This window comes from Algimonas arctica, assembly GCF_014652695.1.
Classification (GTDB): domain Bacteria; phylum Pseudomonadota; class Alphaproteobacteria; order Caulobacterales; family Maricaulaceae; genus Litorimonas; species Litorimonas arctica.
On record NZ_BMZH01000003.1, the window covers coordinates 57290 to 113881 of the forward strand.

56 protein-coding genes, 1 tRNA gene and 2 pseudogenes (2 of these 59 only partly in view) are annotated in these 56592 nt (G+C 54.4%); 26 read left to right on the forward strand and 33 right to left on the reverse strand.

What is annotated here, in order from left to right:
* The 3 genes from IE105_RS04455 to pheT all read left to right on the forward strand — a co-directional run.
* Positions 1 to 685: the 3' portion of a CheR family methyltransferase gene (locus tag IE105_RS04455; RefSeq protein WP_189495876.1), read on the forward strand. Its footprint begins 245 nt before the window's first position; 685 of the gene's 930 nt are visible here — the last part of the coding sequence; its start codon lies off the left edge, out of view; it ends in the stop codon at positions 683 to 685.
* A 115-nt stretch (positions 686 to 800) separates the two neighbouring features.
* Positions 801 to 1880, forward strand: a complete 1080-nt coding sequence (gene pheS, locus IE105_RS04460; RefSeq protein ID WP_189495878.1) for a phenylalanine--tRNA ligase subunit alpha — start codon at positions 801 to 803, stop codon at positions 1878 to 1880.
* Positions 1881 to 1917: 37 nt separating this feature from the next.
* Complete coding sequence (gene pheT / locus IE105_RS04465) at positions 1918 to 4311, forward strand: phenylalanine--tRNA ligase subunit beta (protein ID WP_189495880.1); 2394 nt, start codon at positions 1918 to 1920, stop codon at positions 4309 to 4311.
* An 8-nt stretch (positions 4312 to 4319) separates the two neighbouring features.
* Here the strand turns inward: pheT and IE105_RS04470 are convergent, their stop codons facing one another.
* On the reverse strand, positions 4320 to 4550 hold the full coding sequence (locus tag IE105_RS04470; RefSeq protein WP_189495882.1) for a hypothetical protein: 231 nt from the start codon (positions 4548 to 4550) through the stop codon (positions 4320 to 4322).
* Positions 4551 to 4621: 71 nt separating this feature from the next.
* Here IE105_RS04470 and IE105_RS04475 point away from each other — a divergent pair, with 71 nt between their 5' ends.
* Entirely contained in the window at positions 4622 to 5062 is a 441-nt protein-coding gene (locus tag IE105_RS04475; RefSeq protein WP_189495884.1) for a thiol-disulfide oxidoreductase DCC family protein, read from the forward strand.
* Positions 5059 to 5496, forward strand: a complete 438-nt coding sequence (locus IE105_RS04480) for a DUF4166 domain-containing protein (RefSeq protein WP_189495886.1) — start codon at positions 5059 to 5061, stop codon at positions 5494 to 5496. Before IE105_RS04475 ends, IE105_RS04480 begins: the two co-directional genes overlap by 4 nt.
* Here the strand turns inward: IE105_RS04480 and IE105_RS04485 are convergent.
* Genes IE105_RS04485 through IE105_RS04495 form a run of 3 tightly spaced genes read right to left on the reverse strand, consistent with a single transcriptional unit; the run spans position 5447 to position 8566 of the window.
* Positions 5447 to 6289: a phytanoyl-CoA dioxygenase family protein gene (locus tag IE105_RS04485; protein WP_189495888.1), complete on the reverse strand. Its 843-nt coding sequence runs from the start codon at positions 6287 to 6289 to the stop codon at positions 5447 to 5449. The two genes, IE105_RS04480 and IE105_RS04485, sit on opposite strands and share 50 nt — an antisense overlap.
* Before the next feature lie 55 nt (positions 6290 to 6344).
* Positions 6345 to 7379 carry a hypothetical protein gene (locus IE105_RS04490; protein WP_189495890.1) on the reverse strand — a complete coding sequence of 345 codons (1035 nt, stop codon included), beginning with the start codon at positions 7377 to 7379 and terminating at the stop codon, positions 6345 to 6347.
* A complete protein-coding gene (locus tag IE105_RS04495; protein ID WP_189495892.1) occupies positions 7376 to 8566 on the reverse strand; it encodes a parallel beta-helix domain-containing protein in 1191 nt (396 codons plus the stop codon). Before IE105_RS04495 ends, IE105_RS04490 begins: the two co-directional genes overlap by 4 nt.
* A gap of 142 nt (positions 8567 to 8708) precedes the next feature.
* Here IE105_RS04495 and IE105_RS04500 point away from each other — a divergent pair, with 142 nt between their 5' ends.
* Entirely contained in the window at positions 8709 to 9326 is a 618-nt protein-coding gene (locus tag IE105_RS04500; RefSeq protein ID WP_189495894.1) for a TetR/AcrR family transcriptional regulator, read from the forward strand.
* Positions 9323 to 10036: a monofunctional biosynthetic peptidoglycan transglycosylase gene (gene mtgA / locus IE105_RS04505; protein WP_189495896.1), complete on the forward strand. Its 714-nt coding sequence runs from the start codon at positions 9323 to 9325 to the stop codon at positions 10034 to 10036. The genes IE105_RS04500 and mtgA overlap by 4 nt, the downstream gene beginning before the upstream one ends.
* 3 nt (positions 10037 to 10039) lie before the next feature.
* On the opposite strand, the gene IE105_RS04510 is transcribed toward mtgA, so the two are convergent.
* Entirely contained in the window at positions 10040 to 11236 is a 1197-nt protein-coding gene (locus IE105_RS04510) for an amino acid aminotransferase (protein WP_189495897.1), read from the reverse strand.
* A 94-nt stretch (positions 11237 to 11330) separates the two neighbouring features.
* On the opposite strand from IE105_RS04510, the gene IE105_RS04515 reads away from it, so the two are divergent.
* Both IE105_RS04515 and IE105_RS04520 read left to right on the forward strand, forming a co-directional pair.
* Complete coding sequence (locus IE105_RS04515; RefSeq protein ID WP_189495899.1) at positions 11331 to 12644, forward strand: S41 family peptidase; 1314 nt, start codon at positions 11331 to 11333, stop codon at positions 12642 to 12644.
* A 110-nt stretch (positions 12645 to 12754) separates the two neighbouring features.
* The gene (locus IE105_RS04520) at positions 12755 to 14236 is read left to right on the forward strand and encodes an alanine/glycine:cation symporter family protein (protein ID WP_189495901.1); all 1482 of its coding nucleotides are present in this window, start codon (positions 12755 to 12757) and stop codon (positions 14234 to 14236) included.
* A gap of 90 nt (positions 14237 to 14326) precedes the next feature.
* On the opposite strand, the gene IE105_RS04525 is transcribed toward IE105_RS04520, so the two are convergent.
* On the reverse strand, positions 14327 to 15622 hold the full coding sequence (locus tag IE105_RS04525) for a hypothetical protein (RefSeq protein ID WP_189495903.1): 1296 nt from the start codon (positions 15620 to 15622) through the stop codon (positions 14327 to 14329).
* A gap of 84 nt (positions 15623 to 15706) precedes the next feature.
* Positions 15707 to 16036 (reverse strand): VanZ family protein, encoded by a 330-nt coding sequence (locus tag IE105_RS04530; RefSeq protein ID WP_189495905.1) that lies wholly within the window; start codon positions 16034 to 16036, stop codon positions 15707 to 15709.
* Positions 16037 to 16221: 185 nt separating this feature from the next.
* On the opposite strand from IE105_RS04530, the gene IE105_RS04535 reads away from it, so the two are divergent.
* Together IE105_RS04535 and IE105_RS04540 are read left to right on the forward strand one after the other, a co-directional pair.
* Positions 16222 to 16494: a 4a-hydroxytetrahydrobiopterin dehydratase gene (locus IE105_RS04535; RefSeq protein ID WP_189495907.1), complete on the forward strand. Its 273-nt coding sequence runs from the start codon at positions 16222 to 16224 to the stop codon at positions 16492 to 16494.
* 64 nt (positions 16495 to 16558) lie between these two features.
* Positions 16559 to 18436 (forward strand): DUF885 domain-containing protein, encoded by a 1878-nt coding sequence (locus IE105_RS04540; RefSeq protein WP_189495909.1) that lies wholly within the window; start codon positions 16559 to 16561, stop codon positions 18434 to 18436.
* A gap of 111 nt (positions 18437 to 18547) precedes the next feature.
* Here IE105_RS04540 and IE105_RS04545 read toward each other — a convergent pair whose 3' ends face one another.
* The 3 genes from IE105_RS04545 to IE105_RS04555 form a co-directional block, all read right to left on the reverse strand.
* Positions 18548 to 19396: a hypothetical protein gene (locus IE105_RS04545; RefSeq protein ID WP_189495910.1), complete on the reverse strand. Its 849-nt coding sequence runs from the start codon at positions 19394 to 19396 to the stop codon at positions 18548 to 18550.
* Between the two features lie 203 nt (positions 19397 to 19599).
* Positions 19600 to 20916, reverse strand: a complete 1317-nt coding sequence (locus tag IE105_RS04550; protein WP_189495911.1) for a hypothetical protein — start codon at positions 20914 to 20916, stop codon at positions 19600 to 19602.
* 149 nt (positions 20917 to 21065) lie between these two features.
* Positions 21066 to 22394: a hypothetical protein gene (locus IE105_RS04555; RefSeq protein WP_189495913.1), complete on the reverse strand. Its 1329-nt coding sequence runs from the start codon at positions 22392 to 22394 to the stop codon at positions 21066 to 21068.
* Positions 22395 to 22518: 124 nt separating this feature from the next.
* On the opposite strand from IE105_RS04555, the gene IE105_RS04560 reads away from it, so the two are divergent.
* The 4 genes from IE105_RS04560 to IE105_RS04575 are packed head-to-tail and all read left to right on the forward strand — an operon-like array spanning position 22519 to position 25512.
* Complete coding sequence (locus IE105_RS04560; protein WP_189495915.1) at positions 22519 to 23418, forward strand: bifunctional hydroxymethylpyrimidine kinase/phosphomethylpyrimidine kinase; 900 nt, start codon at positions 22519 to 22521, stop codon at positions 23416 to 23418.
* On the forward strand, positions 23415 to 24554 hold the full coding sequence (locus IE105_RS04565) for a serine hydrolase domain-containing protein (RefSeq protein WP_189495917.1): 1140 nt from the start codon (positions 23415 to 23417) through the stop codon (positions 24552 to 24554). The genes IE105_RS04560 and IE105_RS04565 overlap by 4 nt, the downstream gene beginning before the upstream one ends.
* 23 nt (positions 24555 to 24577) lie before the next feature.
* Positions 24578 to 25096: a PaaI family thioesterase gene (locus tag IE105_RS04570; protein ID WP_233353990.1), complete on the forward strand. Its 519-nt coding sequence runs from the start codon at positions 24578 to 24580 to the stop codon at positions 25094 to 25096.
* A complete protein-coding gene (locus IE105_RS04575) occupies positions 25093 to 25512 on the forward strand; it encodes a PaaI family thioesterase (protein WP_189495919.1) in 420 nt (139 codons plus the stop codon). The genes IE105_RS04570 and IE105_RS04575 overlap by 4 nt, the downstream gene beginning before the upstream one ends.
* 79 nt (positions 25513 to 25591) lie before the next feature.
* On the opposite strand, the gene IE105_RS04580 is transcribed toward IE105_RS04575, so the two are convergent.
* Positions 25592 to 26374, reverse strand: coding sequence for a SapC family protein (locus IE105_RS04580; protein ID WP_189495921.1), 783 nt, complete (start codon positions 26372 to 26374; stop codon positions 25592 to 25594).
* A gap of 259 nt (positions 26375 to 26633) precedes the next feature.
* Between IE105_RS04580 and IE105_RS04585 the strand changes: the two genes are divergently transcribed.
* Positions 26634 to 27068, forward strand: a complete 435-nt coding sequence (locus IE105_RS04585; RefSeq protein ID WP_189495923.1) for a transcriptional repressor — start codon at positions 26634 to 26636, stop codon at positions 27066 to 27068.
* A gap of 23 nt (positions 27069 to 27091) precedes the next feature.
* On the forward strand, positions 27092 to 28021 hold the full coding sequence (locus IE105_RS04590) for a thioesterase family protein (RefSeq protein ID WP_267904656.1): 930 nt from the start codon (positions 27092 to 27094) through the stop codon (positions 28019 to 28021).
* A 2-nt stretch (positions 28022 to 28023) separates the two neighbouring features.
* Here the strand turns inward: IE105_RS04590 and IE105_RS04595 are convergent, their stop codons facing one another.
* The 10 genes and pseudogenes from IE105_RS04595 to IE105_RS04640 form a co-directional block, all read right to left on the reverse strand.
* Positions 28024 to 28902, reverse strand: coding sequence for an alpha/beta hydrolase (locus tag IE105_RS04595; RefSeq protein ID WP_189495926.1), 879 nt, complete (start codon positions 28900 to 28902; stop codon positions 28024 to 28026).
* 4 nt (positions 28903 to 28906) lie between these two features.
* Positions 28907 to 29593, reverse strand: coding sequence for a crotonase/enoyl-CoA hydratase family protein (locus IE105_RS04600; protein ID WP_189495928.1), 687 nt, complete (start codon positions 29591 to 29593; stop codon positions 28907 to 28909).
* A complete protein-coding gene (locus IE105_RS04605; RefSeq protein ID WP_189495930.1) occupies positions 29590 to 30183 on the reverse strand; it encodes an FMN-binding negative transcriptional regulator in 594 nt (197 codons plus the stop codon). Before IE105_RS04605 ends, IE105_RS04600 begins: the two co-directional genes overlap by 4 nt.
* A gap of 66 nt (positions 30184 to 30249) precedes the next feature.
* Complete coding sequence (locus IE105_RS04610; protein ID WP_189495932.1) at positions 30250 to 30834, reverse strand: hypothetical protein; 585 nt, start codon at positions 30832 to 30834, stop codon at positions 30250 to 30252.
* A pseudogene (locus IE105_RS15635) lies at positions 30827 to 31133 on the reverse strand (hypothetical protein); the annotation flags it as partial. The pseudogene IE105_RS15635 and the gene IE105_RS04610, both read right to left, overlap by 8 nt.
* 21 nt (positions 31134 to 31154) lie before the next feature.
* Positions 31155 to 33599, reverse strand: a complete 2445-nt coding sequence (gene gyrB, locus IE105_RS04620) for a DNA topoisomerase (ATP-hydrolyzing) subunit B (RefSeq protein ID WP_189495934.1) — start codon at positions 33597 to 33599, stop codon at positions 31155 to 31157.
* Between the two features lie 311 nt (positions 33600 to 33910).
* A complete protein-coding gene (locus IE105_RS04625) occupies positions 33911 to 34651 on the reverse strand; it encodes a DUF481 domain-containing protein (protein WP_189495936.1) in 741 nt (246 codons plus the stop codon).
* Between the two features lie 103 nt (positions 34652 to 34754).
* A complete protein-coding gene (locus IE105_RS04630) occupies positions 34755 to 35987 on the reverse strand; it encodes an MFS transporter (protein ID WP_189496370.1) in 1233 nt (410 codons plus the stop codon).
* A 53-nt stretch (positions 35988 to 36040) separates the two neighbouring features.
* Positions 36041 to 36967 (reverse strand): class I SAM-dependent methyltransferase, encoded by a 927-nt coding sequence (locus tag IE105_RS04635; RefSeq protein ID WP_189495939.1) that lies wholly within the window; start codon positions 36965 to 36967, stop codon positions 36041 to 36043.
* A 38-nt stretch (positions 36968 to 37005) separates the two neighbouring features.
* Positions 37006 to 37980 carry a complex I NDUFA9 subunit family protein gene (locus IE105_RS04640; RefSeq protein ID WP_189495941.1) on the reverse strand — a complete coding sequence of 325 codons (975 nt, stop codon included), beginning with the start codon at positions 37978 to 37980 and terminating at the stop codon, positions 37006 to 37008.
* 238 nt (positions 37981 to 38218) lie between these two features.
* On the opposite strand from IE105_RS04640, the gene IE105_RS04645 reads away from it, so the two are divergent.
* Positions 38219 to 38935 (forward strand): NAD-dependent deacylase, encoded by a 717-nt coding sequence (locus tag IE105_RS04645; protein WP_189495943.1) that lies wholly within the window; start codon positions 38219 to 38221, stop codon positions 38933 to 38935.
* 106 nt (positions 38936 to 39041) lie between these two features.
* Here the strand turns inward: IE105_RS04645 and IE105_RS04650 are convergent, their stop codons facing one another.
* From IE105_RS04650 to IE105_RS04660, 3 genes are all read right to left on the reverse strand, one after another.
* Positions 39042 to 39812 carry a hypothetical protein gene (locus tag IE105_RS04650; protein ID WP_189495945.1) on the reverse strand — a complete coding sequence of 257 codons (771 nt, stop codon included), beginning with the start codon at positions 39810 to 39812 and terminating at the stop codon, positions 39042 to 39044.
* 272 nt (positions 39813 to 40084) lie between these two features.
* Positions 40085 to 40858, reverse strand: coding sequence for a hypothetical protein (locus tag IE105_RS04655; RefSeq protein WP_189495947.1), 774 nt, complete (start codon positions 40856 to 40858; stop codon positions 40085 to 40087).
* A 76-nt stretch (positions 40859 to 40934) separates the two neighbouring features.
* Positions 40935 to 41657 carry an aspartate/glutamate racemase family protein gene (locus tag IE105_RS04660; protein WP_189496372.1) on the reverse strand — a complete coding sequence of 241 codons (723 nt, stop codon included), beginning with the start codon at positions 41655 to 41657 and terminating at the stop codon, positions 40935 to 40937.
* 152 nt (positions 41658 to 41809) lie between these two features.
* On the opposite strand from IE105_RS04660, the gene IE105_RS04665 reads away from it, so the two are divergent.
* Together IE105_RS04665 and IE105_RS04670 are read left to right on the forward strand one after the other, a co-directional pair.
* Positions 41810 to 41896: transfer RNA gene (locus IE105_RS04665), tRNA-Leu, on the forward strand.
* A gap of 1049 nt (positions 41897 to 42945) precedes the next feature.
* Complete coding sequence (locus IE105_RS04670) at positions 42946 to 43095, forward strand: hypothetical protein (RefSeq protein ID WP_189495949.1); 150 nt, start codon at positions 42946 to 42948, stop codon at positions 43093 to 43095.
* 944 nt (positions 43096 to 44039) lie between these two features.
* On the opposite strand, the gene IE105_RS04675 is transcribed toward IE105_RS04670, so the two are convergent.
* From IE105_RS04675 to IE105_RS04680, 3 genes and pseudogenes are all read right to left on the reverse strand, one after another.
* Positions 44040 to 44342 (reverse strand): hypothetical protein, encoded by a 303-nt coding sequence (locus IE105_RS04675; RefSeq protein ID WP_189495951.1) that lies wholly within the window; start codon positions 44340 to 44342, stop codon positions 44040 to 44042.
* A gap of 150 nt (positions 44343 to 44492) precedes the next feature.
* Positions 44493 to 44663 (reverse strand): annotated as a pseudogene (locus IE105_RS15640) (HGGxSTG domain-containing protein); the annotation flags it as partial.
* Positions 44664 to 44669: 6 nt separating this feature from the next.
* Complete coding sequence (locus tag IE105_RS04680) at positions 44670 to 44990, reverse strand: hypothetical protein (protein WP_189495953.1); 321 nt, start codon at positions 44988 to 44990, stop codon at positions 44670 to 44672.
* Between the two features lie 565 nt (positions 44991 to 45555).
* On the opposite strand from IE105_RS04680, the gene IE105_RS04685 reads away from it, so the two are divergent.
* Positions 45556 to 46053 (forward strand): 1-acyl-sn-glycerol-3-phosphate acyltransferase, encoded by a 498-nt coding sequence (locus tag IE105_RS04685; protein ID WP_233353993.1) that lies wholly within the window; start codon positions 45556 to 45558, stop codon positions 46051 to 46053.
* Positions 46054 to 46219: 166 nt separating this feature from the next.
* Here IE105_RS04685 and IE105_RS04690 read toward each other — a convergent pair whose 3' ends face one another.
* From IE105_RS04690 to IE105_RS04705, 4 genes are all read right to left on the reverse strand, one after another.
* The gene (locus IE105_RS04690; RefSeq protein ID WP_189495957.1) at positions 46220 to 46735 is read right to left on the reverse strand and encodes a DUF2165 family protein; all 516 of its coding nucleotides are present in this window, start codon (positions 46733 to 46735) and stop codon (positions 46220 to 46222) included.
* Between the two features lie 366 nt (positions 46736 to 47101).
* Positions 47102 to 47458: a response regulator gene (locus IE105_RS04695; RefSeq protein WP_189495959.1), complete on the reverse strand. Its 357-nt coding sequence runs from the start codon at positions 47456 to 47458 to the stop codon at positions 47102 to 47104.
* A 40-nt stretch (positions 47459 to 47498) separates the two neighbouring features.
* On the reverse strand, positions 47499 to 48926 hold the full coding sequence (locus IE105_RS04700; protein ID WP_189495961.1) for a sensor histidine kinase: 1428 nt from the start codon (positions 48924 to 48926) through the stop codon (positions 47499 to 47501).
* Positions 48895 to 49428, reverse strand: coding sequence for a methanogen output domain 1-containing protein (locus IE105_RS04705; RefSeq protein ID WP_189495963.1), 534 nt, complete (start codon positions 49426 to 49428; stop codon positions 48895 to 48897). The genes IE105_RS04700 and IE105_RS04705 overlap by 32 nt, the downstream gene beginning before the upstream one ends.
* An 853-nt stretch (positions 49429 to 50281) precedes the next feature.
* Here IE105_RS04705 and IE105_RS04710 point away from each other — a divergent pair.
* From IE105_RS04710 to IE105_RS04725, 4 genes are all read left to right on the forward strand, one after another.
* Entirely contained in the window at positions 50282 to 50743 is a 462-nt protein-coding gene (locus IE105_RS04710) for a hypothetical protein (protein ID WP_189495965.1), read from the forward strand.
* Between the two features lie 208 nt (positions 50744 to 50951).
* Positions 50952 to 51242 carry a type I restriction endonuclease subunit M gene (locus IE105_RS04715; protein WP_189495967.1) on the forward strand — a complete coding sequence of 97 codons (291 nt, stop codon included), beginning with the start codon at positions 50952 to 50954 and terminating at the stop codon, positions 51240 to 51242.
* 449 nt (positions 51243 to 51691) lie between these two features.
* Positions 51692 to 52006: a hypothetical protein gene (locus tag IE105_RS04720; RefSeq protein WP_189495969.1), complete on the forward strand. Its 315-nt coding sequence runs from the start codon at positions 51692 to 51694 to the stop codon at positions 52004 to 52006.
* Between the two features lie 467 nt (positions 52007 to 52473).
* Positions 52474 to 54468, forward strand: a complete 1995-nt coding sequence (locus tag IE105_RS04725; RefSeq protein WP_189495971.1) for a DEAD/DEAH box helicase — start codon at positions 52474 to 52476, stop codon at positions 54466 to 54468.
* A 242-nt stretch (positions 54469 to 54710) separates the two neighbouring features.
* On the opposite strand, the gene IE105_RS04730 is transcribed toward IE105_RS04725, so the two are convergent.
* Positions 54711 to 54965 (reverse strand): hypothetical protein, encoded by a 255-nt coding sequence (locus IE105_RS04730; RefSeq protein ID WP_189495973.1) that lies wholly within the window; start codon positions 54963 to 54965, stop codon positions 54711 to 54713.
* A gap of 99 nt (positions 54966 to 55064) precedes the next feature.
* Between IE105_RS04730 and IE105_RS04735 the strand changes: the two genes are divergently transcribed.
* Entirely contained in the window at positions 55065 to 56240 is a 1176-nt protein-coding gene (locus IE105_RS04735) for a patatin-like phospholipase family protein (RefSeq protein ID WP_189495974.1), read from the forward strand.
* Here IE105_RS04735 and IE105_RS04740 read toward each other — a convergent pair.
* On the reverse strand, positions 56204 to 56592 hold the 3' portion of the coding sequence (locus tag IE105_RS04740) for a VIT1/CCC1 transporter family protein (protein WP_189495976.1). The gene runs 319 nt beyond the window's last position; only the last 389 of its 708 coding nucleotides appear in the window; its start codon lies beyond the right edge, outside the window; its stop codon occupies positions 56204 to 56206. The two genes, IE105_RS04735 and IE105_RS04740, sit on opposite strands and share 37 nt — an antisense overlap.

Below are 56592 nucleotides of genomic sequence, written 5' to 3' on the forward strand. Positions count from 1 at the left end.
CCGAGACCCCTTATCGTTTGACACACTGTTTAATATCGCCCTGCCTGACCTGATTGAAAAACGCGGCGGAGGCCGGATTGATCTTCTGTCCTATGGCTGTGGCTCGGGACAGGATATTTATTCCATCGCGATCCGTGCCCGTTACGCCGCCGTGCGGGCCATGATGGGGCCTGTCGCTCTGCATATGACGGGCGTGGATTACCCGAGCCAAGCGCTCGAGCGCGCCCGTACGGGACGTTACACTCACTTTGAAGTTCAGCGCGGACTCTCTGCGCGTGACCTCGTTGCAAACTTTACCCCTGATCTCGCCCCCGGATCGACGGATTGGTTGACCGCCGCGCACCTGAAAGAGAATGTCACGTTCCAGGATATGCACCTCATGGCTGGATCAGAATCTATGGGCGAATATCACATTGTTATGTTCCGCGGTGCGATCGCCCATTATAGTCGCACGGCCCGCGTTCGCGTCATCCGCAGTTTGACCAAAACCCTGCGCCCCTATGGCTACCTTATCCTCGGTTCAGGCGAAGATTTACAAGACAGTTACAGTGAGCTGGAACCCGTGGCAGGGGCCCCCGGTTTGTATCGCCGATTGAAACATGATCCGATGACTGAGCCCGTTGGCAAACAGCCCAATGGCCAAACGTCCTTCGAAGGGGCAAAAACACGTCGCGTCGGCACCTAACGACGCGATATATTTCAGCCCCTCGACGTCAGACTGCACCGTCACGGTTGCGAAATTGTCAGTCCCGCCCTAAGCGCAACGCCGATCTGCACTTGCGCTTTTTTCGGACACTCTCATGAGCGACCCCACCACAGACATCGCGGCGATAGCGAACCGTTTTGAGACCGAAATCGGCGCCGCGCCCGATCTCGCCGCGCTGGACGACGTCCGCGTCGCCGCCCTCGGCAAAAAGGGCGAAATATCGATGATGATGCGCGGCCTCGGGAAAATGAGTCCGGACGAGAAAAAAGTCATGGGCCCGGCGCTCAACGGCTTGAAAAACACCGTCGCGGCAATGGTTGAAACGCGCAAGGCGGCGCTCGAAAACGCCGCTCTCGATGCGGCGCTCGCCTCCGAGACAATGGACATGTCCCTGCCCGTGGGTCGCAAGACCGGCACATTGCACCCGGTGCAACAAGTGATGGAAGAGATGGCCGTTATCTTCTCTGACATGGGGTTTTCCGTCGCCGAAGGCCCGGATATCGAAGACGATTTCCACAATTTCACTGCGTTGAATTTCCCGCCCGGACATCCCGCGCGCGACATGCACGACACGTTTTTTATGGTGCCAGACGCGGAGGGCATACAAAAAGTCCTCCGCACGCATACGTCGCCCGTACAGATCCGCACGATGATGAGCCAAAAGCCGCCGATCCGCATCATTGCGCCGGGCCGGACATATCGTTGTGACAGTGACCAAACCCACACGCCGATGTTCCATCAGGTCGAAGGCTTGGTCATCGGCGAAGACATTCACATGGGCCACCTCAAGGGGTGCCTAATGGATTTCATTTCGGCCTTTTTTGAGAACGACGTCGAAACCCGCTTCCGCCCGCACCACTTCCCATTCACCGAACCGTCCGCCGAAATGGATGTGCGCTATGAACGCGACGGCGCGTCAATCAAGATTGGCTCCGGTGACGAGTGGATGGAAATCCTCGGCTGCGGCATGGTCCACCCGAACGTGCTGAAATCTTGCGGCCTTGACCCAGAAATCTATCAAGGCTTCGCCTTCGGCATGGGCGTCGACCGCCTCGCGATGCTGAAATACGGCATGCCTGACCTGCGCGACATGTTCGCGGGCGATCCGCGCTGGTTAAGTCATTACGGCTTTGGCCCGTTGGTGCAGGCGAGCCTTGAAAGCGGATTGTCATGATCCGTCAGTCCAATTCCTGCTCATCTGAGACATCCCCATGAAATTCACTCTCTCCTGGCTGAAAGAGCATCTTGATACGGATGCGAGCCTGACCGAAATCGTTGACGCCATGACCATGGCGGGTCTTGAGGTCGAAGAGGTCATCGACCCGGCGGCGGCGCTGTCTGACTTCACCGTTGGTCACGTTCTGGCGGCTGAAAAACATCCGGATGCGGACAAGCTAAAACTCTGCCGCGTAGCGACGAAAGACGGCGAGCAACAAATTGTGTGCGGTGCGCCGAATGCGCGTGAGGGCCTCTATGTCGCCTTTGCCCCGCTCGGCACCTATATCCCCGGACCGGATTTCTCGCTCGATAAGAAACCGCGCAAAATTCGCGGCATTGAGAGCTTCGGCATGATGTGTTCCGCCGATGAGCTAAACCTCGGCGAAGATAGCGACGGCATTATTGAATTGCCAGAAGCCCCCGTTGGCACGCCGATTTCAGTGGTGCTCGGCCTCAACGATCCGGTGATCGATTTCGAAGTTACGCCGAACCGTCCCGATTGGCTTGGCGTGCGCGGCATTGCGCGCGATCTCGCCGCAACGGGGATTGGCACGTTGAAGCCTGAGACGATTGAGCCGGTCCAAGGCAGTTTCGATAATGAACAGACAATCCTGATCGAAGCGGCGGACGCGTGTCCGGCCTTTGTCGGGCGTGTCGTGCGCGGCGTTAAAAATGGTTCCAGCCCGGAATGGCTGCAAACCAAGCTTAAAGCCATCGGCCTGCGCCCGATCTCGGCCCTAGTCGATATCACAAATTTCATGACCATCGACCGCGCGCGGCCATTGCATGTCTATGACCTTGCCAAAGTGCAGGGCAGCATCATCGTGCGAATGGGAGAAGATGAGACGTTCAAGGCGCTGGACGATAAAACTTATTCGGCGAGCGCGGATGATGTCGCGATTGCCGATGAAACAGGTATTCTCGGCCTCGGCGGGATTGTCGGCGGCGAAAGCTCGGGCGTGTCTGAAGAGACCACCGATATTCTGATTGAGTGCGCGGTGTTTGACCCGCTGACCATTCGCCGGTCGGCCAAGCGCCTCGGCGTCAATTCAGATGCCAAATACCGCTTTGAGCGGGGCATCGATACGGGTTTCATGCGCGACGGCATGGAAATGGCGACACGTCTTGTCCTCGATCTGTGCGGCGGCGAGGCCAGCACAGTTGATGTGGCAGGCGACATTCCCGCCGCACCGGAGCCTGTGAGCTTTGATCCGGCCCGGGTCGAGCAATTGCTCGGCTTCACACCGGGTGAGGACGAAATTGAGCGCATTTTAAAAACCCTCGGGTTTGAGCGCCAAGGCAAAAGCACGCCTTGGATAATGTCCGTGCCCACGGGGCGGCGCGATGTCACCATGCAGGCCGATTTGGTCGAAGACGTGGCGCGCATTGCCGGGTTCGACAAACTCCCCGCCACGTCGCTGCCTGCCTTGCCCGGACGCCGCGAACCGACGGCTACTCTGACGCAAACACGCACCCGCTTGGCGCGCCGCGCTTTGGCGCTGCAAGGTCTGTCCGAGACAGTCAGTTGGTCCTTCGTGCTGGGCGCGCATGCGACCGCCTTTGGTGGCGGTGCAGACGCACTCCATCTTGATAATCCGATCAGCGCCGACCTCAATGTCATGCGTCCATCGGCCCTGATCCATCTTTTGCTGTCCGGTCAAACAGCCGCCGATCGCGGCTATCCGGGGGCGGCTTTGTTTGAGTTGGGTCCGGTTTACCGCGGCACAGAACCGGGCGATCAATCACTGACGCTGGCGGGTCTGCGCCGGATCGAACCCGCCCGGGATTGGGCCGGAGCCGACGAGATTACAGCCCTCACAGCCAAGGCTGATGCCTTGGCCGCGCTGGACGCCATGGGCGCCAACGTCGACAATTTGCAAATGTCGCAACCGACGGGTGATTATTGGCATCCGGGTCGGTCAGGGCGTTTGCAAATGGGGCCGAAGAATATTTTGGCCGATTTTGGGGAGCTGCATCCGCGCGTGCTCAAGGCCCTCGGCATTGCCGGACGCGTTGTCGCGTTCGAAGTCTGGCCCGAAAACCTGCCTGCGCCGCGTAAAGGCAAGAATTCCGCTGGCAAATCAAAAGGCGCGCTTGCGCTTTCGGGCCTCATGCCCGTTCACCGCGACTTTGCGTTCATCGTCTCTGACGACGTGGCAGCCGGTGACTTGGTCAAAGCCGCGCGCGGGGCGGACAAAGCCCTCATCAGCGATGTCAGCTTGTTTGATATCTATGTCGGCAAAGGAATTGATGATGGCCAGAAAAGCCTCGCCATCGATGTCACGCTCTCGCCCAAAGAGGACACGCTAACCGATGCTCAGATCGAAGCGGTCAGCGCCAAGATCGTCAAAGCCGCCGAGAAAATCGGCGCGGTGTTGCGCGGCTAAGTTTGAACTTAAGCCTCGGACGGGCCGTCAAATTCGCTGATAATTTGATTCTTGGGGTGGTGGCGATTTTTGCCCCCCTGACCCTTTAATGGCGTTGCGCTCAGTTTTTGCGCGGGACGCTGGGGCTCGCGGACTGATTTCGCCTCATCCAGCGCCTGCGCCGCGGTTTCTGGATCGGCTTTGGGGGCCGTTTGTGCGCTCCGACGTGCATCGGCTTTCAGTGTTTGTTTGGTCGTCATAGCATATCTCCTTTGCAGGATTAGCCCGTCAGACCGCTATACGGTTCCGTGCTGGGACACTATGCTCCCTCATGGAACCGTATAGCTACCGATCCGACCCCAACGTCCCCGCCTTTGACGATCGCGCGCCCGTCCTTGTCTTTGACGGCCATTGCGCTCTCTGTTCTGGATGGGTGGACTTTTTGCTCAAACGCGACGGAGGGACGTTCCGATTCCTTTCCGCACAAAGCCCGCTTGGCGAAGCCCTCTACGCGCATTACGGCTATAAATCCGGCGATTACGACACCAACATTTTGATCGAAGACGGTCACGCGCGGGTTCGGTCTGACGGGACGTTGGCCATGTTTGAACGGCTTGGCTGGCCGTGGCGGGCGATGGGGGTGTTTCGGCTTTTGCCACGCCGCGTTCGGGACTGGGGCTATGAACGTATTGCGCGCAATCGGTTGCGCTGGTTTGGGCGGCGGGACACATGCCGTCTTCCGGCCCCCGGTGAGCGCACGCGGTTCCTGTGACGCGGGGTCCGCACATAACTGAGGCGGGAACGCATGCGCTACACATATCGGTCACAACGGACCCGCAAGGCCGCGAACAGTGGTCGCGTGTCTATTCCGGTCGAACAATGTTTAGCCTGCAATATGCCGGAACAGGACACGCAAAGGGCACCGTAATCGAACAGATCGGCCCAATCGCGGTTCAATCCAGCCTATCATTAGACGATGGAAAGCTACGTTATGCAACGCAGGGTTGGACACTGTTTGGCCTGCCCTTACCGCGCGCCCTTGCGCCCGGCGGTGATGTTTATGAGGCGGTGGACGCGTTGGGACGGTTTACATTTCACGTCGATGTCACGGCCCCCGGCCTGGGTCGGTTGGTGCATTACCAAAACTGGCTTATCCCTATAACCCCAACACCCAATCCGGATGTTGACCATCAACATAGCCCATAAAGGCGGCGTGAAGATTATAACCGAGCAGTTCGCGCAATCGCGCTGGCATTTTCGCCACCTTCTCGCGCGAGACAGCGAGCAGCATATTCTCGAGCGGGCGCGCCCAACCAGGGCAATATTGCGGGGTGATAATCAGGCGCGGCTGATCCGTCCGGTTGGCACCGCCGCGATGAAACAATGTTCCTTTGGCGATCATCAATGACCCGGCGGGCATGGTCGCGCGAATGTAGTCCGTGTGGGCGCGGGTCGGGCGCGGCACGGTTGCGTCCCACAAATGGCTACCCGGAATAATCTCTGTTGCGCCATTGTCGTCCGTCGTATCGTCAATGGCCCAGAAGGTACTGACCCCGTAGGCCGGACGCGGGCGCGGCACCATGATCTGCTCATCGTCAAAATGCCAATCCTGCACGGTCTCATTCGCCAGCAGCCGGATCGCGAGCATCGCGGAGAGCAGGCAGGACCGCCCCAACTCGCGCTCAACAAAAGCCATCGCTAAAGGGTGTAAGGCCAAATCACCAAAAACATCGGGGTCCTTATCCACCAACGCGTAAACACGGTTGGATTTTAACCCCTCAAAGTCATTCCGCCCGGTCTTGGTAAAATGCGGTGCGAGCGCCGCCCGAATGGACGTAATCGTGGCCGCGTTCAGGATGTTTTCAATAATGACATAACCGTCGCGCTCATAATCCGCCCAGACCGTCTCAAAATCACGACCGCCGAGAAAAGGGGACAGGTCGGTGGTGCCATCCATCGCCATATGACGATCCCGATAGGGCTGTAGAGCGTCGGACATGGCAGGCCTTCATCATGAAAAGAGACCTAACGCTAACGCGCTTAAGCGCGATCGTCTATGTCCCGCAATCGCCGTCCATCTCTGCGATCCATTCCCGGATCAAGGCAACACCCTCGGCATGAACGAGACCTCGCCCTAATTCTGGCATCATCGAACCGGGGTCGGTGCTGGCCAATCGGTAGGTCATGATTGAATTGTCTGGATCACCGGGCATAATCGAGAACTTGTGTCCGCCTGTGCCAGATCCCGCCGCGATAGGCGGTTTGCAGCGACCCATTTCCGGGCCGACTTGTGCGCTCAGGGATAAGTCGAGGCCTGACGTATCGGCAGGCCCAACGGGATTATGGCAATGGGCGCAATTACCCGCCAAGTACGACCGCGCGCGATCATCGAGCGACAAATTAGTATCGCGGTAATCTGCCTGAACGGCCGTTGCGCCGTGCTGCATGATTCCGCTCACGACCATATGACCCCGGTTTTTAATTTGCGGCCCGGTCGCCCCCAACGGGTGCAGTACCTTCGTCGTCATGTCTGTGGCGTGACAACCTGCGCACTGATTTTCATTGGGCACAACATAGGCAAAGTCTGTGCCGGATAATGTTAGCGGCACGACGGCCCCCGTGCGTTTCAAACGCGCCTCCGTCTCCGCTTCATTCCAGACATAGCTCACAGGCGACCATCCCGTTTCCCGTAGAACCATTAAGCGCGTTTCGATCAAACGGTGCGTCGATAGGTCAATCGCATCACGGCCGTTGTCGGGCGTTATGACAGTCCCGGTTTCATTTTCCGGATAGTAAAACGTCTTGGAAATGACGGTTCCCACCGCGAAATCAAGACTGCCGTCGTCGCGCACAGGCGCAACCGACGGCGAATAGATCGTGCGCATCTTGTGCGCGTAATCTGTAAACAGCGGCGCATTGACCTCATAGACGGTACTGCCGCCGCTGGGGACCAAATGGCCCTGTCGGATATCCAACACATTCCAATCTGCCAAAGTGGCCGGATTGCTGGCCGCGTGAAAAACGACAGAATCCGACCCCTGTGAACAGGCCGCCAGCAGACCCGCAACAATCAGAACGAAGCGTTTCATCCCGCGTTAAGCGTCACGGCAGGCAGACGCGGCAGAGTGCAACGATGCAAGTCCATCTCGACGCGCATGTTCTTTGACTCATTGGGAAGGTCGGCATTGAAGACCTCTGCATTGGGCTCCTCAATACAAATTTTAGGGTCTTCATCGCCCCGCGCATACCCATCCCACAGAACATGCGGGAAATGACCTGTCAGACCAAATTTCACAGTCTTAGCCGCTTTCAGCTCCATGCCGTCTGGTTTGTTTCCGCCCCCGGATAATTCATTGGAATGCACATGAATACGATCTGGGTAAGGATCAAACGTGTCTGAAAATGAGCTGTCCGCAAAGTTGGACGAATAGACCGAGGCGATAATAATATTCGCCGTCCGGTTGTCGCGAATGCGGTTTTCAAAAATCTCGACATCATCGTGGCTATTGATCACCACGCCCGATCCGGCCGGAATAGACGCCACGGGCGTTCCGGGATGACCGAAATTACTGCGATCATTTTCGTAAACATCATTATCATAGACGCGCACGCGACCGCCCGGCTGTGTCAGGCCCGGCATATTAAAGACCAAAATACCGCCCGTATTATCGGTGGTGAGGTTGCCGTAAACGTCTGCGTCCTGTGTGTTCTCAATTTCGATCCCGGCGACATTCCGTTCGGCGCGGCTATTGCGAACAATCACACCGCGGCTTTGACCGACATAAATACCCGCATCTGACGCACCAATCGCGACAACATCTTCGATCAGCACATTCGTCGTTTGCACCGGGTATAGACCATAAGCGCCGTTTTCGGTCTTGGCTTCCCCTGTCCATTCGACCCGTACACCCCGAACTGTAACGCCGTCCGTATCATTAATCTTAATCGCGTCGCCTTTGGAATCTTCGACAGCGAAGTTTTCTAACACGACATTGTCACCCGTCACGAGCAAGCCTTCCGCGCCTGCGATCTGTCCTTTAAACGACAAGATGCTCACATCCATGCCTTCCCCTCGGATCGTAACCCCGTCCGCGGCAAGCGAGAGACCGCGATCAAGACTGTGTGTCCCCGCTGGAATCGTAATGATGTCACCCGGCTTGGCGTCGAGCAGAGCGAGTTGAAGCGTGTCCTGATAGGCCTCATCTGTGGCAACAGGCGTGTCAGCCTGCGAACAAGCCGCCAGAAATAGAGCCGTCCCGAGTAGTAATTTACGCATAATTATTCCTCCCAACCGAAATAATGAACACCGCTCGCTTTTTAGTCAAGCACATCATAGCCAAAAAGCGCAGGCGCAAAAACAAAGCGATGAAACGCATAGCGACAATTGCACAGACTGTTCGGCCCCGTTAGCAACGCCTATGCCTAGCAGACCGTCACGATCGACTGAAGCACTACGTAAGCCACCGCCCAAACAGGCCCGGTCTGCGGCCAAGCGCGCGGCTATTCTTGACGCGACAGAAAGCCTGCTTGGCGAGCATGCACCCGCCGACATCACGACCCGCTTAATTGCCGAAGCGGGCGGCGTTCCCATCGGGTCGATCTATCGTTATTTCGCCAATGTTGACGATCTCCTCTTGTCCTTATTCGAACGAATGAACGCGGGAACAGTCGAAGCGTTACAAGACAATAAAATTGGCGATGAACGGGATTGGCGTCGCCATCTCGATCTGACCTTTGACCATTTACGAACCATGCATGACGCCCACCCCGCCTATGGCGCGCTGATGATACATGTCGATCTCGGCGACCGAAAAGAGGATGAAATCACGCAATTACTCGGCGCGTTGCTCCATCGCAGCCTGCCCCACCTCGAGACATCGCATGTGCGCGAAATCACGCAGACCGTCCTCGCCTTATTCGACGGCGTGGAACGACGCCTTTACCGTTTACCGACATCCGACCGCCCCGCCGCGTTTGAGCAAGCGCGGATCGCGGTTGCCGCCTACCTCGCCCATTATTTAGACACGCCATCATGAGCCCCAAGCCCCCTCGGCAAGCGCGTCTCGCGCCGATCAAACGCGGGTTTCGCCATGGTCTGCTTGGTCTCTCAATTCTGTTTCTCGCGGTCCACCTGATGGGTCTAGGCCACAGCCTGATCCCGGTTCACGGGACATTGAACATGATATTGCGGCCCGACGGGACAGAATTACGCCGGGAATGGGTGCCGATTGAGCGGATATCGCCCCACCTCATCTATGCCGTTATCGCCGCTGAAGACTCGCGTTTTTGTCAACATATCGGCATCGATTTTGACGCTTTAAACGTCGCTCTGGAGGATAATAAATCTGGCGGGAGACGGCGCGGTGGATCAACCCTCACACAACAAATAGCGAAGAACGTCTTTCTCTGGAATGGCGGCGGATATGCCCGCAAGGCCGTCGAAGCTTGGTTCGCGCTTTATATCGACACGGTTTGGAGCAAGCGCCGGATCATGGAAGTCTATCTGAATGTGGCCGAATGGGGCGACGGTATTTTTGGCGCGCAAGCCGCCGCGCATGCCCGCTTTGGTAAACCTGCCTCAGACTTAACGCCGCGCGAAGCGGCCCTGCTCGCCGCTGTCTTGCCCAGCCCCAACAAATGGCGGGTCAATCCGCCCGGGTCCTATGTGCAGGGTCGGGCCAGCACATTGCAGCAACGCGCCCGGGTTGTGAGCCAAGAGCGGTTAGCGTCTTGCGTTATTAAATAGCGCTTAGCTCAATACCTCAAGCAAGGCTTTCGCCACCGACGGAATATTACTGGCATTCGCGCCCGCAATATTGATGCGGCCCGAATTTGTCATGTAAATCGCGTGATCTAGGCGCAACCGCTCAGCCTGTTCTTTCGTCACAGGCAGCATGGAAAACATTCCGTTTTGATTGATCACGGCGCGCGCAATATGCTCGCCGCCCTGCACATCCAGTGCTTCACTAAGCAATTGGCGAAGTCCGCGAATACGGCCGCGCATCTCGGTCAATTCATCAACCCACATACGTTTCAAATCACCATTACCCAAAATGCGTTCGACAATCTGCGCGCCGTGGTCTGGCGGCATGGAAATCAGGGTACGTTGGATCGCGCCAAGTTGCGATTGTACGGCGGGTGTGTGCGCCGTGTCGGCACAAATAACGCCGAGCAGGCCCACACGCTCTTTATAGAGGCCGAAATTCTTCGACGCAGATACGGTGAAAATGACCTCGGGGCAGTCCCGAATAACCAAGCGTAACCCGTAACCATCTTCCTCGAGACCTAAGCCCAGCCCCAAATAGGCCAGATCGACAAAAGGCACGAGTTTGCGTTCATTGAGGAACGGCACGAGTTGATCCCATTGCGCGTCAGAGAGGTCCGCGCCCGTCGGGTTGTGGCAACAGCCATGCAATAGCACTAGATCACCGGGCTTTGCGTTCGAATCCAGATGCGCCAACATATCGTCGAAATCGACGCCCAGCGTCTCCCGGTTATAATAAGGGTAGCTTTGTAGCTTAAGACCCGTCGAGCCAATTAACGGCACATGATTTGCCCACGTGGGCGTCGAGACCCATACGGTCGCATCGGGACTGGCTGCATACGCAAGCTGCGCGCCGAGCCGCAAAGCGCCGGACCCACCCGCCGCCTGCGAAGACGCGATGCGGCCACTGTGACGCACAGGGTGGTCCGCGCCTAAAACAAGGTCGAGCACATGGTCCCGAAAGCCCACCCGACCCGTCGTGCTGACGTAGGTCTTGGTTTTCTCTTCGCCGAAAATAATCTCTTCGGCTGTTTTCACAGCCCGCATAATCGGCACGGTTCCGGCAACGTCCTTATAGACACCCACACCCAGATCGACCTTTTGAGGCCGCTCGTCGGCTTGGCATTGCTGCATCAGCGCCATGATGGCGTCGGGGGGAACGGCTGAGATACGATCAAACATGAAATCGCCCTACCCTAAAAAGGGCACAAGAACCAATAGGCGCATCGTCGAAAAGGAACCTTTTTAAAGCGCGTCGCAATTGCTAGCAAACAGAATGGAAAACCGCACCGTAAAACGACTTGTCGCCGTCGCTATTTCGTGGCTTCTGATCGCATGTCAAAACCCTGAGGCCCCGCGAGAGCAAACGCCCACGCCTGACGTCGTGAGCGAGCCGGAATTTGAGGCCGCCGCCCTATGGGACAACGTTCGGTCTGACTTCGACCTTTTCTATGCCTATCGTGATCTCCGGGGTTTCGATGCAGACGCTTATCTCGACACTGTGGGTGATTTTGTCTCTACCGCAACGGATCGCGATACCTTTAGACGTCGCCTGCACCGGGCGACCTTTGCTTTCACAGATCCGCATCTTGGCTTTGGTCCCTTGGACGCAACAGACTTCAATGTCGTCCCGACCGCGTCTGACTTGCAAGTCGGATATGATGCGGGCCGCTACCGCATCCTTGACGTGCGCGCCGGGTCCGCCGCCTTAGCCGCAGGCTTGAGAACCGGATGGGAAATCATCGCTGTCGATGGCTTACCGATTTCGAACCCTGTCTCAGCAGTTTTCGCGGACTTGGTTGCGCAGCCCTCAGGCGCGCAGCGCGCTTACGCGGCCACGCTTGTGGCAAATGGGCGGCGCGAAGGAAATCGCCACATCGATGTGCGTCTGCCGGATGGAACGGAGCGCGCGATTACACTGTCGAACCCGCGCCTCTTGGCCAAAGATGTCATGGAGAGCGACGCGATCGAGACACGGCGTGTGACGACACCCGACGGAACCCGCATTGCCATTCTTCGGATCAATAATCGGCTGGGCGATAATGCGTTTATCACCGCGTTCGATACTGCGATGGCGGGGCTCACGGATACCGACGGGATCATTCTTGATCTGCGCAATACACCCAGTGGCGGAAACGCCGAAGTCGGACGCTCAATTATGGGCCATTTCACCACCGAAATCCGACCTTATCAAATTCACGAAGTGCCCTCGCTTGACCGCGAGTTCACAGTTCCGCGACGCTTTGTTGAGCAGATCTATCCCCGCAAGCCGTTCTTTGACCCGACCCGAACGGTCGTGCTGGGCGGATATTGGACCGGCAGCATGGGCGAAGGGATTGTCATGGGTATGGATGCGTTAGGCGTTCAGACCATCGCGTCCAATATGGGGGACCTATTAGGCGGGATGAGTAATTTTTCCTTCGATAACAATAAAATCAGCCTCTCCATCCCGACTGAAACACTGTTCCATGTCGACGGTACGCCGCGTGAAGACTTTGTCGCCGACACCGCCCTAGTTTCCGCCGATAGCGATGCGATCGGCAGCGACCCCGCCCTCACCGCCGCTTTCGCCTATTTCGGAACACCTTGATCTGTATGAAACCCAATTAGCCCTTGGCGCGACGTCGGGATTGCGGCAGTGACTTCTCAAAATTATGCGTTCTTTATACGTATTGCAGACCTAAATGATCAGGGGATTTCATGGAAAATTTCGCAAAGCTGATGGAAGCTTTCAACGGCTTCGTCTGGGGTCCGCCCATGATGCTGCTGCTGTTGGGGGTGGGGTTATTCCTGACAATTGGCATGCGCGGCCGCTCGATCACCAAGATCATTTACGGCTTCCGCCAGCTTTTCCGTAAACGCGGAGCAAATACAGAAGACGGCGACGTCTCACCGTTCGCCGCATTGATGACGGCCCTGTCATCGACAGTCGGCACAGGCAATATCGCCGGTGTCGCCGCCGCCATCGCCATCGGTGGGCCAGGGGCCGTTTTCTGGATGTGGGTTACGGCCATTCTCGGCACAGCGACTAAGTTTTCAGAGGGCGTTCTCGCGGTGCGCTACCGCGAAATCGATGCCAACGGCAATCGTGTCGGTGGACCGATGTATTATATCAAGAACGGTTTAGGCCCGAAATGGTTATGGTTGGCGGGCGCTTTTGCGGTGTTCGGGATTATCGGTGCGCTCTCCACAGGCAACGCGGTTCAAGCCAACTCCATCGCTGACGCCTTGCAAAGCCAATATAATTTTGATCCTCGGATTGTCGCGCTCGTTCTGTCATTGCTCGTCGGCGGTGTTATTTTCGGTGGGATCAGACGGATTGGCTCGGTCGCCTCTCGTCTCGTGCCATTCATGGCCGTACTTTACGTCGGGGCTGCACTGATCGTAATCGGCGCTAATATCGGCAATGTTCCCGCCGCCTTCGGCCTGATCTTCAAGGGCGCGTTTGGCGCGCAAGAAGCGGGTACGGGCATCACCATTGGTTTGATGATGCTGGCGATGCAAAAAGGGATCGCGCGCGGACTGTTCTCAAATGAGGCTGGCCAAGGCTCCGCCCCTATTGCCCACGCTGCCGCGCAGAATAATGATCCCGTCAACCAAGGCATGATTGCCATGTTAGGCACAGTGATCGACACTTTGATCATTTGCACAATTACGGCCCTTGTCATCCTGACATCCGGTGTCGTCGGCGCGGATTGTTTGGCCAGTCCGGCTATTCTCGAAATTCTCGAAACAGGGTCAACACCTCCGGGATGTGAAATCGGGGTTCCCCTGACAGCCGCCGCATTTGAAGCGACACTCGTGGGCTTCGGCGCGCATATCGTGACGATCAGCCTGTGCATCTTCGCCTTCACCACCATTATTGGCTGGTCCTATTATGGCGAGCGCTGCACGGCATTTTTGTTCAAAGAAAAGTCGATCCCCGTGTTCCGCGGTTTCTGGATTTTGGCTGTGTTTGCATCGACCTTCGCGCTGTCATTTGAAACAGGTGAAGACAATATTGTCGTCGCAACTTTCTGGCTTATTGCGGATAGTTTGACCGGACTGATGGCCGTGCCGAACCTCATCGCGCTGGCGCTTCTATCGCCGATCGTCTTCAAGCTAACGAAGGCCTATTTCGACAAAGAAAAAGAAGCGAATGACGGGCTCGTCGATCAAGATGATCTGCCGCGCGGGTCATAGCTGACCTGAGCACCAAACAGTAAAAAAGCCCGCCTCAAGGAGGCGGGCTTTTTTATGCGTGAGTCATATAAAAATGAGCGACAAAGAAACCTAGCGGCGTAAGCGGCTCGGCTCATGACGACTTTCATATCGCAGGACTTGTCGAGTTCGCGGATCAATATGCGCCGGGTCAACATAGGCCGGACCGGAGTATGTGCGATCCGGATAAGCGGACGAAACTGTCGTACTGCCCTGCCCTGAATAGGTCACACCTTGCGTCGTGGACGTGCTCTGATAGCGCGACGTATAAGCAGGTTGCGACTGGGTAAGCGTCCCTTGATACGGAGATTTCGGGGTCGGATGAGTATAGCGCGTTGTGGTACCTGACGAATAGGCCGTTGTCGCGGCAAGAGCCTGACTATGTCCGCCAGAGCTTAAATGGGAATTCCCATAGCCTATTGGCTGCTGCGTCACATATGTTTGACTTGAGTGCCCGATCGGTTGGGCATGCAGGCTGGATTGGCGGTGAACCGTATGTTGCGTATTCGGTTTGCATACGATGCGCCGCCACTCATAGCGCGCTTCTGAGACCAACTTTCGTCCCTGAGCATGGCCATATTCCGCTGGGACATTGATGGTCGCCGTACCGCCAGGGTGAACCAATTTTTCAACATGGAGATCCCGATATTCGCCCGGCACAGGAATTTTCTGGACCCCACCCGGATCGGTTACGACCTGTTTGACAATCGATTGATATTGCGCTGGCACAGGCGTGCGGTGGACTTGTCCTGAATGGCTTAAAACTTGTCGCGTGACGGCGACGCTTTCGCCCGGTTCTTCGACCAGACACCAAATTTCACACACACTGCCACAGCGCTCTCCGCCTGACTGTCCATATTGGGTCGTCGAGCTATAACCGCGTCCGCCAACACCCGCATCCGCCGTCGAATGGATTTTATACCCTTGCGCGCGAAGTTTGGTGGGGTTGCCGCGTTTCCAGACCAGACGCGGACGCCCCGTGTGCAGAGTTTCCGTCACAGTCTGAAAGCTTGGCTCACTAACCGAGAGCTTATCGAAACCCGGACGGGTCAAAACCTGTTCCGTGACGGTCGCGTAAGTTGGTTGACGGACGACGTAGCGAACGCTTGGTTCTTTCACCAGCACACGTTCCGTCGTCGCTTGTAATTGCGGTTGCTGCACAAGTACGCGTTGATGCGCCTCGCGGGTTAAAACACGTTGTGTCGTCGTTTCATATTGTGCTGGAATTTCGACACGCCCGTAACATTCACCCGCCACCGGGTTCGGCGGTAACAGGTCCGGAACATAAGACGGTGAGGTCGGACCAGCGAGCGCTGGGCCAGCAATCATCAAGATTGACGCCCCCAATAAGACGCTACGGTAGGTCATTTTGACCCTCCACAAATTTAAACTGAGTATTCACTATAACACCCTGCCGCGTCTAGCCCCAACGTGAGGTGAACAAACACACGCTCATTTTCGGAAAATACGGACAATTATCGCCGTAATACCGGCGCCTGCGCCATTGGCTATGGCGTCATACACGGACATCATCCGCCCCTGCGCGCCCAGTCCTTGCGCAATTTCGATCCCAATGCCGAAGGCGATGGCGATAATCACAACATAGACGAGGCGAATTTTCGGCCACCCGAGCGCTGTGAATAAGGTGAGACTGCCATAGGCCACGGCATGCTGAACCTTATCCGCATAAAGCGGACCGGGCATGCCGCTGGAGGGCTGTAAGGATAGATATAGAATGGCCGCAGCGAATAAGACCGCCGATAGCTTAAAGAAAAGTCTCATAGGATTTTGGGGCTCAATGGGCGCAGGCCACGATCAGATGCAATGGCGATGCGCTGCACGTATGTCCACTCCTCTTAATTACTCATGTCGCTACCTCAGGGTTAATGCGTGGTAAACGCGGCCTGATTATGGCAAGATAATTTTAAATTCGGCATAATGCCCCAGAATATTTGACGAGGTTATTCATGAAGTGTCTTGATCCCAAAGATGTTGCGCAGAACCTGCCCGGTTGGACTGGCGGCGATGATTTTATCACTAAAGTTTTCAAGTTCGGCGATTTCGCTGAGGCCTTCGGATTCATGACTCGCATTGCCATTATCGCCGACAAAATGGATCATCATCCGGAATGGTTTAATGTCTATAATCGTGTCGATGTAACCCTGACCACACATGATGCCGGCGGCGTGACCCAAAAAGATGTGACCCTCGCTGAAGCGATGGAAACAGCCGCGACCTAGACTTCTGCGAAACTCTGTTTCACACATATTTTTCAGACACTCTTCACCCAAGGCAAGGTTGACCATGTCCAGATTTTTTCGTCTCTCCGCGACAACCGCACTCTGCTCACTAGCCCCACTGGCCGCGTTCGGCCAAATCGCTACGACTACACTGGCGCAATATTTCACCTGCCCCGGCAATCAAGTCAGCCTAGTTAATGGGCAAACACAATGCGCCTTATCAGATAGTCTTGAGCGCTTGATCATTGATTTTGAAGCCAACGCACTGATCAACAATCCAATTTCGGCAGGCGAAAAAGGGGACCGGGCTGCGTTGCGGCGTCTCCCGGATGCCTCCGAGGCCGCGCGCACGACGTCAATCCATCGGATTGAAGCGCTTGATCGCCGCCATACGGCCCTGCGCCGGTCACCAGAATTCTCCGGACTGAATGAAGCCCAACGGTTGAATTATGAAATGATGGGGTTCTTGCTCGATCAACGCAAACGCCTTCTACCCTTTGATGAATCGCGCATGCCATTTGTCAACGACTCCGGCTTTTTTACCGAGATGAGCTATGTCTCGCGCCAGACGCGATTTGAACGGCCTGAGGATTATGAAGCCTATGCCGCGCGCCTCACGCAATTACCGCGTAGCTTTGCCCAGCACCGGGCGAATATGCGCCGTGGCATAGAAGAGGATTTTACCGCGAGCGACGCGATCTTACCCGGCGTCATCGACGCGGTGCGCGGTTTGGCCGATGGCACGGCTGCAGATCACCCGCTTTATGCGCCGTTCGTCACCATGAACGACAGCATTTCAGACAAGGAACAAATGCGATTGAAAGGGCTCGGGTTGGCCGCAATCAACACATCGGTGCTGCCAGCTTATTCAGCGCTGTTGGAATTTTTTGAAACTGAATATGCTCCGGCGGCCCGTACTGACGTGGGGATTGGCGCGACCGAAGAAGGCCGAAATTATTACCGCGCTTTGGTTCGCAATTTCACCACCTTGGATTTGACCCCGGATGAGGTTCACGACATGGGCCTTCGCGAAGTCGCCCGTATTCGCAGCGAAATGGATGCTGTGATCGAAACATCCGGGTTTGAAGGTGGCTTTGCAGAGTTCCTCGATTTTCTTCGGACCGACCCGCAATTTTACGCCAAAACCGAGGCGGAACTGATGCATTACGCGGCTTGGCTGGCCAAACGCATCGACGGCAAAATGCCTGAGTTTTTCGGCAAGCTTCCACGCCTATCCTACGGCGTGATGAAAGTGCCGGACGAAATGGCCAAAAACTATACGACCGGACGCTATTGGGGCGGATCGCCCGAAGCCGGGCGCGCCGGTTTTTATGTCGTCAATACGTATGACCTACCGCAACGCCCGCTTTATAATCTTCCGGCCCTGACGGCTCATGAAGGGGTTCCCGGGCACCATCATCAAATCGCCTTGGCGCAAGAGTTGGAAGGCATCCCCGATTTTCGTAAGTCGCTGTATGCGACAGCGTTCGGCGAAGGGTGGGGTCTCTATTCCGAGAAACTGGCCGCAGAAATGGGGCTTTACGAGACACCCTATGAGAAATTTGGCCAGCTGACTTATGAAATGTGGCGCGCCTGCCGATTAGTGGTTGATACGGGCATGCATTGGAAAGGCTGGACCCGAGATCAGGCCGAAGCCTGTTTTTTGGAAAACTCTGCCCTCTCCCGCAGCAATATCCGCACCGAGGTTGATCGCTATATTAGCTGGCCGGGGCAGGCGCTGGCTTATAAAATTGGTGAAATGAAGATCCTTGAGTTACGCAAGCGCGCTGAGGACGGTCTGGGCGATGACTTTGATATTCGTCACTTCCATGACGCGGTATTGGAGAATGGCAGCGTCCCGCTGTCCATTCTTGAGCGTCAGATCGATCGCTACATTGCGCGCGCAAAACGCGAGGCGGTCAAAGCCCGCAGCGCGGACTAAGCCTAGCGCTCAGGCGCTCCCCTATCCCGCATATAAAAAGCCCCCCGGTGATCGGGGGGCTTTTTTATTCATTTAGGATTGAACCCCGACACTGCGGAGCTCTCTGTGAAGCTAGAAACGGTAACGACCGCGAAGCATCAAAGGCACTGAGAGATGTGCTTCACTATCGTTCAAGTCTTGGAATGGACCCGGGCCGAATGTTGTGTTGTTTGTCTCTGGCGCGCCCGTGTAGCGAAGACCGGTTTCAATACCGATTGTGCTGTAACGTGTCAGAGGTGTTTCGATACCGACGAGACCGGCAGCCGATGGGACCCAACCGGAGTCGCTGAATGCGAGACGGCCTGTGCCAATGTTAACGCCGCCAAGTTGGGCGTTTTCCATGAACACGGCGTCCTGATAGGCTGCGCCAACGCGACCTTCAACATAGGGACGAACCGAACGTACGAGCGGGGCGGATTTCGGGTTAAAGTATTTACGAAGGCCAAGTTCAAGACCCGTCGATTTACGATCAGACATAGAGCCAGTGAAAGCGGCGCCGCCAACTGTTCCGAAGTTAAGGTTCCCGGCACTGTCAGCCTCATCAATGAAGCCTGTCGCTGAGACCTTTGTGTTCGGAGACAAGGCGTAGGATGCGCCAAGTTCATACCGAATACCGGTGTCATAAGCTTCTTCATAGCTGACGTTGCGAACGTTCGTTCCAGGGAAAGTCCCTTTGTCACCTGTGACAACGTCACCACCAACATGGAAGGATGCGCCAACGCCGCCCTCAATGTTCAAACGTGACAGACAGTTGCCATTGGCCAAAACAGCGTGCGAGGGCGAACATTTCGACCCTGTTGACGCATAACCCGTGCCGTAGCTTGGAGCATTATAGCCCTGGTGAGCGCCATGCCCCCCCAACCCTAAGAAAGAGCACCCCGAAAGTGAAATAGCGGCGGCCCCAAGAAGCAGTTTGCGCATAGTCTTCATCCCTGATTCGCAGTCCCGGAACGGCACTATGCCGGGGGACCGTAGTTTCACGGGGAAGGCCTTGCAACGGGTATGCCAGACTGTGCCGGAATGAATCAGATTTTTTGATTTTTTTCATGAGCGTGCATTTTTCGGCATAAAAAAAGCTCGGAGCGATAAAACACTCCGGGCTAAATTACTGATATATATATTTTTTAGAAGGATAACCGTCCGCGTAATGTGAGCGGGATCGAAATACGATCTTCGGACGGCGCAGCGGAATTCATATCATCACGCCAGCGAATCCCAGATTCCACACCCACTGCAGCCCGGGGGCTGAGTGCCAGTTCGGCACCAAGCGTCGCGGACGCTGTCGGGTTCCAACCACTGCGAATGAACTCACGTTCCCCATAATAGGTGCCGTCATCGCTATAAGTTTGCGTGAACTGAACATCGCCATTATGGACAAAACCCGCGGTTGCACCCACATAAGGACGCACGCCCTGCGGGGCCCCGACATAGTGACGCAAGCCAGCCTCTAAGGTCGTTGTTTCCAAATCGGTGAAGGTGCCGTCAAGACCACGCGGCGTCGTTCCCGCCGTCGGTGTGAAGGTTGTTCCGGCCCAGGTTCCGGGTTGAACCGTCGTATAATCATTGACTGTCTTACCTTCTGCAACACCGTGCGCGAGCGAACCCAGCAAGGTTGTGTTCGGCGAAAGGTCATACGTTAGCGCGGCCCCGATTGTCTTGGCCCCTCCAAACGCATCATCATAAGCGATTGGGTCAATCGCCCCAACGCGCGTATCGATTGAAAAATCTCCATCCGGAGGACCGAAGGATTTCTTTGTAAACAGATTGCCTGAGGCTTCAAATTCAGTTCCGCCAAACAGTTCGAGCCCAAAAGGCATCGTGCCGCCGCCGCTATAGCCACTGTTTCCTTGCACACCACAGCATGCTGAGCCGCGCATTTGTGGAACGGGGTAGGGTTGGGCCACATAAAGAGGCGCGCCGACAACTGTTTGCACTTCCGCTGTTTGACCGTATTGGCCAGACGCCGCATATTGTGACGCTGCATATTGTGTGGGAGCCGCCGCGCCATACGGCGCAGAGGCGCCAAGAGTTGTCGCCCCCCCCGCCTGATAGCCGCCCGCGGCGTAACCGTAACCCGCTTGAGCGACTTGCGTGGCCCCGCCATATCCTTGCGCGGCAAAACTTTGTCCGCCACCATACTGATAGCCGTTAGCATCCGTGCCGTATCCCGCACCATATCCAGCCGCAGCCTGTTGCATACCGTATCCATTACCATACCCAGCAGCCGACCGTTGGATGCCGTATGACCCGCCTGCGCATCCTGCGCTTTGGGCATAACCATAATGCTGTTGATATCCGGTTTGTTGATAACCCGCGTGTTGGTAGCCAACACCGGCCGGGTTACACCCAGCCGTGTTATACATATGTTGACCGCTACCGCCGCCAAGCCACGAACATCCGGAAATTGCCGCTGCCGAGAGTGCAAGAATTGCTAGCCGCATGAGCCGACCTCCTTCGGATTAAAGCCCGGAGGAAAAGAGTCCGGGAGAATATCTATCTCCCTGAGTTAACCCTCTTATACTTAATAAAACGTATTCAAACTCCCAACAAACCCTTAACTTAGCGAGGTTTTTGGATCACGACTTATCAATTAGAAATTAAAGCTGCCGCGCAAGGTCAAGGGAACCGTGATGTTCGTGTCGCCCTTATTTCCGTTGGAATAATCGCGGGCGCCTTCAACGCGAAGACCGGTTTCAAAAGCCAAAGCCGTCTTCGACGTGACCTGCCATTCAACACCTGCTTTTAGGCTGCCGGACGGCACCCACTGCGAATCGTAAAGGTTCACTGTGCGTGTCGGGGCTGTCGCCGGGTCGTTATCGAGGTCATATCCCGCGACATCCAAATCGTAATATTCGGTCTCTTCGTCTCCATAGACAGACGCATAGGAAAGCTGCCGCTGATCGATGGTGAAGGACACATCATTGTAGCGCGAAGCCCCGGCAGACGCGCTAACGAAAGGCGTCACTGTCCGACCTGTGCTTTGTCCTGCAACTGGGTCGAAATAGAAACGGCCCCCTGCTTCCAGGTCGATCCGTTCCATATCTGAGAAGTCATAAGAATAATCTGTAATCGTGTGGCCAACATCAAACGCCGTGGCGACGGTCGTCCCAACCAGCACATTACTTTCATACGTTTCCACAGTCGTTTCTTGGAAAATCGTCCCTTCAATAGACGCCGCCCCGCCGCTGGTTCCTTCGGAGCGCGTATAACCCGCCCGCGCAAACACCGTTGCTTTATCACTTAAAATGAATTCACCGCCCGCGCCGATCGACGCTGGACTCAGCCACGCGTCATCGAAGGAGACAGATGGCATCGAAATTTCGTCATATTGGTTCGGGTTTCCGGGCAACCGGGAATTTGCATACCAGAGCTGCCGCGTGATCGCGCCACCAACAACTGAGCCCGAGACAGAACTTTCGTTGTAATCGGCCGGATTATAGCCTGTGATTGGCGAAATTACGATTTTATCATAATCAATCAAGTCACCCGACACGCTCTGCTCAACACCCAGATCGAGAGTGCCGCGGAACCGAGGTCGACGCGTCTTCGCTTTCGTCTGGCCCTGATGCAAATCAGTATATGTGTTCCCAGACGCATGACTCCCGTATTCACCCGTCGTATATTGTGCCTGTCCAAATTGCGGTTGCTGAGGAAATCCTCCCGCATATTGATTTGATCCGCTGCTCTGCTGTCCAAAAGGCGCAGCCTGTGATCCGACCACTTTGACTTGTGACGGGTGACACCCCTGCGGGATTGGCGATTGGTTATTTTGAATATGGCAGCGTGTTGCGGCTGCTTGGTCGTCATAATGACCTTGAGACGGGGCTTTGAAGAACCCACCCAGCGGACTTCCCTGCCCCCCGACATAGGAGCATCCAGAGATCAATGCCGCCGATAGTGCTAGTCCTGCAAGACGCATAACGTCCCCCGCCTAAACGCAAAAAAGAAGCGGACAGAACCCGCATGGTTAATAGCTATTGGCGGTTTTTGCTTAACAAGCGGTTTAATCGACGGTGATTTACCGTTTAAGATATTTAGCACACATGTCCGATTGTGATTTCGACGGCTTGACGCGGGGAGGGTCACACGGGCATCGGCCCTATGTGGCCCGTATCCTTCTTATCTCGTCTTTCACGGCGACCAGTCATGTCGGCTCTGTCGTCAGCGCCTTTGTGCTGCGCCGCATGGGTATTGACGTCACAGTTTTACCGACAACCCTATTCGGACGGCATCCCGGGTGGGGCGTTCCGGGCGGCGATATTGTCCCGACAGACAAGCTCACAGGCATGTGGGAGGCCGTTCAGGCGCAATCGCAACCGTTCGACGCCGTCATGACAGGCTATATGGGCGAAGTTGGACATATTGATCTGGCCACGACCATCATTGATACGCTCCGACCCAATACAGTGCTTGTTGACCCCGTCATGGGCGATGGCAGTCGCGCCGATGGGGGGTTGTATATTAGCCAAGACCGCGCTGAGGCAATTTGTGACCACCTGATCCCGCGCGCTCACATTGCGACACCGAACCTCTGGGAATGGCGCTATATCACCGGCAATCTTGGCGAACCGCCTGAGACCCTGCCGCGGCCCTTGGTCGGCGTGAAAGAAACGCTCGTGACATCTGTGACGGATGGGGACCGGATTGGAGCCCTATTATTTGAAAATGGGCTAACCCACCGGATCATGCATGAGCGTTATGCCGGCGTACCCAATGGCGGCGGTGACACGCTTGCCGCGGCATATTTAGGCCAAAGACTGCGCGGCGACGACTCGTGTGCGGCGCTGGTTCATTCCGTGTCGGCTGTATTTGCGATTATGGGCGCTGCAATCCACGGAGACGACGCGGCCGTTGACGCTGGCGAACTTCCCGTCATTCGCGCGCAGAGATTTCTTGATGCCGATGGCGGTGCCCCGGAATTAACCGTAGAGACCCGCTCATGACCGACGCCTTTCCTCTCTCTGGCCTGATTGCGCCGGGCTTTGAGCCTGTCCGCGACGCCGTATTTGAGAATTTCACGCAACGTGACGAACTCGGCTGTCAGGTCGCCATTTTCAAGCACGGCGAACCCGTGGTCGATATTTGCGCCGGATGGTCCGACCGAAAAAAGACGGTCGCCGTGACGCCAAACACTTTGTTCTCCGTCTACTCTAGCGGCAAAGCGATGGCCGCACTCGTTATCGCCCACCTCGTCGAACTCGGTCATCTCGATTATGAACAGCCCGTCGCCGATATTTGGCCCGAATTTTCCGCGCACGGCAAGGGTGCGCTGACGATTGGGCAGATGATGAGCCATCAATCAGGGCTTTGCGGGATTACGGACCCGGATTTTGACCCGCAAGACTGGATCAATTTTGACAAAGTGATCGCGGTTCTCGAAGATCAAGAACCACTGTTTCCGCCCGGTAGCCAGAGTGGTTATCATCCTGTGACGTTCGGGTTTCTCGCCGGAGAAGTGGCGCGGCGCGCAGATCCAAAACAGCGTCGGCTCGGTTTGATCTTAGCCGAAGATTTGAGCCAACCCGCGCACGCCGACGTCCATCTTGGCCTCCCCGCTGCGGACAATGCGCGTGTGTCACAAATCGTTAAACCCCGTGCGATGGCGGACCTTGGTGAATTAACTGTGGCCAAAAAATTCGCCTTTCTCAAACCGTGGTCATCCCCGGGACGCATCAGTGGCGATCAATGGCGAGAAGCGGAACTCGCGGGCTCAAACTGTCAGGCGACTGCCGCTGGTATCGGGGCCATGATGGGCGCTTTCGCGACGGGTCAGGTGGCATCGCGGACCGTCTTAAGCGAACCGACACGCACAGCCGCAACCCGCTCTCGCATTGACGGCCCGGATGCGGTGTTGCCGTTTACAATCGACTTTGCGGCTGGCGTGATGCGCAATGCGCCTAACTTTGCCTATGGTCCTAATCCAGAAACACTCGGTCATTCAGGCTGGGGCGGATCCGCCGTATTCGCCGATCCTAAGACGGGCCTACACGGGGCCTATGTCATGAACCGTCAGCAAAACCACCTCATGGGCGACCCCCGGGCAAACCGGGTTATTCATGCAGCGTTCGACACACTTTAAAAATCCGAAATGGACAGGCTCAAATGGATATGAATGAACGGCTTAAATTGTTCTGGGAGGTCGGCGCCAGCATGGTCAACGGAACACCGCATGCGCGCGAATTGGGCATCCAATTTGTCGCGATCGGAGATAGTCAAGCCACCCTTGCTCTGCCCTATTCCGAACCTTTAGTCGGCGACATTCAAACTGGCGTTGTTCATGGCGGAGCCGTGACCACCCTATTGGATCAGGCCTGCGGGCTTGCCGCCTTCACCGGATTCGACACGCTGGGAGGGCTCGCAACCCTGTCTTTGCGAATTGATTATCAACGGGCCGCAAAACCGGGTCAGACCATCATCGGTATGGCGGAATGCTACAAAACGACCAAACATGTCGCTTTCCTGCGCGCCGTTGCGCATGACGGCGATGAGACCGATCCCGTGGCGACTGCGCAAGCGACCTTCATGAGTACAGGGCCACGCGTCTCGTTCGAAGATGCGCTGAAGGCCCGGATGGAAAAAGCCGAAAAACAGACCCAAACAAAAACGAGGTCATCCTCATGACCAACCCCATTGAAGCGATCAAAGAGCGCCTAGCCAACATCCCCTATGCGCAGACTTTAGGGATTGAGACCCAATTTATGGGCGAAGAATTCACGCTCGTGCTGCCCTATCGTGAGAGCAATATCGGTAATCCTAGCCTCCCCGCGCTCCATGGCGGCGGCGTTGGCGGTTTCATGGAAGTCTGCGCGATTGCCCAACTCATCCTCAATAACCCGAACCGAGAATTACCGCGGCCTATCGGTATTAATATCGACTATCTGCGCCGGGGTCGCCCCGTTGAAACTTATGCGCGCGCCCAAATCTTCAAACAAGGCTCACGCGTTGCCAATCTTCGGGTCCGAGCGTGGCAAGATAGGTTTGAAACGCCTATCGCGACGTTGAACGGGCATTTCCTACTCGGCAAAGATAACACTTAGGCAGCGCGAGACCCCGGCCCCATAAAAAAAGCCCCGGACAATGTCCGGGGCTTAATAATTTTGAAATCAAACTCGCGTGCTACGCTTTTGCGGCTTGCTCTTCGTTGGCAAGGCGAAGCGTCATGTTGACGAGGCGCTGCCAGTTGGAGAGTGAAATCAAGTGAGCATAGACAACGGCTAAGATACCGCGTTCGGCAAGGCTCTTGAGCTTATCAGCCGGAAGGTTACGCAATTTTTCTTCTGAGATCGCAAAATAATCCGCAATCTTCTGACGTTCACCTGGCGAGCCGTCCGCATTTTGTCCTTGAAAATGCATATCTTTTGATTCGAACAGATCGAGGTCTTTCAGCTCATTGATCATCGCCGTTGTCGCTTGACGATCCCGCTCAAAATTCTGCAAAAATCCAAATGCTTCTTTGGTGAAGGTCGATGTGTCTTCACCCGTAAAGAATGGTTGGCCCGGATTTTTATTCGTCACGCATGACGCTTTTTCATCAACACAAACCACAAAACGGTCATTGCCTTGGTCACTCGCCAGCACAAATGGATAACGTCGCGCAAAGGCAGGCATGTAGTAATCAGTATGGAACTGACCGTCCGTCACGAACAGGTTTTCCTCGGTCCGAATACCCATAACAGCCAGCGGAGAACGGTCTTCGCCCGCAAAAATAATGGGGTAACTCGCCGCAGCCGCACCAAATTCAGCTGCCGTCAGAGGCAGGAAATGAGACTTGCGCATGAACTCGAAAGGCTTCGAGACGGGTGTGACGCCGTAGCCTGTATGTTGTTCACGGTTCAGTGGAACCGGTTTCTCATAGAACATCACGTTTCCACTCACGGTGGGTTGCTGTGCTTCAGCCATTATCGCCTCTTGGAAATAGATTGGGATCGAGTGGAGACTTCACGGCGCGCCCATCCCGTACGTCATGCGCCGTGTCTTGACCATCAGGTCGTATTCAACGAAGACCGCGCCTTAGCGGAAGCCCCCGCGCCCTTCAACTGTGCTTTTCAGGTCACCAACGCCATGACCGCCCGACACGCAAGCAAAAGCTTTCGCACCGCATAGATGATCTGCGTCCTTAAACTTTGCCATTTGCCCCCGAACCCCCTATCTGTGGTGAATGGGACATCCTACACCATCTGAACGGCTGAACGCCGCACGCCAAGTCTGCGAGGCGGCTGGTGAGCGCTTTACGCCGCTACGCGAACATGTGTTGGAACTCGTCATTGAAGATGGCGGGGCGGTCAAAGCCTATGATTTGCTCGACCGGCTTAAACCTGATCGCGGAAGTCCGAAGCCCCCGACCGTTTACCGGGCGCTCGACTTTCTCTCAAAACTTGGGCTTGTCCACCGGGTCGAAGCCTTGAACGCATTTATCGCCTGTGATCATAGTCATGAGGGCGATCTGGCTGAATTCTTCATCTGCGAAGGCTGCAGCCATGTCGTGGAACGTCACGCCCATGACCATGCCGATTGCAAACCCGCCGGGTTTGAAATTACGCGCAGCGTCATCGAACATTATGGCACATGTGCCACGTGTCGCCCAGCAGCCTAAATTAAAGACGGCTAAGGACCTTTATGTTTCAAACGACTTGGGCTGGCGATTGTTCTGCATGGGAGTGTGACGAGTTAGGCCATCTTAACATGTCCTTCTATCTCGATAAATTCGAGCAGGCGCGCATGGGATTGTTTGTCCGCTTGGGCCTCCACGAAGCCTTTCGCACCGGCGCGATCTCGACGGTGCGGTCGCGCGACATCCACATCAAATATTTAGCAGAAGCCCGTCCCGGAAGCCCGTTACGGATCGAAAGCGCAATCATCGCATTACATGACACAACCGCTGAAGTCGGCCATGTCATGTATCATCGGGACGGACGCATGGCGGCGACCCTGCGAGAGATTGTCGAACATGTTTATATCCCTGAAGACAAGAAGTTTGCCTGGCCGTCGCGGCTAAAACTTAAAGCGGCAGAGCATATGGATCAGCTGCCGGCCCCCGCGCGCGCGCGCAACCTGTCCCTTGACTGGGAGCTGAAAAGTCCCGCCGCCTCAGAATTAGACTATCTGGGAGCCGCCGATATTGGTAGCGGGATGTTCCTCCCCGCCGACACAATGCCCGCGGGTCACGTGCCTTTTTCGAAAATTTTCCGCCGGATCACAACGACATTGGGTTGGTATTCGGGCGGCTGGCCAGAATTTTCTGACCCGGATTATATTGCCAATGGCGGCTCTGCTGTTGTGCTAGAAATCCGCGTTCACATGCCCAACTTGCTCCGCGCGGGCGATATTTATCATATGCGCCCCGCTATCGTCGACGCGAATCCGTACACCCGCCTCATCATGCATAATATCCTGAACACATTGACTGGTGAATGCGTTGTGGCCGGTTACGCGGCAGCTGGATTATTTGATCTCAATGCCCGAAAATTGACGAAGGCAACGGACGAACAAATTGGCGCCTTGATGCAGGCCGGCATTCCGTCTTTGGCACCCCCGTCAACGCGGTGAATCTAACTGACGGCCCGGTCCAAAACTGAACGTAAAACTTCGGAGGCAAATGCGGGTTCTTGCAGCGGGAACAAATGGTTATACGTCGGCTGAAATTCGACCGACACACCCGGCTGTAAGCGTTGCAAGCGTTTGCGCTGCCCGGCCGTGCTGACATGTCCCCGCGCGCCTGCAAACACAATCCGACTATTATCCGGCAACAACGGAATATGACGAAAAATATTATGCGCTTGCGCCGCAAAGATGGCCTGCTCCCACGACGGGTCGCAAGCGAGGCGCATCTGTCCATCATTTGTCTCGATCAACCCACCCTGCAGATAATCGCGCAAGATTCCGTCAGGCACACCTTTGAACGCGCCGCGCCCTTGATAGCGCGCGAAGGCCATCTCTAAATCATCAAAAACGGATTTCCGCTGTCCCGCTTTGCGCGCAATCGGAATACGGCGTTTCATATAGGCCCGACACGACGCTGTGGTAGCGATTTGCCGGAACAACCACGGCACCAGAACTGGATCAAAGCCGACATAACCCGCAACTTTTTTCTTGACTTGCGGCATCGACAAAACGCCGCTGACCGCGCCGTAACTATGGCCTGCGAGCACAATGGGCGCGTCGACTTTACGATTGAAGAATTCCGCAATATCGTCGGCAAAAATCTGCCAATTCGCTAACCGGGGCACGTCACACGGCAAGTCAGTCATGCCATGCCCGCGCAAATCAAGAGCCAAGGCGTGAACACCCAGCGGCTCTAGGACAGCCCTGTAGCTCTGGCCATTAAATCCGTTGGCGTGACAGAAAACGAGGCGCAGAGGCGTCGTCGGATCACCAAACTGCAACGCCGATAGCGTTCCGCCCGGAAGTTCAAAACGAACGCGTTGCAAAATCCTACCCGATCTTGATGTCGAGATCGTCGGCAATGGCCTGCTTGAGCCCCGGCATAAGCGTTTGATGACCGCGCGGCTTATTCATCGCAAAGGCGTTCAAGCTAATTGTTTTGAAGAATGCGATCGATTTGGCAAGGGCCGCATCCACGTCATCGACGGCTTCGTCCAGATAACCAACCTCGACTGCGGCGTCTGGCGTGAACATCTCGCCATTGATAAACGCGCGCGAGAAGTGCCGTTGGCTTAATCGGGGTCTGGCCAGTTCGCGGCCAAAATTATGCATCGGCAGACCGTTTGCCGTTTCAGGCAGACCGACTTGGAACGGGCCGTTTTTCCCGATCCGGTAATCCGCGGCGAGGAATAAAAATGCGCCCAGCGCGATGACATGGCCATCGCCCGCAACAATGATGGGCTTGCGGGTTTCCATCATCCGCACGGCAAAGTCAGACCCGCGCTTAACGAGCTGAACCGCCGTGTCCCCGCCGAGCATAAGCTCTTTTAGATTATAGCCCGCTGAGAAAATGCCGGCGCGTCCACGGATCACGATGATCTTGGCCTCGGCGTCCGCTTTATCCATCGCCGCATTAATCGCATCGAACATCAGGTTGGAAAAGGCATTGGCCTTGCCATCATCCAAATGGATCGTCGCAACATCATCGGTCAGGTCGTAGCTTAGTAAATCACTCATGTCTGGGTCGTCTCCATTTCAGTCGCAAATGCCTCCTCGCCCCGCGCGCGGGCTGCGTCAATGATACGTTTGCGTATAGCGGGGGGCTTATTTCCGGACATTTTGCGAAAGGCTTGTAGGGCGCTGATCTCTAGCCGCACCGCGACAATGCCGTGACGGATCCTATCAACATAGTCGGGGGCGTCCGATACTGACCACCCATGATCGCCTTCATATGCCTGTGCTAGCTCTGTGAGATGAGCTGGCAGGTCGGAATCTGGCAAGGCCGTCAGTCGGCCTTGCACCTGCACTGACGTATAATTCCACGTCGGGACACTCGCGGAGGGGTCGTCATAGAGCGTCGCCGAGACATAGGCGTGTGGACCGGAAAAGACCGCTAAAGCCGGACCGCCGTCCAAGACGGCGCAGATGGGGTTTGACCGCGACACATGCCCATAAAGCGCGCCGTGATCCCCGTCGTCGGAGAACAGTAATGGAAGATGCGTGGCCGCCAACCCTTCCACCACCAACAGCGCAAACCCGTGTTCGCGCATGATCCGACGCGCGAAGGCAGGATCGTCATCAGTATAATAAGGCGGAGGATATATCATGGAACCACGCTTACCCGTCTTGAGAGCCAGCGTGGATCAAATTGTGTGACCGCGCGAGCGCCGTCGCTATGGCGTCACATCGAATTGCGCGCGGAAATCGCGAGCCACATTGTCTTCCGTGGCAGGCCGTGCGAGCGTATAAGTCAACATCCCGTCGCTCATCTCGAACGTCCAGACATTAGCGTTTGATACCGCGATACCGTTCTCCGTAAAATTCACTTTGGTGAGATCGTCCGCCGGAAACGCCTGCAGCGTCGCCGTTCCGCCATCCCGCGAAAAACCGCCATATTCTGTTACCGCCGAAGGCGAGCCATCAGGCTCAGTATGTTCGTGGCGGAATTCAAGCGCATCACTATCGCGGCTAACTACCCACGTCCGCGAGCGGTCCTCACCCACAGCCAACGGCATCCGAACCACATCACGCGCACATGTCACAGGCCCAACGACCAGTGTCTGCCCGATCCAATCCGCATCGGCCGCCTGATCGCTGATCACTTGGCCCGTGAAGGTCCCCTCACAAAGCGATGTGAGATTGTCGAAAAACGCGTCGGTCGGACTGTCCGATGTTTCCGGCGCGCACGATGTAATAAAAAAACACGAACTAAAAAAAAGAGTTCGGACTGCCACAGCAGCAAATGGATTATCAGTCATAAATCCTACAATTATCAAAGTGTTGTTTAAGAAGCTTATGGGAAGGCCACTTCTTCCGATCATTTGGAAGAGTCAACTTTCGACCTTCAAGCTCACAGTAGAGCGATTGAGCGCCTGCGTATTCAGAGATATTAGGGTGTAAAACAATTCGAAACCCTTCAGTTATTGCCATCAAATTCGCATCAAAAAGAGCATGAATGTCTTTTCGAAGTAACAATCCATTTTTCAACTTCATGAACACCATTACTACTAAATGGCACAATATGCGCTGCATCCAAGGTTTGGATAATGTTAGTACCTGTAACGGCACACTTCCCCCCCTACGTATCCACCTCAGCTTCCAAGGCATGGCTAATGATAAAGTCACGGCGCGGTTCGACCACGTCGCCCATAAGCTTGGTAAAGAGATCATCGGCGGAGTCTGCCCCGTCGATCTTGACCTGCAATAGCGAGCGCGCATTAGAGTCGAGCGTTGTTTCCCAAAGTTGGTCCGGGTTCATTTCACCCAGTCCCTTATAGCGTTGAATTTTGAAGCCCTTGCGGCCAATCGCAAAAATGGTTTCGAGGAGCTCCGCCGGGCCATGAATGTCAACCGCGTCCTTATCACCCTGCCGGAAATAAGCGGTGCCATCATACGTCTCGCGCAGGCTCTCGCTCATGCGGTGCAAACGCCGCGCATCGGCGCTGTCGCGGAACCCCGGACGCATAGCGTAGCGTTCCATTACACCGCGCACTTCGCGCTCAACAACCAGCGCGCCGTCTTCATCATAGATCGCGGTCCATCCCTCTTCGCCTTCATCCGCGGTACGGTCGAGACGTTCTGCCGCCCCGGCCAGTAGCTCAGGACGTTCTTCAGGGTCGAGCACACCGGAGATCGCCAATTGCGACATCACACTATCGGGCGCGCGGTGCTTTAACCGATCAATCAAAGACTGAGCTTGGAGCGATTCTTTCGCCACACGTTTGAGGTCTTCGCCCAGCACGACCGCGCCGGAGCTCAGCTCTAGCCGCACATCCTTGCTGCCCGCTTCGATCAAATAATCATCCAATTCGGATTGATCTTTGAGATATTGCGCGCTCTTGCCGCGCTCGACCTTATAGAGCGGCGGTTGGGCAATATAGAGATAGCCGCGCTCGATCAGTTCCGGCATCTGGCGATAGAAAAACGTGAGCAGCAGTGTCCGGATATGCGCGCCATCGACGTCGGCATCGGTCATGATGACGATCTTATGGTAGCGCGCTTTGTCGGCGTTAAAATCTTCGCGGCCAATGCCGGTGCCGAGCGCTGTAATCATCGTGCCAATTTCTTGGCTGCCGAGCATCCGGTCAAATCGGGCGCGCTCAACGTTGAGAATTTTACCCTTAAGCGGCAAGATTGCTTGGTTCTGACGGTCGCGCGCCTGTTTGGCTGACCCGCCCGCAGAATCTCCTTCCACAATAAAGATTTCTGACAAAGCCGGGTCGCGTTCCTGACAATCGGCGAGCTTGCCGGGCAGGCTAGCAATATCGAGCGCAGATTTACGCCGGGTTAGATCGCGCGCTTTGCGGGCCGCTTCGCGGGCCGCCGCCGCTTCGACGATCTTCATGATGATCTGTTTCGTCGCCGCCGGGTTTTCTTCGAACCAATCGCTAAGCGCTTCGCCCATCGCCGATTCCACAACCGGGCGGACTTCGGAACTGACCAGCTTATCCTTGGTCTGCGAACTGAATTTCGGGTCTGGCACTTTGACGGACAGCACGCAGGTCAGGCCTTCGCGCGCATCATCGCCGGAAATGGCGACTTTCTCTTTCTTGGCGATACCCGAGCTTGCGGCATATTTATTAATCGTCCGGGTCAGCGCACCGCGGAAGCCCGCCACATGGGTGCCGCCGTCCCGTTGCGGGATGTTATTGGTAAATGCGCGGACATTTTCGTGATAGCTATCATTCCACCACAGCGCCGCCTCGACAGTGATGCCGTCGGCTTCCTTGAACACCACAATCGGCGCGTCGATGACGCCGGTTTTATTGGCATCGAGATGGCGCACAAAGGCTTCGATCCCACCTTCGTAGAAAAGTTGCGTAACGATATTTTCTTCAGGCCGCTCATCCGTCAGCGTGATGTTCACGCCAGAGTTCAGAAATGCCAGCTCGCGTAAACGCCGCTCCAACGTATCCCGGTCAAATTCGACCATGGTGAATGTGTCCTCGGACGGCATGAAGCGGATTTCCGTGCCCGTCAGAACCTTGCTCGAGCCATCACGGCGCGTCTCGGTTGGGGCGTCACCGACAATGGCCATGGGCGCCACAGCGTCGCCATGCGCGAACTCCATCTCGTGGACTTTACCATCGCGCCAAACGCGCAGGCGCAACCACACCGATAGGGCGTTCACAACCGACACTCCAACGCCGTGCAGGCCGCCTGAAACCTTATAGCTATTCTGGTCAAACTTCCCGCCCGCATGAAGCTGGGTCATGATGACTTCGGCGGCGGACACACCTTCTTCTTGGTGGATCGCGACCGGAATACCCCGACCATTATCACAGACAGAAACGGAGCCGTCAGAATGCAGCGTCACTTCGACTTTATCGGCGTGGCCCGCGAGGCTCTCATCAATGGAATTATCCACGACCTCATAGACCATGTGATGAAGCCCAGAGCCGTCGTCCGTATCGCCAATATACATGCCGGGACGTTTCCGAACAGCATCAAGGCCCTTCAGAACCTTGATACTATCGGCGCCATATTCGGCGGGATCAGGAGTGGCAGCAGCAGGGTCGGACATACAGCTCGAATCATTCGTTTCGGATAGGACCAACATAAGGATAAATAAGGTAAATGCACGGAATTTACGGGGTTTTCGCTGGGGTTAGCGGGGGTGAAATGCGGTGTCGCACTTTGGTGCTGGCGTTCTTATGGCCTCGTCTGCCTTACACGGCGCTCCAGGCCCGCCCCCGTTAGGCGCGCTGCATTCAGACGCGCTGCTCCAACGCATCAATTGCAGCCGACTAAGCGCGAGACTTTCTGACCGGGTTATGCAGGCGTAAGGCCAGCCGCTTAAATCGGCCTGACCTTACGCCCCGTCAGTTAAGACCTCTATTCCATCGTATAAACTAAGCCGAACCGGGTGATCGTGTCTGTGTTCTCCCTCCCCACAGGGACGTCAGAGTGGTGGTCAACACGGAAGGAGGCGCGGGCGGCGAGACGGCCGGTCAGGGTCGCGGTGAGACCGAATTCGTTCCAAATGTTCGTGTCAGATTTGGAGTAGATCAGCTCGCTATCATTATAGAGCGAAACATTATCATTGAGCGTCCATTTAAAGTCAGACCCAAACCGAGCAGCGAGTTCATTGGTGCTATTCTGCGCCACGCCGAGTGCGCTTTGCGGTGTCTGACTGCGATAGCCAAGGCCGCCTTCAAGATTCCAGCCGATGGGGGCGGGCAGAATAACTTCATAACCGAGGCCCGTGCCGAGAAAATAGCCGTCCTCAAACGCGCCGAAATCATCGCTGAAATAATCAGCATTGGCGTAGGCGTAAAGCCGCTCTGAAATATCGCGGTCGATCTGATAGCCTAGAACAAACCGTTGCTTGTTAGTGGTTCCAGAGGCGCGACCATAATCGGCGGACGCGTTAAATTTGTGCCGCCAAACGTCGCCGTCTTTCGCTAATTTTAAACCGAGGCCGACATCCGTCGTGTCTGTGTTGCCTGTTGTCTTTGATCCAGTGAGTGAGGCTTCGCCGCTCCACCCATTGGCAATTTGTGCCTGTGCTGTGAGGGGCAGAAGAGCGAGCGCTGCGACGGTGATGAGTGATGTTTTTGATATAGTTTTGATCATGATGATCCTCCTTGAATTCAAAGCAGAGCCTCTGAACCGGACAAGATGTAGGAAAAATGAACAGCCCTGCGCTGAGCGCCCAGACGGTGAGGAATCCTGACCGTTAAGGGTCTGGATGATCGTTCAGGGATTTAATCTTCGCCAAACCGGGGAATATTTTTACGCTCAGCCCCGCAATCGCAACGGCCGCCAGGCCGCCTGCTGTGACGGTGAAGACTGCCCCGTAAACCGCCGCCATCAAACCCGCCCGAAAATCGCCCAATTCATTAGACGCGCCGAGGAAGATGGAATTCACCGCATTCACACGTCCGCGCACTTCGTCCGGGGTCCAGAGCTGCAAAATAACTTCGCGAATATACACACTGATCATGTCGAACGCCCCGATTAACATCAGCGCAAGGATGGACAGCCACGGCAATACCGAAAGGCCGAACACGGCTGTGGACAGGCCGAACAGCGCGACCGTGACAAGAAGGATCGCCCCGGCATGATTGCGGATTGGAAAGCGCGTTAGGATAATCAGCATGATCACCGCACCAATCGCGGGCGAGGACCGCAAGATACCGTTTCCAAGCGGTCCGATATCGAGGATATCTTTGGCATAGATCGGTAACAGCGCGACCGCCCCGCCGAGCATGACGGCGAACAGATCCAAGCTGATCGCGCCGAGCACGACTTTCTCTTTCCACACATAGGTGAACCCGCGCACAAGCGTCGCGAGAGATGTCGGTTCCGCCTCAATCCGTTGAGGCGGCTTGGGGATTGAGAAAATCAACACCCCAGCCAGACATAGCAATGAGGCCGTGACAGCATAAGCGACAGACGGGCTGAGCAAATATAATACGCCGCCAATGGACGGCCCTGCCACATGCGCCAATTGCCATGTCGCCGTGTTCCACCCCACCGCATTGGCAAAGTCTTCGCGCGGAACCAAATTGACCGCGAGCGAGCTGGCAGCGGGCGAGTAGAACGCGCGGCCAACCCCAAAGACAGTCAAAGTGATTAACACCAGCGTGGGATTAAAGTCAGAGAGAAGAGCGAGCGCGAGGATGGCTACGGCGCATAGCATCTCGAGCCAAATGGCGGACCCCATAATAAAGCGGCGCCCTATACGGTCCGATGCCAGACCCGCAGGCACGACTAGGATAATCGCGGGGAGAAACTGTACGAGGCCGATATAGCCCAGCAGCAGCGCGTTCCCCGTTATATCATAGAGATGGTAGCCGATCGTCGTCGACAGGATTTGTACGCCCGTCGCCGACAAAAAACGCGCGCTAAAATAGCGCGCGTAAGAACTGTGCCGGAAGGCGGCGAATTGATCTTCCGACTGGGTGATGTGTTCAGTCCTTTAGAGTTTCGGCTTAGAGTTTCAGGTCTATCGTTTCTGTCTTAAGGCTTGCGGAACAGCAAGGTCATGCGATTGCTCTCGCCGATCGCTTCCATTTGCGCGCGTAACTCCGGATTTTCGCCCGATGTCGCGAGGCTTGGCGGTAAACGCCAGACAATGTCGTCCGTGGTTGGCATGTCCAGCGGGTTCGCGTTGATATCGCTTTCCCCAACAAGAGCGAAGCCTGCGGCCTCGAAGGCCGCAATGACGTCAGGCTTGCGCAGATAACCCGCGCTGCCATTAGCCCATTCCGCATCCGCATCATCGGGGCCAGCATGTTGAACCACGCCAACAACACCGCCGGGTTTCAGGGCGCCATACACTGCGGCGACGCCGCTTTGAATAAACCGACCGTCCTCAAACCGGGACATATTGTGTAGCGCCCGAATAAAGAGAAAAGCATCGAGAGAGCCGTCCTGTGGCAGGGTCGCAAACGTATACGCGTCAATGTTCGTACCGCCATCCGTCCAACCATTGGCATCCTCAACCCACGTTTCAGGCCAATTTTTCTTACCTTCGATAAATTCAGGCGTGCCGAAATCAAAATTTGGCCAGAGTGCCAAATCATAATCAACGCCAACCAAACGGCCATCATCGCCCAAATAGGGCAAGAGAATTTTGGAATACCAGCCGCCGCCCGGAAGCGCTTCGCCAACCGCCATCCCCGGCGCAATGCCGAAAAACTCTAACGTTTCCACGGGGTGACGCGCGTCATAACGAGCCTTCGTGCTGTCCCCTTGCGCCATAACAACGGCCTGAAGCGCCGCGCCATCGAACGCCATAACCACCTCGGGTGCAGTTGTGACGGCGACCGGCACATCAGCCTTAGCCACAACGGGTTCAGCGGGTTTGACCGCTTCGGGTCTAGCCGGAGAACAGGCCACAAGGGCCGTCACGGACGCGGCAAGAAAAAGAGCACGGATAGACATAAAATGACCTCCTAAAAGGATGGTGCGACAGGGATTATTTAACGAGACGCTTTCGGGGATCGGCCTTCGTGGAATTGGCCATATTTGCGAAAACGTTCAAGATAATCCGGCACAATGGCTTCAATCGTATCCGGCGTAATGTTGAGCTCAGAAAACCCGGGGTGATCGCCCGACGCGACATTATCGACCTTAAGGATTTCGACTTGGTCGCGCGTGAGGAACGGCTCAACAAACGGCAATGCGCCTGCAATTTCTCCGGCGAAACCCATCGGGACTGCGGCGAACCACGGCACGGGCACGAGGACACGGCGACGATCAATCGTATCGAGTGTAAAGCGCATCAGCTGCGCAAACGAATAGGTCCGCGGTCCGGCCAGCTCATAAGTCTGTCCAGTCGTTCCGCGTTTAATCACTTTCGCCACGGCGTCCGCCACATCGCCGACATAGGCCGGCTGAAATTTTGTATTCCCACCGCCAATGAGCGGCAGCGCCGGCGACATCACGGCGAGACTGGCAAAGCGCGTAAAGAACCCGTCGCCTTCGCCGAAAATAATGGAGGGTCGCAAAATATCAGCCGTTGGCACACGGTCGCGAATGACGTCTTCGCCTTCACCTTTCGTGCGTGCATAATTGGATTTCGCGTCCGGATTAGCCCCTATGGCGGAAATATGCGCCAAATTAGTAATCCCGCGCTCTACGCAGGCCAAGGCGATATTGTCCGCGCCGTCAACATGCAGCGATTCAAATGTCTGGCGTCCCGTTTGATGAAGCAAGGCAACAAGGTTCACACACGCATCCGCACCATCGAGTGCCGCATCGACAGATGCCGGAAAGCGCAGGTTGGCTTGGACCAATTGGACTTGCCCTACATTGCCGAGCACGCGAAGTTCGTGACCTAAATGCGGGCTACGCATTGGGACGCGCACCCGCCAGCCATCACGCACCAAAGCGCGCACAACTTGTTTACCAACAAAACCGGAGCCGCCAAAGACGGTGACGAGACCATTATGCATTTGAAAATCAGATCCTAGTTCAAAGTCGCACGTCCCTACCCCGATGTAGACCGACTGTCCATTCACGCTATGGTGCGATGCGTTGACAAAATCCGTGCCTTTGGCAGCCCTCCGGCCTAACCCCCTCCCCTAGACGAACCCTGAAGACCCTGAAATGAAGGGCCTTAAGCCTAAGGGTCACCCTGAATGCGTACGACGGATTGGACAAGAGTGATGACTTTGCAGAGCTACGCTTAAGATGCGCGTTTTCGTTCTCACGGGTGCAGGCATAAGCGCCGAGTCGGGCCTCAAGACCTTTCGCGACAATGATGGCCTATGGGAAAACCACCGGGTTGAGGATGTCGCCACGCCAGAGGCCTTTGCGCGAAACCCAGCGCTTGTTCAGCGCTTTTACAATTTAAGACGCGGCGCATTGGCTGACGTCGCGCCTAACCCCGCTCATGTCGCCTTGGCCCGCCTGCAACAGGCTTTGACCGCCTGCGGCGGCGCCCTGACCCTCGTGACGCAAAATGTCGATAACTTGCACGAACGCGGCGGGGCGGCGGACGTCATTCATATGCACGGGGAACTGGCGCGGGTGTTCTGCGTCGCCTGTGGCTTTCACTGGGACGCGCAATGCGACCTCACACCCCAAAGCCAATGCCCCGCCTGTCAAACGAAGGGCGGACCGCGACCTGATATCGTCTGGTTCGGGGAAATGCCCTATCACATGGACAAGATTGAGGCGGCGTTGGCGCGCGCCGATTTATTCGTCTCAATTGGAACATCCGGCGCGGTTTATCCGGCGGCTGGCTTCGTTCAAGCGGCGCGGGAACGCGGCATACAGACAATAGAATTAAATATGGAGCCGTCGCACGGCTCGCTTTATTTCGACACGGCCCACTATGGCCCGGCGGGGACTGTGGTTCCGATCTGGGTTGCGGATTTGATGACCGCAATAAAACTGGACGCCTGATGGTAGGCGTCCAGAAAACTCCCCGCCTTCAGGGATGAAACTAAAGCGGGATGAAATTTAAGGCATATGCGCCGACCTTATAGGGTCGACGCAACACGTTCCGTTTCTAGAAGCGGAAACGACCGCGCAAGGTCACAGGCACGGATAGACGAGAATTATCGTCGCCAAGGGTTGCACCAAAGGCGGAACGATCTTGCGCATCTGACCAACGAATGCCGGATTCAAGCGCGAGAGACGCGGTTGGTGAAAGTGGCATTTCAAACCCGCCCGTTGCACTCGCGGTCGCGGTCCAACCCGCATCGTTTATGACAGTCGATGGACCACCCGTTGATACACTCAGGTCTTCAACAAAGGCCGCGCCGACAGTTGCGCCAACGAACGGACGCAAACGCGTCTGTGCGGGGGAGAGATATTGGCGTAAGCCAAGTTCTGCGCCGTAGCTTGTGTAATCAGAGAAGTCTGCAAGGACGTTACCGCCGCCATTCGTTGCGATGACAACATCATCTTCGCCTTCAGCTTGCGAATAAAAACCCTTCGCCATAACCGTCGTATTGGGGCGGAAATCACGGGCAATACCGATAGACGCGCGGTATCCGGGTTTAAATGCGTCCTGATAACCAACGTCTGCTGTCGTATCACCGCCAATCACGGTGCCGCCGTCAATGATGTTGCCGTCTACGAATTGCTCGTAAGAGAGTTCAGTCTCAATACGCGTGCCGCCGACAGTCTGTTGGTGACGACGATAGGGCACAGCACTTGCGCCATATGGATTGTAAGTCGGTTGAGCCGTGTGGCCATAACTGGCCCCTTGGTAAGCACAGCCAGATACGGCCATGGCCGCTGCACCGATTGCGGTGACGAGAAGACGGTTATTCATATTTACACCCCTGTTGAAAGTCTATGCCTCACAGGACTGCAAGCGGCGTGCCATCATAGTTAATTACGTTTAATAATCTGTCAGAAAGCCAAAATGCGTCGATCAAAATTTCGATAGTTTACAGATCTCGGCACTTGGAATCAAACCGGGCGCTTGCTTCCAAGCGCCCGGCTGCCCCAATCAAATCCATACTCCCGGGGGATGAAGCCGGGCCTTATGGGTATCCTTTAGGAAAGGCTCTTCAATTTTCAGAAAAGCCTCTGAAGTAAGTTTTAGAAGCGGAAGCTTCCGCGCAAAGTAACTGGCACGGAAAGTCGTGAGCTATCTTCACCAAGTCCTAGACCGGCGGCGCGGTCCTGCTTACCTGTCCAGCGAAGGCCCGCTTCCAGTGCGATTGCACCTGTTTGCGAAAGTGGCATTTCAAATCCAGCCGTCCCACTCGCCGTCGGAACCCAAGTCGCATCGTTGAGCACAATCGGCCCACCGCCATCATCGGCACTTATATCGTCGACATAAGCCGCACCGACTGTCCCGCCGAGGTAAGGACGCAATTGTGCCCCCCCATAACCCACATACTTACGCAGGCCGAGTTCGGCGCCGTAACTTTTATAATCTGAGAAACTCGCGGTCTGACCGCCGGATCCAAACAGGACGCCGTCTTCGCCGTCAGCCTCATTATAAAAGCCCTTGGCAGAAACGGTTGTGCTTGGATTAATATCCCGAGCGAGCCCCGCGGCAACCCGATAACCCGATTTAAAGGCATCCTTATAACCAACGTCTAGCGTCGTATCGCCCCCACCCAGCGCATTCCCGGCACCGATGATATCACCACTGACAAACTGCTCAGCTCCGAGCTCTAGATCAAACCGGGTGCCGCCGACATTATTTTGGCAACCCTGAGGCGTATAGCTTGAGCCACATCCGCCATAATAAGGTGTCGGATAGGACGCAGGTGAGTGCGCGCCATAGCTCGAACCCTGATATGCGCAACCGGTCCCCGCAATCGCTATCGCGCCCATTGCGCAATAATATAGTGAACGTTTCATTGTATTCCCCCCGCTAGAATTAGCTATTGAGAGGTTTTGCAAACAATATGCCATTAACTATATTAAATAAAAAATATTATTTTAATTCTATAGTTAATGATTGCTTCAGCTCAGATAGCGCCGCGTCCAGCGCCGCTTCGCAATGAATTTGCGTTGTATCAAAGACGGGCAGCGGTGTATTGTCAGGATTGAGCAGCAGCCCGACTTCTGTACATCCGAGGATTAGGCAATCCGCCCCCATTTGCTTTAAGCGCTCCGCAACCTTGATAAAATCTGCTCGGCTGCCCTGGCGTACATCATGACGACACAACTCCTCAAAGATGACCGTGTGGATCACGTCCCGATCCGCGGCCTCTGGCACGATAGGTTGCAACCCTTCTGCGCGCAGTCGATCCAGATAGAAGCGATCTTCCATCGTAAACTTTGTGCCGATCAAACCGGGATGGGAAAAGCCGCCCGCCAAAATATGCGCGGCTGTCGCATCGGCAATATGGATCAGGGGGATGGTGACGTCCCGCATCATACGGGGCACGACCTTATGCATTGTATTGGTCGCCAGCACGATCATTTCTGCGCCGCCTCGCTCCAACTCTTCAGCCCGTTCTGCCAGCATTTGACCCAACACGCCCCACGCCCCTTGGTTCTGTAAATGCGCGACCAGACCAAAATCGACCGACCGGATCAGCAAGCGGGGGCTATGTAACCCACCGAGCCGGGCCGTTGTCAGTGAGCAGAGCAGCTCATAATATTGTAAGGTCGACGCCGTACTCATCCCGCCCAAAACGCCGATGGTTTTCATGGATGGACTGGCGGGTAAAAAAGACGTCATGCCGCCGCCTTATCACGCCGAGGCGGGACGGCAATGACGCGGCTCAAGACTGCAAACATGAGACATAAAAGCGTTGACGCTTGCGCCTCATGTCCCTATTTGCCGCGACTTGCCGATAACGTGCCCAGATGGCGGAATTGGTAGACGCGCTGCGTTCAGGTCGCAGTGGCCGCAAGGCCGTGGAGGTTCGAGTCCTCTTCTGGGCACCATTTCCATAAAAATTATCGTGTAATTACAACGACCTGCGGAAAGACCCATTCTTTCCGCCTACCATATTGCCTGCCAATAGGGCCATGCTCATCGCGTTTAGGCAGATTGAGTTAACTTGTCAGTGGCGAGGGGCTGCAGCCTCAGACGGCGCTTCTATTCACCCGCTTACCCCCGCCCCATTTTATTCCGAGACATATTGCAAACGCATATGGGGGATGGGTGTCCCGACCAAACGCGCTAGACTTTGACCCACCCCGCCCACTCGAAGCTCCTCTGGTCGTCGATCCGCCGTGGGCTTAAGGTTTTGTCCCGCCCAAAATTTTGCGCGCACACACAGAAGTCGATAAACCTGCGGATTGAGAAGCAATGTCTGGAATTTTTTAGGGCCTAGTTTTGGGCAGCCTTATCGGGACTGACGGGTAATCGCGCTCTTGCGATATGCTGGCAGTGATTACGGTGTCATCGGTGAGTTGGCTTGGTAAGGAATTTAGAACAGCTTCAAGAGACACAGCCGAGACGACCATTCCAAACATCCCGACAATGATACGGGACTTACGCCTATTCTCTCCAAACATAGCGAAGAGAACAACGGCGAGACATCCGACCCAAGCGAGTATGACAGCAAAGCCAATGAATAAGATGGTGCGTCCCCTTTCACCATAAGAATAACTGTTAACCATAATGCAAGTAGCGAGCCAATTCGGGCATAATGGGTTTCACATAGGGAAGGCTGATTTAGGGCGGTTGCTTGGCACGGGCCTCGTTTTCGCAATGCCGAAATGAAACGTGGACGACCGTTTTAGCTCTTGCCCGTTAGCTACAGTGCTCTATCCGCTACACATTGGCCTTAGTCTGCATGACAGAGATAAGGTGATTGATATGTCGATCAGTTTCCGAGGGGTTATCAATCTTAAAAACGCTAACGCTTGCTGTTCTTTTGGCCATAGTTTCCGTGTCTTGTGCCGGGCATCAGCGTGTGGTCGACGCATATTATTATCCTGACAAGGGAGACCGGTCGGTCTTTGTATTCGAGCATGACGTTGGTGACATGAATGATTGCCGGCTTTGGGCCTATGAGACGGCAAAGGGCTATGATGATCCGATGATAGAGGCTGGTACCTATTTATGCGGGATCGATCCAGAAGGCCCACCATCCCGTGAGGGCTTAGCAAAATCCTACCGTAAGATTGCCCAATAGGCGGTTCGCTTAATTCCTACACCTTCATCTCAAGCTCTAGCCAAAGGTCTATTTTTTGGCAAAGCCCCCACATGAAACACATCTGGCACGTCGCACTCAGCACCACTTCTCTCATTATATTCAGCTTGTCCGCCACAGCATTCTCATGGGGCAAGTCTGGCGTCATAGCTATCGCCCCAAAATCCATTTTGCATGCGTCACAGCATCAAAGATTTCCGCCTCCGATAAACGGGAGAATTTCAAAAATTAAAGTTAATGGCATGCATCATGCAATGCTCGAGCTAAGAAAATTATTCCGGGGCCGTTATGAAAAACATTCTTGTTGGCAGCGCTTTTTGCGTCCTATCCATTCTAGTCACGGGTTGTGCAACTTACCATCCTGAACACGGTGCTCACGCTACCGCCTCGCACCCTTCATATCATTCAGTACAATACGCAACTCCACCAATGACTGCTTATCGCACACCTCAAGCGGTCTCCTACCCAACCCCAATCGCGAAGACTTACCCAATTCCCTACTATGCGGATTGCGGATCTTCTTACTCCCCACAAAAGTGTCGTCGGTAGACTACTAACTGACCTCGACTAAAAAAATTCTGAGAACCTTTTATGGATTTTCAGGATTCCGCTTGTCCAGCATATAATGATGATTGGGGCGCATGTATGCTGGGCAATCGGATTCAAATCACCCGCATCCCGCGTGCCACATAACCTCGTAGTTGGCTTGAGCTCATTGCCCTTGTCATTGTTTTGGCAATGGCAGGCATGATGGTCTGGAACATCCCAGAGCCAATCTTTAAGTGAGGTGGACGCCACCCTGACTATAAGCAGCCCTCAATTTCCAAGAGTTTTGACGTGATGAACCGCTAAGGCAAAAGACCGGTCACTTCGATGTTCCTTCGCTGTCTTAACAGTGGTTCGACGCCTGTTTTCGCCCTGTATTATCAAGTGACGGAAACACCTCGCGCTGACGTTGGTTTGTCACCCCAGTAACGCATGGCGTAGGCGTCTACCCCTGCTTTTTGAGCGTCGATCCGATGTACCTTTTTCAGGCGGTTCGCCTCCCATATCTCATCCTTGTCAAACCAGCCTTGCAAGGCGTCCCCTTCCAGTATGGCGCTCATCATGGACCGGGCGGGGGCGGTCGTCCCCTTCCACTTGGCGCGCTTAGCCGCGTAGGTTTTATGATGCATCCCTTCCGGGCGGTCAGGGAAAGGCTCGTCCAGCAAGACAAAACGACCCGCCATCTTATTGGCGATAGCCTATCCGGTCACAGTGCTGTTGTCGTCTCTCGCCCGTTCCCGTCGTGTAACGGATCAACAGACTTTCCCGTGGTCATACCGCAACCCCGAACTTGCAAAAAACCATCGGTCTTGATCAGCGGGCTTTTGACGCCATTAGGATGCATGATTGCCATGTGGCTCAAGTGCCATGCCAAGCTCTGATAACTTCGCCGCTAGCCGGACTGGATTGTCTCGATATTGCGGCAGGCAGGACAACGCCTTGCGCATCCCCTCGTCTGTGCGCGGCCCTATCGAGCGCCCACCATGAAAGCGGCAACGGTTCCGCCCCGGCTATGTCATCGCCCGACATTGCGCGCCGTCCTTTTTGCGAGCCCCGCAGGCGACCCGTCTGTTCATAGCTTTGGCGTGTTGTCTGTCCGAAAAAGTGCCCTCGACATAGTGGCGCTTCCATTCCTTAGCCCGCTCTGATGCTTTACGTAGCGCGAAGTCTGGGCCTCGCGTTTCAATCCGTTTCATCGTGAGGGGGCTGACGAGAACCTCCGACGCCTTGTCTAACGCGAGGCGATTGAACCGGTCACGATCCGCCAATGTCAGCGCCCGAAGGCTTGGCGCGCGATACGCGATAAGCTCATCCCAGAACGAATCCGGCACGACGATGAAAGGCGTTTCAGGGTAAGATAAGGGTCAGTCGGTCCAACCCCTTTCACCCGATACATCTTATCCTGCCCGCGCGGCGAGGTCATAATGTGTTGTCATACGTACCTGACCTTATTCGCAAGAATTGCGGTGTCAGGTAGAACTGAAATTCGAGTGAGGGGAATGGCCTAAGGCCTAGAGCTCGGAACCATTGTAGCAACGCATCAATATCTGCGACTTTCACGGAACCTAGATTGATAGGGCGTCGCATGCGACCATCCATTTGTCTCTGGTAAGCGTAGTAAGGTTATTCGTTTAAACGCTTTAGCACCAATTGAACTGTAGAACCTTATTAAACGGTTGACTGGATTAATCGGGTCAGGCGAGTCCGATAAGATGAGCAGCTAACCTTACTTTACACTATTTGTGAGCGATTGAGGCCTATTACGCAGAAAGGATTGTTTTGAAAAAGAGTGAGCGAAGACCCGCTGACGACATTCTTTCTAGCTCCAGTCCTCGTATGGGTAACTGGCTTACACGCCTGCTTGGTAATCTTGTCTTACGGTCTATGGGCTGGAAAATGGTCGGAAAGCTTCCGGATCAGAAAAAACTAATCATTGTCGGAATGCCACACACATCCAACTGGGACTTCATTCTTGCAATGGCATGCATGCAATCTGTCGGCCTAAAAGTTTCCTATATGATGAAGCGAGAGGCTTTCATTTGGCCACTCAGGGGGGTCTTTAGGTACTTGGGCGGTGTGCCAATTGACCGATCATCAAAAAACGATGTGACGGCTCAAATAGTTCATTGCTTCAACACGAATGAAAATGTTTGGTTGGGAATGACGCCTGAGGGGACACGTAGTAAAGTTAGTCAGTATAGAAAGGGATATATTCGAATTGCGAAAGCTGCAAACGTCCCAATCTCGTTGATTGGGATAGACGCTCGGTCAAAAGAAGTCGTTCTGCATGAAAATACTTGGCAATTTACAGGCACTTCAGATGACGAAGATAACCTGGCCATAAAACAGTTCGTGGACGAAAATTTTTTTGGGATTAACCCTGAAAACCAATAGCTTGTAGTTGATATGCCGCGTCATAAAGGACGAGCCTACAGCTGGTTTTTATGATTTCAGGCACCCCATTACTCGCTTTCTAATTGCCCCAACACAAATCTGTCTCATATGCGCTGGCTTCAGACAGACATTGTGTTTACTTGGCTTCTTCCCGCAAATAGTCAGCTTACTCGTCGTGCATGCCGACAAACAAGGCGATCACGCCGATCAACCCACCATAACGAAACGCTGAACCGAGGGCGGCATCGCTCAGCACATCAGAGCGCCACAACTCAAACCAGGTGTCGGCGATAACAATCCAACCGGTAAATAACATAAATAAGGCAACGCCGCAGCCAGTAAGCGCTAACGTTTTGGCTGTGGCAAAGGTCGCAGCGTCGCAGCCATGCGACTTCCACATGCGCCACGCGCCGCCAAAGCATGTCAAAGTGACGATCAATTTAAAAAAAACAATAAAGAAAGCGCCTGCAAAAATCACCGCCGGGTTTGTAGTCGCTTTCCAGTGGCCAGTTCCACCTTCAACTGTTGCCATGGACGTTGTCGCGTTTACGGCGCCTATGCTTCCACCCCAATCGATCAAATTGTGAAACAGGCCGAGAATCCCCCATAGGGCCACACTTAAAATCAGTAGAATTTTTACGATCCGCAACAAGATAATCTCCCCACTTTTTGGGTAAAACATACACCTGTTACCCCACAGTCTGCAAGTTCACCCCGATACTGTCTTAAATTCAACTAGAATTCATAGCCTAGGGCCTGTCAATCTTTTCTATAGTCCGTTGGGCTTTTCAATATGGGCCGTTGGGTTGGATGAACTCAATAATAATGCCTTCCTTAGGGCCAAGCGTTTCCCCGTTTACACGCTGAACTGTGTTTGCGGACTAAAATTCAAGCTCGCGCAGGCAGAATGACAAAATGATGCCCCAATGTCAGAACAAAGGGCGTCCATCACTGAAATCAACTACGTTCACCAATAAATTTTCAACCACAGTATAGTCGATTGCCTTGGTTTTGGAGGATGGCTGACATTCAATTACGACTAGAGAGTTTACAATAAAACGTTTACTAACTCTCTGATCATTACAGATGGTTTGGACGGCTTGTTTAATATTGGTGCCTGGGGCCAGGTTGAGCATTTTTCAAGTGCGTTTTGGCCGGAATGATACAGGAATGGAATATTCGAATTTCTGAGCGATAAAACAACTTGTTCGGATAATTCTGCTCCAAGATTAATGTCTACAATGGCCGCGCAAATATTCCCACTATGTATGAAATCGAGTGCTTTTTTAATTGATTCAGCGGGACCAACAACGACTGCCCCCGCATTTTCAAGCACTTCCTGCATATCAAAAGCGATCAAAAACTCGTCCTCTACAATCAGAATTTTGGGACCATCGAGTTCCATCTATAAACATCCCATAAAATTACTGGCGCTAATTACGTCCTTAGGCGTTACCCGCCACTTTATTTGTAAAACCGAAATGTTTTTCAGGTAATCTTACAGACCACTCGACCCCTTCTGGCGGATAAGTCAAATTTACATCTGCCGAGAGTTTCTGCACCATTAAATTTTTAATCACGACTTGGCCGAACCCGGTTTGACTAGGCTCTGTTACTGGTGGACCATCTCGTTCCTTCCACTTTATCTCCAAATCGAAAGGTGGTTGGGCCGACATTTTCCAATCTAGAGTTATGTAACCAGACGAAGAGGACCAAGCTCCATATTTCAAGCTATTGGTCGAGAGCTCATGAATCGCCAACCCAATTGTTTCGGCGGCGACGTTGCCGACTGTTATTTTTGGCCCCCTTGTGCGCAGTTGTTTCGGTGTTGTGATAAATGCCTTTGTTTGCATTCGGATTAAGTGCTCGAGTGAAACCCCACTCCACCCGAGTTCAACTAGAAGGCTTACCGATACAGAGAGTCCGATTAGGCGTTGTTCAAAAGTTTTCTGAAAATCATCGATCGAGGATGAGTTCCTTGCAGTTTGCCTCGAAATTGCGCTGATCACTGCCAACTGGTTTTTTGACCGATGTGCGAGTTCTTGCATCAAGAAAGCTTGCTGTTCGATAAAAGCCGTGCGCTCGCTAATATCGCGTACTATTTTAGAATATCCCACCACCTCGCTTGAAATATTTTCGATCGTTGATGAGGTAATCGAAACACTTAGCACGGTACCGTCCTTACGCTTGCGCACTGTTTCAACCGGGACCAAGACCTCACCTGCCCTCAATCTATTTAACAAATTATCTTCCTCAGACAACTTATCAATCGGGACTATTGAGAGAATAGATGAGCCTATCATATCTTCGGCGGTGTACCCAAACATCAGTTCTGCCCCTTTATTCCAACTCGTCACCACTTTTTGCAGATCCTTGCTATAGATTGCGTCGGTCGAAGATGAGACTATCGCTGCCAAACGCGCCGAGGCTTCATTGGCTCGGATGCTCTCTTCAAGTTGGGCATTAAGGGCATCAATTTGATTATTCAGAGTGGTAAACGAAGAATTGCTAAGCTCCGGGAGCTGCAAACGTAAAATAAGGATCGGCGTCCCGTCGTCGAGAAGCTCGGCTAGGCCACAATGACAAGACCATTGAGTGCTGCCGCTTGGATCTGTGAAATGGACCGCACCTGGAAGTGCAGCGCGCGTTCGCGCAGACATTATGAGATATGCTGCAAACTCTTCTGGGTCTTCGCAGAAAGATGTGAGGTCGGAGTTTATTTCAAGCCAAGGTATAGCGCGCTTAGCCTGAGCATTGAATGCATACACAGAACCCCGATGATCGATGACGAGGCAGCGACGCGGATCAGCGTCGCTAAAGGACTTGAAGTGAGCGAGAAAATTATGAGGGAGTTTGGAAATATTCACGTCCATCCACATCCCGCCCGACCGAGTCTTTAGTGAGGTAAATTACAATCCGGCATTCTTTGTCGCCTTGCGCAATTGTGCGTTGAAGTTGAACTTTTCCATAACCCAAGTTTTCAGCCGCAAGGCTCCCAAACACATTGGACGTCATCATGCACATAGACGCACGTCCAATGACTTTATCGCCAAATGGACAAGCTCTGTTCCCCAAGACGATCCGCTCTTCACTTTCCTCGATAATATAAAAGTCACCGGCAATGCGTCGTTTCAAATCGACTAAGACATCGGCCACCTGCGCTCTATCTAAGCGGTCGACCAGCAAAGCTCTCTTATAGGATTGATTAATGTTTTGGCCAATAGCAAGACCGACAACGCTAATGTAACCTGAGGCTTCTTCCAAACCCACTACATTCTCAAGGGTCCCAGATAGTTCGCGAATAAGCGTGCGCATAAAGACATCGCGGTCAAGCGTATCGGAGCCTAGGCTCACGGATTTATTGCAAGCTGTCATCGAAATCAATTGTCCTAAATGATTGCGCTATTTTTAATTTGGTCTACTAGTTTAGATTCTGAGTCAATAGTTTATTTAGACGGCTATTTAAGTTACAATATAATTTTTCGTTAAATGTCTGACAAGGTAATCACACTCGCGTTGCGAGGGTTCAGCCTAGCGCTTGCCAGCTTTTTGATTAGCGCTGCGCACTAGGCTGAACGAGATTCCCTGAAAGTTTTGTTTAAGCCCGCAAGGCCCGCTCCCTATGGTAGATTATATGCTTGGCACCTGTGCAACACAAAGGCGCTGAAATAGCGTTCTTATGTTGCATGGGTGACACGGGCTTTCTGTTTTCACAGCTTGGCGGGTTTTGGCTCAGACGGCTTCCATCGCTGATAATCGCGCGTTGCAGCAAGTTGGATTTTCTCACCGCGCTCCAACAGGGTATGGGTCAGCCTCCATTCAGTCGCCTGCCGCCCCGTCGCCCAAAATTTGGTGGTCGCTTCTTCATCAATGACTCCGCTCTTTCAGTTCACGCAGCGCGCGGCTGCCCGTCGATGGATTTCGGCCAAGAGCCTTCCCAGCCTGACCAACGCTAAACACCAGCTCACCATTGAAGGCCCAGTGCTGCCTCGCGAGCGCGCGAGGAATGCTCATAAGGCCGTGTTCGCAGATTTAGGCGTATTTTGAACTAAGAAATAGGCGGTAACGCAATCTCTAAACATCGACCACTTTCAGGGAGGAAGGGTTAGAATCGACAAATAGTGGAATTTTCATGGTTAATAGAGTATGAAGACGGCGCTGAGCTATGCAATCCGCCGCGTTCTGCCTCTGTTTGTGAATGGCCTGGCCAATTAAGGGGGAATTTCTAATGCAGAAATCTATAGCACTGGCTATGTCAGCATTGCTTGCTAGCGGAGCAGTCTTGATACCTGTCTCCGCGTCAGCGCAGGATACTCTAGAAAAGCGTCAAAATACCGATTATTATCGGGTCGTGAACTTAGACTTCAAACCAGGCCATAATGATGAAGCTTGGGAAATTCTGTATGAAAAAATCGCTCCTGCCGTTCGCTCATTGGATAGAAATTTTGTCGCGTTGGACTGGGAATCCGGGCCTTGGGACTCAACCGTCTACATTAAACTAGATGACGGGTATGGCGCTCTTGAATATGCCGACTCCCCTCAAGGCGCTGAATTTATGGAGGCCCTCGCGAAGCAGGAAGGTAGCAAGAAAGCTGCGGAAAATGTAATGAAAGACTGGGTGTCACACATTGCGAACGACAGTCAGGATTTGGCCCATATGCATCTTCCCCCTGCGGACGAAGCAGAGTAGAATAAATGCGTTATAAGGGGCGGTGGTCACACCGCCCCTTTTTTAGATGAAGTGGTTTGACAGAAGCGTTCCCAGCCAAACGCATTATCAGGTGGACACCGACGCCCAACCGCGCGGCGAACCTGAATACAGCTTTTGATCAATAGCGCTTTACCCGCTTCACCCGCTTTACCCGCCTGAGTAGCAGCACCCTTCTAAGGAGACTGGTGTGTTCGAACAGACTTTCAAAAATCTTGATGACATTATGTTCCAAGAACCGGGGTGTAATTCGGAGCTGGACTATGCCGAGCAATCCCCTTGGCTCTTATTCTTGAAATATCTGGATGACTTCGAAGCTGCGCGTGCGATTGAGGCGAAAATCTCCGGCCAAAATCACACTCCGATCTTTAAGAACGAATACCGCTGGTCTAGTTGTGCGAAGCCTGCGCGGGGCGATGGGTCGCATGATAACGAAGCCGCGCTGATCGGCAGTGATTTGATCGACTGTCCTACTACCTGAACATTCGGTTCGGCTCCGCCGCCGAAGGCGCTGCAGCGCTTGGCGGGATTGATAAGGCGATTGACAGCTACATCGGCTTTCAGGCGCATTTGTATTAGAGAACTCACAGTCTTTAATATCGCCAAACCTAACCTCCTGACGAGCTAAGAAGCGGAGACATCGAGTGACAAAGAAAAAATAAGATCGTCTCCATAAACGAGTCGATGCAAAACGCTTGGTTCGTTTTTCTGCCCATTTTAATACGCGTATCGAATACGCCGCTGACGAAGAATTGAAATCAGACCTAAAGAGACAATTCTCATCTTTTCAATTAGACCAGGCCAAGAGTTTAATAGAAAAACCAACGACGAAGAAAAACACAAAACCTTATCCTCCCGTAAGAAAAAACCTCAAATCACATCAGTGGGCTAGATTTGTCTAAGGCGGAGCACCGGGGGTAAAGAAATAAAATGACACGAAATATCGATCATATCACTCAAATCGGTGGAAAAAAGCGCCCTAAAGATAAGGACGGGCAGCGCTATAGGCCGGTTGTGATTGAAACCTACCGAGTGACTAAATCAGGAAAAGGACATAGTTTACACGCCCGACCGGTTAGCGAACAAGGAAAATTCAAGCCTGAACTTGATGCCGAATGCAGCCGAGATATGAGAAGGAATTACCCCACTGGGACAAAGTTTCTGGTCTGGGCGATGCTCATCCATCGTGAAGGCACAGATTTCGTCTATACTTACGGTGGGTGGCCGCATGAGATTGTGCGTTAGAGGTGACAACTACGTTTAAGGGATACTCTCGAAATCAGCGGAAATTTCTATTCTAGGGGTATGTTTGGAGGCATTACACTTTCATCCGTTAAATTAATTAATATATTTCAATCCACTAGATAGATAGCTCGTTGCCTCTTCTGCACCATTATCCTTATCTCTTCAGTGAAGTTAAGCCTCTGAAAGACACTGGGGAATCTCTTCTTTCTTTCTAACGCCCTTCTCTGATTTAACCGCTTTGCTTGACAGCGTGGTTTTGACGGCAAGTTTTTCGGGCCTTCCCGCCCGAACTCTTACACCTCCGCAACTGCGCGCCAGGCGACGGCGGGACTATGCACAGGTTCTGAAACATCATAGGGCCGCGTTTCACGGCCTGTTATTCTGAGTTGGCCATATAGATCGACGCAGTCGATTATCGCCCGACCCGATCAGGACAGCCCTGATGGTCCCCCAGACAGACTGTCCCCATGTCCAATATTACTCACGTGCATCCCGCGCTCGCGTCCGCATTGCAAAAAAAGGGGTACGAGACGCTGACCCCGGTTCAGGACGCGGTTCTGGATCCAAAACTGCAAGATCAGGATTTGCTTGTTTCGGCCCAGACCGGATCAGGAAAAACCGTTGCTTTTGGTCTGACCATGGCCTCGACTTTGCTGGGCGATGATGAGCGTTTTTTGCGCGCGGACGCGCCGCTCGCGCTTTGTATTGCGCCGACGCGTGAGCTGGCGATGCAGGTTAAACGGGAGCTGGATTGGCTCTACAAGGACGCGGGCGCCAAGACACTGTCTTGCGTTGGCGGCATGGACGCGCACGCCGAACGGGGCGCTTTGCGCCGCGGCGCGCATATCGTCGTCGGCACGCCCGGTCGCCTTTGTGACCATATCAATCGCGGTGCATTGGACCTGTCTTACCTGAAGGCCGTGGCCCTGGACGAAGCCGATGAGATGCTAAAAATGGGCTTCCGCGAGGAGCTGGAAATCATCCTCAATGCCGCGCCAGAAGATCGCCGAACCCTCATGTTTTCGGCCACCGTCCCCAAGTCAATTTTGGGCATGACAAAGAAATATCAACGCAATGCCGTGCGCGTGAATACGGCCGCCGAAGCCAAGCAGCACGTCGACATCGACTATAAGGCGATGAGCGTTGCCACAGCGGACAAGGAAAATGCGATCATTAATATCTTGCGATATTACGATGCCAAAAATGCGATCGTGTTCGGCGACACCCGGGTCGCGGTAAATCGGATGACGCAACGGTTTAATAATCGCGGCTTCTCTGTCGTCACGTTGTCCGGTGAGTTGTCACAAGCAGAACGCAGCAATGCCATCCAAGCGCTGCGCGATGGGCGCGCGCAAGTCTGTGTCGCGACCGATGTCGCGGCGCGTGGCCTTGATCTTCCGGATCTGGAACTCGTCATTCACGCGGATGTGCCGCGCAACCGCGAAGCACTTTTGCACCGCAGTGGCCGGACAGGCCGCGCGGGTCGCAAGGGCACGTCGGCCCTTATCGTCACGCCAAACCGTCGTCGCAATGCGGAGCGCCTCTTGCAGGATGCAAACGTGACGGCCGAATGGTGTGAAGCGCCGAGCGCGGAGGCCATTACCGCCAAGGATAATGAACGGCTTCTCGCGAATATGGTCCTCGACTCCGAGATCACCGACGCAGAGCGAACCTTAGTCGTGCGCTTGCTAAAAGCCCATTCACCGGAACATATCGCAACGGCCTTTATCCGTCAGTATCGGATGGGGCAGTCTGCTCCGGAAGAATTGCTGCCTGCCAATCACAAGCCGAGCAAAGCCGGTCCAAACGGACATGGTCGCGACGCCCGCCCATCAGGACCGAGAGATGACTTTAGTGATGGCGTCTGGTTCTCCCTGAATATTGGCCGGAAGCAAAAAGCCGAACCGAAATGGATCTTGCCAATGCTGCTTAAATCGGGCGGCCTGAAAAAAGGCGAAATTGGCGCGATCAAAATCATCGACAAGGAAACCTTTGTCGAAGTGGCGCCCCAGGGTGTTGACCGCTTTTTAAATACGATTGGCCCCGGCATGAAAATCGAAGGCGCGATCACTGTGTCGACTGTCCATGGACAACCCAATTTATCGCAACGATCCGAAGGCGGCGGGCAAAGCCGGAAACCCTATAATGACGCCCCCCGCAAACCCCGGGGTGAAAAGACATATGCGGACAAGAATAAGACCCCTTACGAAGACCGAGGGGCTGCATCTGACACCCGTCAGGACGAACAGTCGTCGCGTGAAAAACCCGCATCGAAGAGATCGTCGGAATCGGGTGACGCTCCACTAAACCGTAAGCCCCGTAAAACGACGGATGGCGATTTTTCGAGCACGGAGAAACCAAAGAAGCCGCACAAGAAAAAAATCGCCCGCGCCGCCGCCCTGAAATCAAAAGGCGGCGTCAAAAAGGGTGAGCGGAAAAACACTCGAAAAAAGAAGACATAATCGTCAGGGACACAGATCGGTCTCAATGCTGTGTGCATCGTCGTTCGACCTGAGGGGCGGCCCACTTCGGGTCGCGCCTCACAACGCTCTGTCCCGTCGGCTTGTCTGACAGCGCCAACGCGGCTCTATAGCTATCCGTTCCGGATGGACATGAGACCGCCCGCGAAGTCGATGAAGTTGGTGAATGAGTTGGAATAAAGCCTTCCAGCCTTATCGTTACGGACCCATGCTGGACGATAGTCTCAGGCCATATCCTGAATGTCGATGTCACGCGCCCCGTGGTCCAGAAGGGCCACCCGAATAGACTCAAATAGCGTGACGTCCGTAAAACAAGCGGACAGATAATAAACGGATGTGGAGGGTAAAGGCGCCCCCGATGACGGTGTAATATCAAAAGGCGCGATGCCCAATGTTTCAAGCGCGCCGATGGCAGACGTCATCGCCTGAAAGGACGAAAAATCCGCCACCGCTTCATAAAAGGTCAATTCTTTTGACATTGCCGTCCTAATAGGTTGCCCCATCATAACACGAGAGCGTGTTATGGAACAATCTAAGTGCCGGGTTCCTGAAGCCGGAAAAGGCGATATAGGAAACAGATGACATCGAAAGCTATATCAGGGCTGGTTGTAACGGGCGGCGGCGCGCGCGGCGCCTACCAAGTCGGTGTTTTGAAGGCGGTGAGCGAAATTTTGGAGAGTCGGACAGAACCGTTCGATGTCATTTCCGGAATTTCCGTCGGTGGCCTAAACGCGGCGGGCTTAGCGTCCGTGCCAGAAGATTTTGTCGCCAGTGCAAAAAACTTGGAGGTGTTTTGGCGAAGTTTGACAACCGCGAAAGTCTTTGACCCGAGGCTGCGAAAGATATTTTTGACAGCGCTTAAATTGGGCTTTGCAACGCTCTTACCCAAGCACATGTCCAACCCGCCCAAGTCGCTACTCGACAGTAGCCCGTTACGACAAACCTTGTTGGACAATATCGATTTTGGCAAAGTTGCAAAAGCGGTGCAAGATCGCGCGATAAAGGCGATCAGTGTCACCTGTTCAGGCTATGATTCAGGTTACGCCGTCACCTTCTTTGATACGCTGGGTGAGGACAATGACTGGCATCGCGTCCGCCGGGCGGGGCGAAAGCGGGTGTTGGATATTGATGAAGTCATGGCGTCAGCAGCGCTTCCGCTTTTGTTTCCCGCCGTTAAAATTGACAATGAGTATTTCGGAGATGGGGCGTTGCGCCAGACATCACCGCTCGCGCCGGCCATTCATCTGGGGGCGGATAAATTGTTCATTATCGGTACCCGCGATAGTCCACCTGAGCCGCACGAAGAGATCGACTTTACGGCTGAATACCCTTCGGCGGGCGATTTAGGGGGCTATGCCCTCGACATTATCTTTCACGACAGTCTTGAGTCCGACATCGAACGATTGAAGCGATTGAACACATTGGTTCGACACTTGACGCCTGAAGAAAGAGCGGGAGAAAAATTGAAAGAAATTGACGTTTTTTCCATCAACCCTTCAATCAGTCTGCGAAGCTTGGCACGGGAACATGCGCCTGAAATGCCGCGCCGGTTACGATGGTTGATCAAGCGACGAACGGCAGAAGCGGCCATGGGACGAATTGAGAGCTATTTGCTATTTGAACCCGGATATATTGGGGCTTTAATTGATTTAGGTTATAAGGATGCCATGGCTCGGCAAGAAGAAATTCGGGATTTTTTCCCCACGAGTAAGCCCGCTTATGTCACCACGCCAAAGAGCGTGCCAACGGCATAGGTCAAGCCCATCGCGGCTAGACCCCAAAATGAGACTCGGATCGCGGCCTTGAGTTTATTGGCCCCACCGACCTGTGCGGATACAATCCCCAAACCGATGAGCGCGACGAGGGACGATAGGCCGAGGCTCCACGCGACGACGGTGGGCGGGCTTATAATCGCGGCCAATAGAGGCAAGGCCGCGCCGATCGCGAAACTGAGAGCGGAGGTCCATGCGGCTTGAATTGGGCGCGCCTTATGCGTGTCCGTCAGCCCCAATTCATCGCGCATATGCGCGCCAAGCGGATCAATCGCCATAAGCTGCGTCGCAACCTGCTGGGCCAAATCATCGGACAGACCGCGTTGCCTGTATA

What these genes read in the sequence shown, in the direction of transcription:
- pheS (WP_189495878.1), top strand. Translation starts at nt 801, where the DNA reads ATGAGCGACCCCACCACAGACATCGCGGCGATAGCGAACCGTTTTGAG.
- pheT (WP_189495880.1), top strand. Translation starts at nt 1,918, where the DNA reads ATGAAATTCACTCTCTCCTGGCTGAAAGAGCATCTTGATACGGATGCG.
- IE105_RS04470 (WP_189495882.1), bottom strand. Translation starts at nt 4,550, where the DNA reads ATGACGACCAAACAAACACTGAAAGCCGATGCACGTCGGAGCGCACAA.
- IE105_RS04475 (WP_189495884.1), top strand. Translation starts at nt 4,622, where the DNA reads ATGGAACCGTATAGCTACCGATCCGACCCCAACGTCCCCGCCTTTGAC.
- IE105_RS04485 (WP_189495888.1), bottom strand. Translation starts at nt 6,289, where the DNA reads ATGTCCGACGCTCTACAGCCCTATCGGGATCGTCATATGGCGATGGAT.
- IE105_RS04490 (WP_189495890.1), bottom strand. Translation starts at nt 7,379, where the DNA reads ATGAAACGCTTCGTTCTGATTGTTGCGGGTCTGCTGGCGGCCTGTTCA.
- IE105_RS04495 (WP_189495892.1), bottom strand. Translation starts at nt 8,566, where the DNA reads ATGCGTAAATTACTACTCGGGACGGCTCTATTTCTGGCGGCTTGTTCG.
- IE105_RS04500 (WP_189495894.1), top strand. Translation starts at nt 8,709, where the DNA reads ATGCCTAGCAGACCGTCACGATCGACTGAAGCACTACGTAAGCCACCG.
- mtgA (WP_189495896.1), top strand. Translation starts at nt 9,323, where the DNA reads ATGAGCCCCAAGCCCCCTCGGCAAGCGCGTCTCGCGCCGATCAAACGC.
- IE105_RS04510 (WP_189495897.1), bottom strand. Translation starts at nt 11,236, where the DNA reads ATGTTTGATCGTATCTCAGCCGTTCCCCCCGACGCCATCATGGCGCTG.
- IE105_RS04515 (WP_189495899.1), top strand. Translation starts at nt 11,331, where the DNA reads ATGGAAAACCGCACCGTAAAACGACTTGTCGCCGTCGCTATTTCGTGG.
- IE105_RS04520 (WP_189495901.1), top strand. Translation starts at nt 12,755, where the DNA reads ATGGAAAATTTCGCAAAGCTGATGGAAGCTTTCAACGGCTTCGTCTGG.
- IE105_RS04525 (WP_189495903.1), bottom strand. Translation starts at nt 15,622, where the DNA reads ATGACCTACCGTAGCGTCTTATTGGGGGCGTCAATCTTGATGATTGCT.
- IE105_RS04530 (WP_189495905.1), bottom strand. Translation starts at nt 16,036, where the DNA reads ATGAGACTTTTCTTTAAGCTATCGGCGGTCTTATTCGCTGCGGCCATT.
- IE105_RS04535 (WP_189495907.1), top strand. Translation starts at nt 16,222, where the DNA reads ATGAAGTGTCTTGATCCCAAAGATGTTGCGCAGAACCTGCCCGGTTGG.
- IE105_RS04540 (WP_189495909.1), top strand. Translation starts at nt 16,559, where the DNA reads ATGTCCAGATTTTTTCGTCTCTCCGCGACAACCGCACTCTGCTCACTA.
- IE105_RS04545 (WP_189495910.1), bottom strand. Translation starts at nt 19,396, where the DNA reads ATGCGCAAACTGCTTCTTGGGGCCGCCGCTATTTCACTTTCGGGGTGC.
- IE105_RS04550 (WP_189495911.1), bottom strand. Translation starts at nt 20,916, where the DNA reads ATGCGGCTAGCAATTCTTGCACTCTCGGCAGCGGCAATTTCCGGATGT.
- IE105_RS04555 (WP_189495913.1), bottom strand. Translation starts at nt 22,394, where the DNA reads ATGCGTCTTGCAGGACTAGCACTATCGGCGGCATTGATCTCTGGATGC.
- IE105_RS04560 (WP_189495915.1), top strand. Translation starts at nt 22,519, where the DNA reads ATGTCCGATTGTGATTTCGACGGCTTGACGCGGGGAGGGTCACACGGG.
- IE105_RS04565 (WP_189495917.1), top strand. Translation starts at nt 23,415, where the DNA reads ATGACCGACGCCTTTCCTCTCTCTGGCCTGATTGCGCCGGGCTTTGAG.
- IE105_RS04570 (WP_233353990.1), top strand. Translation starts at nt 24,578, where the DNA reads ATGGATATGAATGAACGGCTTAAATTGTTCTGGGAGGTCGGCGCCAGC.
- IE105_RS04575 (WP_189495919.1), top strand. Translation starts at nt 25,093, where the DNA reads ATGACCAACCCCATTGAAGCGATCAAAGAGCGCCTAGCCAACATCCCC.
- IE105_RS04580 (WP_189495921.1), bottom strand. Translation starts at nt 26,374, where the DNA reads ATGGCTGAAGCACAGCAACCCACCGTGAGTGGAAACGTGATGTTCTAT.
- IE105_RS04585 (WP_189495923.1), top strand. Translation starts at nt 26,634, where the DNA reads ATGGGACATCCTACACCATCTGAACGGCTGAACGCCGCACGCCAAGTC.
- IE105_RS04590 (WP_267904656.1), top strand. Translation starts at nt 27,092, where the DNA reads ATGTTTCAAACGACTTGGGCTGGCGATTGTTCTGCATGGGAGTGTGAC.
- IE105_RS04600 (WP_189495928.1), bottom strand. Translation starts at nt 29,593, where the DNA reads ATGAGTGATTTACTAAGCTACGACCTGACCGATGATGTTGCGACGATC.
- IE105_RS04605 (WP_189495930.1), bottom strand. Translation starts at nt 30,183, where the DNA reads ATGATATATCCTCCGCCTTATTATACTGATGACGATCCTGCCTTCGCG.
- IE105_RS04610 (WP_189495932.1), bottom strand. Translation starts at nt 30,834, where the DNA reads ATGACTGATAATCCATTTGCTGCTGTGGCAGTCCGAACTCTTTTTTTT.
- gyrB (WP_189495934.1), bottom strand. Translation starts at nt 33,599, where the DNA reads ATGTCCGACCCTGCTGCTGCCACTCCTGATCCCGCCGAATATGGCGCC.
- IE105_RS04625 (WP_189495936.1), bottom strand. Translation starts at nt 34,651, where the DNA reads ATGATCAAAACTATATCAAAAACATCACTCATCACCGTCGCAGCGCTC.
- IE105_RS04635 (WP_189495939.1), bottom strand. Translation starts at nt 36,967, where the DNA reads ATGTCTATCCGTGCTCTTTTTCTTGCCGCGTCCGTGACGGCCCTTGTG.
- IE105_RS04640 (WP_189495941.1), bottom strand. Translation starts at nt 37,980, where the DNA reads ATGCATAATGGTCTCGTCACCGTCTTTGGCGGCTCCGGTTTTGTTGGT.
- IE105_RS04645 (WP_189495943.1), top strand. Translation starts at nt 38,219, where the DNA reads ATGCGCGTTTTCGTTCTCACGGGTGCAGGCATAAGCGCCGAGTCGGGC.
- IE105_RS04650 (WP_189495945.1), bottom strand. Translation starts at nt 39,812, where the DNA reads ATGAATAACCGTCTTCTCGTCACCGCAATCGGTGCAGCGGCCATGGCC.
- IE105_RS04655 (WP_189495947.1), bottom strand. Translation starts at nt 40,858, where the DNA reads ATGAAACGTTCACTATATTATTGCGCAATGGGCGCGATAGCGATTGCG.
- IE105_RS04660 (WP_189496372.1), bottom strand. Translation starts at nt 41,657, where the DNA reads ATGAAAACCATCGGCGTTTTGGGCGGGATGAGTACGGCGTCGACCTTA.
- IE105_RS04670 (WP_189495949.1), top strand. Translation starts at nt 42,946, where the DNA reads ATGAATGATTGCCGGCTTTGGGCCTATGAGACGGCAAAGGGCTATGAT.
- IE105_RS04675 (WP_189495951.1), bottom strand. Translation starts at nt 44,342, where the DNA reads ATGGCGGGTCGTTTTGTCTTGCTGGACGAGCCTTTCCCTGACCGCCCG.
- IE105_RS04685 (WP_233353993.1), top strand. Translation starts at nt 45,556, where the DNA reads ATGGTCGGAAAGCTTCCGGATCAGAAAAAACTAATCATTGTCGGAATG.
- IE105_RS04690 (WP_189495957.1), bottom strand. Translation starts at nt 46,735, where the DNA reads ATGTTTTACCCAAAAAGTGGGGAGATTATCTTGTTGCGGATCGTAAAA.
- IE105_RS04695 (WP_189495959.1), bottom strand. Translation starts at nt 47,458, where the DNA reads ATGGAACTCGATGGTCCCAAAATTCTGATTGTAGAGGACGAGTTTTTG.
- IE105_RS04700 (WP_189495961.1), bottom strand. Translation starts at nt 48,926, where the DNA reads ATGGACGTGAATATTTCCAAACTCCCTCATAATTTTCTCGCTCACTTC.
- IE105_RS04705 (WP_189495963.1), bottom strand. Translation starts at nt 49,428, where the DNA reads ATGACAGCTTGCAATAAATCCGTGAGCCTAGGCTCCGATACGCTTGAC.
- IE105_RS04710 (WP_189495965.1), top strand. Translation starts at nt 50,282, where the DNA reads ATGCAGAAATCTATAGCACTGGCTATGTCAGCATTGCTTGCTAGCGGA.
- IE105_RS04720 (WP_189495969.1), top strand. Translation starts at nt 51,692, where the DNA reads ATGACACGAAATATCGATCATATCACTCAAATCGGTGGAAAAAAGCGC.
- IE105_RS04725 (WP_189495971.1), top strand. Translation starts at nt 52,474, where the DNA reads ATGTCCAATATTACTCACGTGCATCCCGCGCTCGCGTCCGCATTGCAA.
- IE105_RS04730 (WP_189495973.1), bottom strand. Translation starts at nt 54,965, where the DNA reads ATGTCAAAAGAATTGACCTTTTATGAAGCGGTGGCGGATTTTTCGTCC.
- IE105_RS04735 (WP_189495974.1), top strand. Translation starts at nt 55,065, where the DNA reads ATGACATCGAAAGCTATATCAGGGCTGGTTGTAACGGGCGGCGGCGCG.